We start from the raw sequence: 55,080 nt of genomic DNA on the forward strand, positions 1-55,080 counted from the left end.
AGGAAGCCCATGTATCTGGTCGGCCTCGTCGAGCACGACGGTCCGGACGTCGGCCAGCTTGGCGCTGCCGCGGTTCAGCAGGTCGCGCAGACGGCCGGGGGTGGCGACGAGGATGTCGACGCCGCGCTCCAGCGCGTAGATCTGGTTCGACATCGAGGTGCCGCCGCAGACGACCTTGAGCTTGAGGCCGAGCACCGAGCCGAACGGCTCCAGGGCGTCGGCCACCTGCATGGCCAGCTCGCGGGTCGGGACGAGGATCAGGCCGCGCGGGTGCTTCGGCTTGGTGCGCTCGCCGTCGGCGAGGCGGGTCAGCAGCGGCAGGCCGAAGCTGAGGGTCTTGCCGGAGCCGGTGCGGCCGCGGCCCAGCACGTCCTTGCCGGCCAGGGCGTCCGGGATGGTCGCGGCCTGGATCGGGAAGGGGGTGGTGACGCCGCGCTTGGCGAGGGCGCGCACGACGTCGTCGTGCAGGCCCAGGTCGCCGAAGGTGATGGTGGGCTCGGCGTCCTCGGCGGACTCCTCGTCCGCGACGGCCTCGTCGACGGCGGTCTCGGCGTCGGAGGAGTCGGCGACGGCCTCGGCGGCGTCGGCGGTGACGTCGATCAGCTCGGCGTCGGTTTCGGGGGTGGTGACATCGGCGGCGGACTCGCTCGCGGGCATGGCGAAGCGGGCGTCGTCAACGAGAGACATGCAAAACCTTCCGGAAGTGGCACGCGCCAAAGTCCGGGTTCTGTTTCACAACCGCCTCTATGCGGTCAGCCACGGATCGCCGGAACGCGCCAAGGGCGCCAGATGGGAATAGGGCGCCAATCAAATGAATCAAACGAACGATCTACCACCATAGACGAACCTCGGGATCAGAGGCAAATGCGCTGGCCAGACTGCTAATGCCCGCCCGGGCCGGGGCTCGGGGCCGAAGATCCGGAACTTCCGGAGGAGGGTTCGGTGGTCGGCGGGACGGTGGCGGCGGGCGTGGTGTGGCCGGGATCGGGAGTGGCGGACGGCCGTCCGGCCGGACTCGCCGCCGCGGTGCTGGTCGTGGAACCGCCGGAGCGCCCGTCACCGGTCCCGCCGCCCGGGCCCGCGGTGGCCCCGGACCCGCCCGCACCGCCCGTGGCGCCGCTGCCGGTGCCCGCCCCGCCGCCCGACGAGCCCGCGCCCGGCTGGGGTGCGGTGCCGGCGCTCGCGCCCCCGGCTGAACCGTTCGCGCCGGGAGCAGCCTCACCGGACGCGGCGCCGGGAACCGTGCCCGCGCCGTCGGTCGCGCCGTTCGCGCCGGGGGACGCCGCCCCCAGTACGGGGGTCAGGCCCATTCCCGGCGCGCTCTCCGTCTGCACGCCCCCGACGCGCTCCGACCGCCCGGACACGCCACCCTGGTGACCGCCGCCGCTCGGCGCGGCCGACCCGCCGCCCGCGGCCCTGCCCGGCGTCCCGGCCTGGCCGACCGGCACCGCGCCGTGCTTCTCGTCCGCCGCCGGCCCCACCGACATGCAGCCGGTCAGGCCCAGTCCGGCCACCGCCAGCACCGCCGCCGCCCGCACCACGCCGTTCCGCACCGCCGCCGCCCTCGGCGCGGCCTCCCGGACCGCCACCGCCCGCACCACCGCCGGACGGCCCTCCCGGGCGCCCGCCCCGCGCGCCGAAGTCACCGCACGCACCGCACGCATTGCCGCCACCGCGCTCCCTCTCCCGCCGCCCCGTCCGGGGCCGCCCGGGCCGATCACCGGCCGCCCACCGCGCCCGGCACTACCGGTGCCCAACGCGCGCCCGGGGTGACGGGACACGGGCAGCCCGGCAGGAAGCCACCCGGCGCCATCCGCCCGGCGCAACCCCGGGGCTCCAAACCCCCCGGGGGCCCGAACTGCCCGGGGACCCCGCGCCCCGGGACCTCTCCGGCCCCGCTCAGCCCCAGAGCGCCGAGGCCAGACCCGCCCCCGCGTACACCGCCGCCAGCCCCACCACCAGGCTGCCCGCCACGTTGGCCACCGCGTACCGCCCGGCGCCGCTCTCGGCCAGCCGCAGGGTCTCGTACGAGAAGGTCGAGTACGTGGTCAGCGCCCCGCAGAACCCCGTCCCGAACAGCAGTTGGAGCTGCGAGGACGCCGCACCCGCCGCCACCGCCCCGGTCAGCAGGCCGAGCACCAGGCAGCCGGACGCGTTCACGGCGAAGGTCCCCCACGGGAAGACCGAGTCGTGCCGGGACTGCACCGCCCGGTCGGTCAGGTACCGCAGCGGCGCGCCGACCACCGCCCCGGCCAGCACCAGCAGCCAGTTCACCCCGCCACCCCCGTCCCGGATCCCGCGCCGGACCCGCCCGCACCGGGGCCACCCGCACCGGGGCCCGTTCCCGCGTCGGACCGGCCCCGTCCCGCGTACCTGATCACCTCGCACGGGTCGAGCACCACCAGCCCTTCCGCCACCAGCTCGTCCAGCTGCGGCAGGAAGGCCCGCACCCGCTCCTCGGCGTCCACGATCACCACCGCCACCGGCAGGTCCTCGCTCATCGACAGCAGCCGCGCCGTGTGCACCAGCGACGAGGCACCGAAGCCCTCGATCCCCCGGAACACGCTCGCCCCGGCCAGCCCGGCGGCCCGCGCCCGGTGCACGATCTCGCTGTACAGCGGGCGGTGGTGCCAGCGGTCGTTCTCGCCGACCAGCACGGTGAGCCGCAGCGCGGGCCCGGTCAGACCGGTCATCGCCCCTCCCTTGCGCCCCGGCGGATCAGACGCCGCGTCAACCCCGCCGCCGCCCACACCGCGGCCAGCGCCGCCAGCAGCGTCAGCCCCAGGTAGGCCGGCCCGGCGCCCGGCCGGCCCTCCTCCAGCAGCCGCCGGATGTCCACCGCGTACGTCGAGAAGGTGGTGAACCCGCCCAGCACGCCGGTCCCGAAGAACGGCCGCAGCAGCGGGTGCGCCGGCCGGCCCTCGGTGATCGCCACCAGGAACACGCCGATCACCGCGCAGCCGACCACGTTCACCACCAGCGTGGTCCAGGGGAAGTCCGCAGGCCCGTCCGGCCAGAGCAGCGCCGCCCCGTAGCGGGCCGACGCCCCGACCGCCCCGCCCAGCGCCACCACCGCGACGGCCGGCCCCTGCCCGCGCAGCACCGGCGGCCGCCGCGGCACGGCCGCCCCGGGCCCCACCCGCGGCGGCCCGTCCACCGCGCTGCCCGCGGCGCCGCCCGCCGGGCCGCCTGCTGAACCGTTCGAGGTCGCCATGGGCCCATGAAACACCGGCCCCGACCGTCTGGCACGCCGTCACCCCAGACCCGACAATGATCCGGTGGAGATGACCCGGGAAGAGTTCGAGACGCTGGTCAGTGACGCACTCGACCAGATTCCCCCGCAGCTCGCGGCCATGATGGACAACGTCGCCGTCTTCGTCGAGGACGAGCCCGACCCCGCCGACCCCGAACTCCTCGGCCTCTACGAGGGCACCCCCCTCACCGAGCGCGGCGAGTGGTACGCCGGCGTCCTGCCCGACCGGATCATCGTCTACCTCGGTCCGACCCTGCGGCACTGCGAGACCCGCGAGCAGGTGGTGGACGAGGTCCGCACCACCGTGATCCACGAGGTCGCCCACCACTTCGGCTTCGACGACCACGAGCTCGACGAGCTCGGCTGGTCCTGAACCCCCGCCCCCACCGGTCCCGCCCGGTCGGTCGAAACCCGTTTTGGCGTTCGGCCCGAGATCCCATATGCTTCTCGACGTCCCCGGGAACGCTGGAAACAGCCGGAACGGCCGCAAGCCCTCATCGTCTAGTGGCCCAGGACGCCGCCCTTTCAAGGCGGTAGCACGGGTTCGAATCCCGTTGGGGGCACGCAGTACCGTAGTAAAGTGCAGTGCGCAAGACCTCATGTGGAGAAATCCGCACTAGGTCCCGTGGAGCAGTTGGTTAGCTCGCCACCCTGTCAAGGTGGAGGTCGCGGGTTCAAGTCCCGTCGGGATCGCTCGTCTCGCAAGAGACGGTGCAGTACGGCCAGGTAGCTCAGTTGGTACGAGCGTCCGCCTGAAAAGCGGAAGGTCGCCGGTTCGACCCCGGCCCTGGCCACATAGCCTGACCAGGTACGATGCCCTCGAAGCAGATCGCTTCGGGGGCATTTTCGTGTTGTTGACGCCAACGGGACAGCGGACGGTCGTTTCTCCCGCCCGGTCGTGAGTACGTGACGTACTTGACGTACTTGACGTACTTGACCGCTAGCGCGACCCTGGTTCTCGGACGAGGAGGCTCCCAATGACAGCAGTCCACTACGAGAGCTACACCGAAGCCCGAGCACACCTGAAGGATCTACTGGACGCGGCGGGGCAGGGCCGGGTCGCAACCGTTCGCCGAGACACCGGCCGTGCGGCCGTGGTCGACGCAGGGCGGCTGCGCCACGCCCTCACACTGCTGTGCCCGTCCAAGGCCCAGATGGTCGCCGAGGGCGGCGGCTGGTCGGTGTTCTTCCCCGGCCTCCCTGTCGCCGCGGACGGCGGCACGTTCGATGAGGCCATCGACGAGATGGTCGAGGCGCTGCGCGAGTACGCGGAGGACTGGCAGGACCGGCTCCTGAACGCGCCCAACCATCGCGACAACTGGGGCCTGGTTCAGCTGATCGGCCTCAGCGACGACGAGCAGCTCCGTGATTGGCTGCTCGGAGTCGCGAAGTGACCTGGCCTCAGCCGACACGCGAACGGCACGGGCAGTTCTGCACGGGTGAAGGCTGGGACCGCGTACGTGACGCGCGCGGCCGCACCGGCACCCACCACATCACCTATGAGTTCGGGCTCCCCGACGGGCGGATCCTGCGGACTCGGGTATCGCATCCGGTCGACCGCACCGCGTACGGCGCGAGCATGTGGGCACACATCCTCCGCGATCAGCTGGACGTGACGGAGGATGTCTTCTGGCCGTGCGTCCTGGACGGCACGCTTCCCGATCGAGGCGCGCCTGAGCCACCACGCGAGGCGCTTCCCGTAGATCTGGTCTACATGCTGATCAACCGCGTCGGGCTCACCGAGGACCAGATCGCCGAGCTGAGCAAGGCCCAGGCGATCGAGCGACTCCAGCAGTTCTGGACCGAGGGGCACTGATTCCGGTCGCTGGATCGCGGCCCGGGGCCACCCGGTCTCCCTTGGCGAGCCTCACGCGCGGGAAGGACGGGCGTCAGCCCCGCAGCGCCCGATCGTCGAGGCGGCGCAGCAGGCCGGGCAGGTGCCGATGCTGGTCGCGGAGCGCGGCCAGCCGCTGCCGGAACTGGAGGCCGCGTCCGACGTGGTCGCAGGCGTCACGGAGCTGGACCAGGAGGGCCACGGCAGTGTCGTAGCGGGCCGTCTGCTTGCGGGCGACGTGGTTCTCGACCTCGTGCCAGATCGCCTCCTCGTCGGTGGCCAGAGCTGTCAGCTTCTTCGCCCGCGCCTCGGCTCGAACCCGGTCGGCGCGCTGTCGGCGTTCGGTGGCCCGCGCGTGCGCTGCGTCCAGCAGTTCCGCAACGGAGCGCTGCCCCGGCACCGTCGCGACAGTGGGTTCGCCACGCAGGCGGCGCACGAGTTCTGCTCCCAGCTGAGGCTCATCACCCACCGCGAGGCGCAACAGCAGGTCGTTCTTCTCCGTCTCGGGCAGTGCGGCGATCAGCGGCGCCAACTCCTTCTTCCCGGGCCGCTTCCGAGGCACGGGGGCGGGCGAGCTGGCCTGGGCGGCGACCGCCAGCAGGTCGGCGTCGACACGCAGGAAGTCCGCGAGCGCTCGCTGCGGTGCGGTGAGCCGGTCGAGCCCGGCCGGTACCGGAGGCTCGACTGCTTCCTGGTAGGTCTCGTCGTCGTCCTGGAGTTGCCAGGCGCCGATGCCGGACAGCCACGCGAGGTACAGGGCGCGGTGATCCCCGGAAGCCAGCTCGGCCCGTACCCCGGCGATGGCACCGAGCGAGTCCTCGGCGCCCTCCTCCCAGTCCCCGCCCTCGTCCTCGCTGCGTAGGTCCAGAACGAGGTGGGTCTTGGTCGTCCATGCCTCGACGCACTCGTCGAAGAAGTACGGCTCCAGCGCCCGCAGCGTGAGCTGCCCCTTGGGCAAGCGCAGGATCACCTGATGGGTGCCCCAGTTGGTCAAGTAGAGGTGAGCGTCGTAGTACTGCTCCACCATCCGTCTCGGGTCACCTCGAAAGTTGCCCCACTGGTATTCGTTGGTGAAGCTGGCCGCGGTGATCCGGGCCCGGGTCGACAGCGACCGCAGTTCTTCCTGCTCCTCACGGGTCAGCGGGCGGTCGATCGCCAGGAACTCGTAGTACTGGTACTCGCTCATCGCCGCGACCCTAGCGGGTCTGCCGACCATCGATGATGGAATCCGTCAAGTCCAAGGCAGACAGGAACCGATGATGGAACCCGAGCAGCCACGCACCGTCGAGCAGATCCGAGATCTCGTCAGCTGGATCGGCGCGGGACGCAAGCTCACCCAGACGGGCAAGGTCACCCTCGCCGACGCGCGGGTCCTGGTCGCGCTCCTGCGTACCGGCGACACCATCGACGCGGCCATCGGTGACAGGATCTTCAAGACCAAGTCCAGCCAGGAGCTGTACCACCTGAACCTGCTGGTGGAATGGGCCAAGGCGGCCCGGCTGCTGCGGGTCGTCGGCGGCCGTCTGGTGCCGGTCAAGAAGAACGCGCGCGTGCTGGAGGACCCCGAGCGCATCCTCGACGCACTGTTCGAGGCCCTGCCGCGCATCAGTGAAGCGGTGCTCCCCTCCGGGTGGCTCGGCTCGATCTTCGCCGAGGAGTACCCGGCCGGGCTTCGGGCGCTGCTGACGAGCCTGTATGCCGCCGACGACCTGGTTCCCGAGCAGGAGCTTCAGGCTGCTGTCTGGGACAAGGTCTCCGGGTTCTACGTCCTCGACGATCTTCCCGAGGACCGCCTCCGGCTGCTGCGCCAGAGCAACGACCGCGACGTGGACCGCTTGCTCGCGACGCTCCTCGGCCTCGGCTCGGTCCAACGCATCGGCGACGCTATCGCCCTCACCGCGCCGGGCCGTCAAGCGGTTGCGCAGCTGCGCGGGGAAGCGCGCCCCGGCGATCCCGTCTACCAGCTCCGCATCGAACTAGCCGAGGTGGAACAGCCCGCCGTCTGGCGCCGCGTTCAGGTCCCCGCCGGATTCCGCCTCGACCGACTGCACCTGACCATCCAGGCCGCCGTGGGCTGGCAGAACTGCCACTTGCACGCGTTCGACGTGAAAGGCGTCAACTACGGCCGTCCCTCCTCCGAACTCGACTTCGTCGACGAGACCGCCGCCGCCCTGGACGCCCTGGTCAAGGAGGGAGAGTTCCTCGACTACACCTACGACTTCGGTGACTCGTGGGAGCACCGCATCCTCGTCGAGCGCCAAGTGGCTGCCGAGGCGGGCCACCGCTACCCGCTGTGCGTCGACGGAGCAGGAGCCTGCCCGCCCGAGGACTGCGGTGGCCCGGGCGGATACGACGACCTCAAGCAGGCCCTCGGCGACACCGCCCGTCCCGAGCACGAGGACCTGCTGCGCTGGCTCGGCCTCGAAACAGCGGCCGGCTTCGACCCGACCCACTTCGACCTGCACCGGACGAACCAGCGGCTCCGCGCTCTCGACTGGTGAGCCCACCGGCTCGTCCGTGCCGGATGACGCCAACCGGCCTGGATGGCGGCGTCCGAGGGCAGCCGTCTACGGACGGCAGAAGAGCTCAAATCGGGGCATCCCGACGCCCCGGCTTGGCCTGAAAAGCGGAAGGTCGCCGGTTCGACCCCGGCCCTGGCCACCGTACGAGGAAGGCCCCGGAGAGTCTCCGGGGCCTTCTGCATGCCGCCTGGCAGGCCGACGGCGCGGCGGACGGCTGGCGGTCCGACCGGTCAGCGGTCCGACCGGAAGGCCCCGGCAGCGGTCCGGGCCGCGGAGCACCCGGCGAACGACGCATTCGGGCGATCACGGACACCGCTCCGGACTACCCTGAGGGTGCTGCCCGGCACACCCCCAGGGGAGAGCGCCCATGAACCCGGAGCACTTCGCACTTCTCGAAGAAGCCCGCAGGAGCCTGCCGGACGGATTCAAGGTGGAGATCTCGGGCGACACCATCGTCATGACGGTCAGCCCCTCCGGCATCCACCAGCGGAACCTGCTGATGGTCCGGCGCCAGTTCGACGCACACGCCCCGCTGGAGCTGCTTCCGAGCGAGAACACCGACCTGGTCTCACCGAACGTGGGCAAGAGCCGCAACCCTGACCTGACGTACCTTCCGAGCGAGGCGCTGGAGACGTCCGACAACCAGGTCCCGTCGGAGGCCGCCGCTGTCGCCGTCGAATTGGTCTCCCCCTCGAACCCGGAGAACGACTGGGTCGGCAAGGTGCGTGACTACCCGCTGATGGGCATTCCGCTGTACCTGTTGATCGATGCCAGGCAGAAGACCGTCACCCTGTTCAGCCGGCCCGACGGCACGAAGTACCACCGCCGCGAGGACATCGAGTTCGGGGAGACCCTGCACATCCCCGAACCGTTCGACTTCGACCTGACCACGAGCGACCTGCTGCCGTACTGACCTGCACCGGGCCTCTGCCCGGCCCCGCCGTCCGGGTCCGGGCCGGTCACGGGTGGGCGGCCGGCCCTACCGGCCTCCGGCGAGGTGGGTGGTGAGCCAGTCCGCGGTGGCCGGGAGCCAGTCGGGGAGGGCGTTGCCGAGCAGGTGGTTGCCGTGCGGGACGAGGAGGAGCTCGGCCCGGGGGGCGTGGTGGGCCAGGGGTTCGGCGTTGGTGACGCCGGGGATCCGGTCCTCGCCGCCCTCGACGACCAGGAGGGGGCCGGTGACGGCCGGGGCCAGGGCGGAGAGGTCGACGCGGCGGGCGAAGGCGCGGGCGGCCTCCGGACTGCCGCAGCGCTGGGTCAGGGTCGCGGTGACGAAGGGGACCAGCGCGTCCCAGTCCAGCCGGTACGGGCCGCTGACCACGGCGGTGGCGCGGACCCGTGGCTCGTGGGCGGCGGTGACCGCGGCGTAGTAGCCGCCGAGGCTGAGGCCGATCACCCCGACGCGGCCGGCGTCCACGCCGTCCCGGGCCGCGATGGCGTCGATCACCCGGCCGACCACGCGGTGGTAGTCCGGGTCGGGGGCGCTGGTCGCGGCGAGGACGCCCTGACCCGGGCCGTCCATGGCGAACACGGCCGTGCCCCGGGCGAGCAGCGCCTCGGCGACGGCGTGGAACTCCTCCTTCCCCGAGTCCATTCCGGGTACGACCACCACCACCGGTGACCGCCCGCCACCGGCGGGGCGGCGGAGCCAGCCGGCGAACGAGGCGCCCTCGATCCGCTCGGCCGACGGGTCGAGGTGGGCCAGGGCGCGGCGCATCGCCCGGTCCGCCTCGGTGGCGGCGAGGGCGGCCGCCTCGCGGTCGGGGTCCGGGAGCAGCCCGGCGAAGTGGAACCAGCGGGCGGCCGTCCGGTACGCCTCGCCGGCCGTGCGGTGGTGGCCCTGCGCGGCGGCGCGGTCGGCGGCGGCGAGGTGTCGTCGGCCGGCGGCCCGGCAGGCCTCGGGCCACGCGGTCAGGGACGGCAGTGCGGCGGTGACGCGGGTGTACTCGTGCGGGTCCAGCCCGGCGCCGGTGGCGCGCGGGCGGTTCTCCCCGACGAAGGCCGGCAGCAGGTCCGGGTGGTCGAGGAAGGAGAGGTCGGGGGGATTCGTCATCAGGTGTGGCTCTCTTCGACGGTGGGTCAGTTCCTCGGCGGCTCGACGCGCCTCAGGACAGGGTCAGGACGGCCTTGCCGCGGATCCGGCGCTCCCGCAGGTCGGTGAGGACGGCGGCGGTCTCCGTCCAGGGTGCGATCCGGCCGATCTCCGGGGTCAGCCGGCCCTCCCCGACCAGGCGGACCAGGGTGGCGAGGTCGTCCCCGTCGGGAACGTCCGAGTCGGCGTAGTGGAAGTGCCGCAGCGTGGCGGACTCCGGGCCTGCGAAGAAGTCGAAGAAGTCGAGCGTCGCGGGCGTCCGGGAGGCCTGGCCGAACCAGATCAGCGTGCCGCGCCGGGCCAGCCGGGCGAGTGCCAGGGGCAGGTTCGGACCGCCCGTCGACTCCAGCACCAGGTCGTACGGGCCGCGCGCCGCGCCGACCTCGTGGACGACCTCCGCCGCGCCCAGCTCGGCCAGCCGCCGGCCCCGCTCGGGCGAGGCCGTGACCACGGTGAGTTCGGCACCGGCGGCCGCGGCCAGCTCGGTGACGTAGTGGCCGACGCCCCCGGAGGCGCCGGTGAGCAGCACCCGACGGCCGGCCAGCGCGCCGGCGGTGCGGAGCAGGCGCAGCGCGGTCAGCCCGGCCAGCGGGAGGGCGGCCGCGCGGACGCTGTCCAGGTCGTCCGGGAGCTCGGCGAGCGAGGTGGTGGGCACGCGGACGTACTCGGCCCAGCCGCCGGCGGGCGGGTGGCCGACCACCCGGCGGCAGGCGGCCGGGCCGGAGCCGTCGGCGGCGGCCTGGACGACCAGGCCCGCGATGTCCTTGCCGGGGCGCCAGCCCGGCTCGGGCGCCTCCAGCTGGAAGGTCTCGCCGCGGTTCACCGAGAACGCCTCGACCTTCACCAGCGCCTCGCCCGGCCCGGGCCGCGGCTGCTCCACCTCCGCGAACCCGACCGCCGTGTCCGCCCGTCCGGTCGCCGTCAGCGCCTTCATGACCTTCGCCCTCCTCCGCCCCCTCGCCGGCCGGTCCGGCCGAGGTGGTGTCCCCAGCACACCGCGGGCCGTCGCACCCGGTCCAACAACCGCCCGGGTGCGACGACAACCGTCCGTTGTCACGCCGCCGGGGCCGGCAGCGCCCGGCCGCCCGGCGGGGCTCCGTCACGCCTCCCCCGCACCGGCGCGGGGGAGGCGGACCGGGCGCGCGGCCGGGCCCGTACGCTGGGCGGCCATGGATCTCGATCTCGCCCAGGTCCGGGCCTTCGCCGTGGCGGCCGAGGAGCTGCACTTCGGGCGCGCCGCCGCACGGCTGGCGATCAGTCAGCAGGCGCTGTCCAAGCGGGTGGCCCGGCTGGAGGCGGCGCTCGGGGCGCGGCTGCTGGACCGGGACGCGCGCGGGGTCGCCCTGACCGGGGCGGGGCGGCGGTTCCTGGAGCCCGCCCGACGGCTGCTCGTCCACGGGGACCACGCGGTGGCGGCGGTGGCCTGTGCGCGGCGCCCGCTGCGGATCGACGTCTGGGGGCACCTGTACGCGCCGATGCGGACGGTCGCCCAGGCGGTCGAGGGGGTCCCGGGGCTGGAGGTGGAGCCGGAGCCGGGGCGGGACCTGCCGTCGGTGGCGGCGGCCCTGCTGCGGGGCGAGTCCGACGCCGGGTTCGGCCGGGTGCACCCGCTGCCGGACGGCCGGGACACGGGGCTGGCGCACCGTCTGGTGCGGCTGGAGCCGGTGGACGCGCTGCTGAGCACCGATCACCCGCTGGCCGGCCGTGACGTGCTCCGGCCGGCCGACCTGCGGGACAGCGTGCTGCGCTACCCGGCCGCGGTGGACCGGCTGGACTTCCTGACCCGGTTCGCCGACCGGTTCGGCATCGCGGGGCGGACCGGTTCGGCCAACCTCGGCCTGGAGCACTTCGTGGAACGGGTCCGCACCGACCCGGCCTGCTTCTCCCTCCTCCCCGCCGACTGCCCGCTCCCGGAGCCGCCGGCCGCGCCCGGCCGCCCCGGCGTGCGGACCGTGCCGCTCGCCGACCCGACCCCGTTGTACGCCTGGTCGCTGGTCTGGCGCGACGGGGACGGCCCCGGCACCGAGCAGCGGCACCCCCAACTGGACCAGCTGCTCCGGGCGTTCGGTGAGGAGGCGCGGCGCAGCCGCTGGCTGGAGTACGACCCGGCCCGTGACTGGCTGCCCGGTCCCGACCAGGAGGCCCTGGACGCGTAGGCGGAGGGCCACCGGCAAGGGGACGGGGTCAGCGCAGCCAGTCGGTGGTGGTGGCCAGCAACGCGCCGTCCGCCCCGTAGACCTTGATGTTCCCTCCGGCCGAGGCGGCGGCCCGGGGGATGGCGACCCAGCGGACGGGCGAGTCGCCGACGGTGACCAGCGCCGGTTCGGTGGTGGTGCCGTCGGGGAGGGTCACGACCAGCTTCGCGGCGTCCGAGCCCACCTGGAGCAGCACCACGGTCGGTGCGTCCTTCATGGCCGGGTCGGGCGCGTCCTTGGCCCGCGGGCCGAGGGCGGAGCCCGTCAGGTTGCCGTACGGGTCCGTGGCCCTCGGCGGCTCCCCGCCCGGAGCCGGGGTCTCGTGCGTCGCGTCGACCGGGAGCCGCTTGCCGTCCAGCGTGACGTAGAGGTCCACTGTGTCCTGGCCCTCGTGCCGGTACTGCCGCACGAAGTCCTCGGTGGGCTCGGGCAGGTCGGGGCGGGCCGTGCGCTGGTCCTGCCAGATCAACCGGGCCTGCTGGTACGCCTGGTCCTTGCCGGTGGCGGGCCAGAGCGCCGCCCACGCCGTCCATGCCTTGCCGTTGGACGTGCCCTCCGCCAGCTTGACCCGGACCGGCGTGAACGGGTCCCGGGCCGCAGCCGAGACCGTGGCCGTCGGCCGGGCCGACGGGACCGCCACCGAGGCCGCCGTCCCCGGACTCGCACCGGCACCCGACGCACCCGGCCCGGCCGCCGCCGTCATCACCTTGGCCGCACCGGCTCCGCCGCCGCCCTCGCCCAGCACGACGCCGCCCCCGGCCATCGCGACCACGGCCAGCGCCAGCGCCCCCGCCGCGGCCGACCGCCGCCGCAGCCGCCTGCGGCGGCCGCCCGCCAGCACCCGGTCGTAGGGCACCGGCCCGATCTCCACGCCCTCGGCCAGCCCGGCCAGGCTCCGCGCCACGACGTTCTCGTCCTGCCCGCTCATACCGTTCCTCCGATGCTCGTCATCCCGATGAGTGAGGTGGCGGCCCGGAGCTTGGCGATCCCCTTGGACGCCTGGCTCTTGACCGTCCCGACCGAGCAGCCCATCGCCGTGGCCGTCTGGCCCTCGCTGAGGTCCTCCCAGTACCGCAGGACCACCGCCTGCCGCTGCCGCGCCGGCAGGGTGGCGAGCGCGGCCAGCAGGGCCGCCCGCTCGTCCAGCCCGCCGAGGCCGTCCGGCCCGGCCTGTTCCGGCACGGCCGTGACCAGGTGCTCCGGCACTCTGCGGCGGAACCGCCGGGCGTGCTCGTTGACCAGGATCCGGCGCACGTACGCGTGCGGATCGCCGGTCCGGCGGACCCTGCCCCAGGCGACGTAGGCCCGCTCCAGGGCCTGCTGGACCAGGTCCTCCGCCGAGTACCGGTCCCCCGCCAGCAGGTACGCCGTGCGCAGCAGCCGCGGCCAGGCGGCACCGGTGAACGCGCGGAACTCGTCGTCCCGCTCGGTCTTCTGGGCTCCCATGAGCACCTCCTCATCCCCCCAGAGCCCACCGCCGCCCCGAACCGTTGCCCGCCGCCCCGAACCCGTTGCCCGCCGCCCTGCCCGGACCGCCCGGACCGTCGCCGGCCGCTCCCCCACCACCCCCGCACCGCCCCCGCACCGCCGTCCGAACGACGCCCCGGACGGGGTTCGCACATCCCCCGCGGCGGCTGTGACACTGGAGGGGCTCGAAAACCGAGGTGCGCGCCGCCGCATCTCCTTGCGAACCTAGAGGGATGCCCGCCGTGAGTTCTCCCGCAGTCCAGTCCGCCGACGCCCCCGCCCAGGGGCCCAGCATCGGCGAGCTGGCCGCCCGCCTCCCCGAGCTGACACTGCGCGACGAGGTGCGGATCGGGCGCCGGCTGGAGGGCGCCCGCCGGGTCCGCAAGCCCGACGCACGCCAGAAGATCGCCGACGAGATCGCCGGTGACATCGACCGCGCCGAGCTGCTGGTCGAGCAGCGCCGGGCCGCCGTCCCGAAGATCACGTATCCGGCCGAGCTGCCGGTCAGCCAGAAGAAGGACGAGATCCTCGCCGCGATCCGCGACCACCAGGTGGTGATCGTGGCGGGCGAGACCGGCTCTGGCAAGACCACGCAGATCCCGAAGATCTGCCTGGAGCTGGGCCGCGGGGTGCGCGGCCTGGTCGGCCACACCCAGCCCCGCCGGATCGCCGCCCGCACGGTGGCCGAGCGCGTCGCCGAGGAGATGAACACCCCGCTCGGCGAGGCGGTCGGCTGGAAGGTCCGGTTCACCGACCAGGTCGGCCAGGACACCCTGGTCAAGCTGATGACGGACGGCATCCTGCTCGCGGAGATCCAGACCGACCGCGAGCTGCGCCAGTACGACACCCTGATCATCGACGAGGCCCACGAGCGCAGCCTCAACATCGACTTCATCCTCGGGTACGTCAAGCAGCTGCTGCCCCGCCGCCCGGACCTCAAGGTCGTCATCACCTCGGCGACCATCGACCCCGAGCGGTTCGCCCGTCACTTCAACGACGCCCCGATCGTCGAGGTGTCCGGCCGCACCTACCCGGTCGAGGTGCGCTACCGCCCGGTCGTCGACGACGCCGACGCCGAGGACGACTCCACCGAGGCCGACCGGGACCGCGACCAGATCCAGGCGATCTGCGAGGCCGCCGAGGAGCTCCAGGCCGAGGGCCCCGGCGACATCCTGGTCTTCCTCTCCGGCGAGCGCGAGATCCGCGACACCGCCGACGCGCTCAACAAGCTGAAACTGAAGTTCACCGAGGTCCTCCCGCTCTACGCCCGGCTGAGCTCGGCCGAGCAGCACAAGGTCTTCCAGCGCTCCAACTCCCGCCGGATCGTCCTGGCGACCAACGTCGCCGAGACCAGCCTCACCGTCCCGGGCATCAAGTACGTGATCGACCCGGGCACCGCCCGCATCTCCCGCTACAGCCACCGCACCAAGGTGCAGCGGCTCCCGATCGAGGCGATCAGCCAGGCCAGCGCCAACCAGCGCAAGGGCCGCTGCGGCCGCACCTCGGACGGCATCTGCATCCGGCTGTACTCGGAGGAGGACTTCCTCTCCCGCCCCGAGTTCACCGACGCCGAGATCCTGCGCACCAACCTGGCCTCGGTCATCCTCCAGATGACCGCCGCCGGCCTCGGCGACATCGCCGCCTTCCCGTTCCTGGACCCGCCGGACTCCCGCAACATCAAGGACGGCGTCAGCCTCCTGCACGAGCTCGGCGCCCTCGACCCGAACGAGAAGGACGTCCGCAAGCGCCTCACCCCGCTCGGCCGCCGGCTCGCCCAGCTCCCGGTGGACCCGAGGATGGCCCGCATGGTGCTGGAGGCCGACAAGAACGGCTGCGTCCGCGACGTCATGGTGATCGCCGCCGCGCTCTCCATCCAGGACCCGCGCGAGCGCCCCACCGAGAAGCGCCAGGCCGCCGACGACCGGCACCGCCGCTTCCAGTCGGAGACCTCCGACTTCCTCTCCTACCTGGCCATGTGGCGCTACGTGCGGGAGCAGCAGAAGGAGCTCTCCTCCTCGGCCTTCCGCCGGATGTGCAAGGCCGAGTTCCTGAACTACCTGCGGATACGGGAGTGGCAGGACATCTACTCCCAGCTGCGCACGGTCGCCAAGCAGCTCGGCGTCACGATCGAGGAGCCGGACCCCGACGCCGAGCCGGACTCCGACCGGATCCACCAGTCGCTGCTGGCCGGCCTGCTCTCCCACATCGGCCTGTTCGACGTGGAGAAGCGCGAGTACGGCGGTGCGCGCGGTGCGCGGTTCGCGGTCTTCCCCGGCTCGGGCCTGTTCAAGAAGCCGCCGCGCTGGGTGATGTCCGCCGAGCTGGTCGAGACGTCCCGGCTCTGGGCCCGGATCAACGCCAAGATCGAGCCCGAGTGGGTGGAGCCGCTGGCCGGCCACCTGATCAAGCGCAGCTACAGCGAGCCGCACTGGGAGAAGAAGGCCGGCGCCGTGCTGGCGTACGAGAAGGTGACCCTCTACGGGATGCCGGTCGTCGCCCAGCGCAAGGTCAACTACGGCCGGATCGACCCGGAGCTCTGCCGCGAGCTGTTCATCCGCAACGCACTGGTCGAGGGCGACTGGGAGACCCACCACAGGTTCTTCGCCGAGAACCGCAAGCTGCTCAGCGAGGTCGAGGAGCTGGAGAACCGGGCCCGCCGCCGGGACATCCTGGTCGACGACCAGACCCTGTTCGAGTTCTACGACGGCCGCCTGCCGGACGACATCGTCTCCACCCGGCACTTCGACTCCTGGTGGAAGAAGGCCCGGCACGACCAGCCGGACCTGCTCAACTTCGAGAAGTCGATGCTGATCAACGACGCCGCGGACGGCGTCACCGAGGCGGACTACCCGGACCACTGGCAGCAGGGCAAGCTCCGCTTCCAGCTGACCTACCAGTTCGAGCCGGGCAGCGACGCGGACGGCGTGACCGTCCACATCCCGCTGCCGGTGCTCAACCAGGTCACCGCGGAGGGCTTCGACTGGCAGATCCCGGGCCTGCGCGAGGAGCTGGTCACCGCCTGGATCAAGTCCCTCCCCAAGGCGGTCCGGCGCAACTTCGTCCCGGCACCGGACTTCGCCAAGGCGGCACTGCGCCAGGTGAAGGACCGCCAGGAGCCCCTGCTGCCGACCCTGGAGCACGTCCTCAAGCGGCTGACGGCGGTCACCGTCCCGCCGGAGGCCTGGGACGACGACCGGGTGCCGGACCACCTCAAGGTGACCTTCCGGGTGGTGGACGGCCGCAAGAAGCTCGCCGAGTCCAAGGACCTGGAGGAGCTGCGGCTCCGGCTCAAGCCCAAGCTGAAGGAGACGCTCTCCTCGGCCGCGTCCGGCCAGGGCATCGAGCAGTCCGGGCTGACCGCCTGGCCCGCCTCGCTGCCCGTGCTCCAGCGCACCTTCGAACAGCGCTCGCGCGGCCACTCGCTGCGCGCCTACCCGGCGCTGGTGGACGAGCGGGACGCGGTCGGCATCAAGCTGTTCGACACCCCGCAGGCCCAGGCCAAGGCGATGTGGGAGGGCACCCGGCGGCTGCTGATGCTGACCACCAACTCGCCCGCCAAGTCGATCCAGGGCCGCCTGGGCAACCAGGCCAAGCTCGCCCTCTCGTACAACCCGCACGGCTCGGTCCCGGCGATGTTCGAGGACGTGGTGGCCTGCGCCACCGACCGGCTGATGACCCTGTCCGGCGGACCGGCCTGGGACGAGGCGGCCTTCGGCAAGCTGCACGAGAAGGTGCGGGCCGACCTCTACGACCTCTCGGCGGACACCACACTCAAGACCGCCACCGCGCTGATCGCCTTCCACAAGGCGTCGACCCGGCTGAAGTCGGTGAGCAGCCCGGTCCTGCTGACGGCGGTGAACGACATCCGGCTGCACCTGGCCTCGCTGGTGCACCCGGGATTCGTCACCGAGACCGGCTGGCAGCGGCTGACGGACCTCAAGCGCTACCTGCTGGCGGTGGACCGCCGGCTGGAGGCGCTGCCCAACCACCCGCAGCGGGACGCCCAGCAGCTGCTGAAGGTCCAGCAGGTGCAGCAGGAGTACGGGGAGCTGCTGGCGGCCGTGCCGGCCGGACAGGAGCCCTCCCCGGAGGTGCGGGCGATCCGCTGGATGATCGAGGAGCTGCGGGTCAGCTTCTTCGCGCAGTCGCTCGGCACGCCGACGCCCGTCTCGGAGAAGCGGATCGCCAAGGCGATGGAGGCCGCCAGGGCCACGCTCTGAGCCGTTTCCCGCCCAGCTCAGCGGCCGGCCCGCGGGCCGGCCGCTGAGCTGGGCGGGGGCCCTCAGGAGCCAGTTCGACCTGGGGGCCCACCATGGGCTACGATCTGTCTTGTTCGCAGCGCGGCAAGCAAAGCGAACGGATCAGAAAACTCTGGTCCCGTGGAGCAGTTGGTTAGCTCGCCACCCTGTCAAGGTGGAGGTCGCGGGTTCAAGTCCCGTCGGGATCGCCGTCGCCGAGAGGCCCGGAACCGTTTGGTTCCGGGCCTCTCGCGTTTTGTCCGGCCCCTCCCCTACCCCGAGCTAGGTCTAGACCACAAGTGACAGTCCGTGTGACTGTCGTCACTTCCCTTTTCCCGAGAGCGCCCGGGCGGGGCCCCTTCCGGGCGGGCGCTAATTTAATATGTAAAATTGCACAGCTATTCACTGTAAATCCCCCCCGCCCCCGAAGCATCAAATCGTTATCCGGAGTTCAGCATTCCGTACCGTCGGACGGGAACGCCGACGCGCTCCGGGCACGGCAAAGGGGCCGCTTACCGGACCCGGCGGAGTCCGGTAAGCGGCCCCTTTGAAAGAGCCTTCGGCCTATCAGGCCTCGGTGCGCTGAGCGGGAATACCGGCCAGCAGAGCGCGCACCTCCGCCTCGCGGTAACGGCGGTGGCCGCCGAGGGTGCGAATGGACGTGAGCTTGCCCGCCTTGGCCCAACGGGTAACCGTCTTGGGGTCCACGCGGAACATGGTGGCGACCTCTGCCGGCGTCAGCAGAGGTTCAGCATCAGGGGTACGAGCGGTCATGAGCGGCCTCCTCGGGAGAACCGAACCAGGGCGGTTCTATCCTTCAAATTCTGCACCTTGGCCCGCGATGCCCGAAATGGCATAGACGGGCCGAGTCGGTTATAGGACGAACGGCTTGTCCTGGTGTCTACAACTACACCATCCGTCCAGCCCCATCGACCAAACCGCCAAAATTGACCCCTCACGGGTTCAAGGCTGACGGATAGCGATGGACCACCCCATAACGGGCAGTCACCTTATAGTGACATCCGGTTACGAGGTGACCAGACCTGTCGTTTCCTCGCAAAGCACGCATCGAGTCCAGAACCACCCAAAAGTGGGCACGCTCACGTGAAGTTGGGCTGGTTGTCCCATTTTTGCACATAGGGGTAAGTTCGCGTCAACGGTGAGTAGTGTCACGTTCGACAGGTATTGACCCGAACCGGGACCTTGGTCATGTGGGTCGGGCCGTAGGACTCTTACAGTCTTACAAGTACCACCGACACCCACCCCGGCCAGCGGTGACGCCCCCTCAGCAGGGCCCGCCGACCCCGCCGGCGCCGCCCTTCCCGACACCCCGGGCGCCCGCACCAGCCCGGGAGACGCCCGCCCGGCCCGCGGAGGCGGTCAGTTCGCGTACCGCAGCGCCAGGACCCGGCGCCAGCGCCCCGCCAGCTCCTCGTAGGCCCGCTCCGCCTCCGCCGCGTCGCCCGCCCGCAGTGCGCGCAGCCCGTCCTCCAGCTCCCCCGCCGAACGGTCCGCCAGCAACCGCTCCGGCCCCAGCAGATGCACCAGTCCCCCGTAGTCCAGCTCCACCAGCGAGCGCGGGTGGAACTCCTCCAGCCACCGCCCGACCCGCTCCGCCCCTCGCACCAGCTCCCCCTCCGGCACCGCCTCGCGCAGCGCCCGGTACGCCCGCGCCACCCGCCGGCGCGCCTGCGCCATCGGCGTCAGGTAGAAGAGCGCCGCCTTCTCCCCCGGCCGCCCCGTCCCCTCCTCCGCCGCCCCCGCCGGCACGAAGCAGCGGTCCTCCTCCCCGAACGGCAGGAACCACCGCACCGGCACCTCCCACCGGCTGGTCAGGATCCACGGCCGGGCGTCCGGGTGCTCGGCCCGCCAGCGCTCCCGGTCCGCCTCCGCCGCCTCCCTGGTCGCCGGCGGCAGCGCGGTGTCCACCAGGGCCACCGGCGCACCCGTCCGCAGCTCCTCCAGCGCCTGCCAGCTGCGCAACCGGGTCGCCCACGGGCAGACGTAGAGCACCCCGTCCAGCGAGCGCACGAAGGCCCGCTCGCTCTCCCGCTCCGGCAGCGGCCGTGGTGTGCGGCCGACCAACTCCGCGAGCGCGGCCCGCTGCTCCTCCAGCACCGCCGCGGCCACCGGCTGCCCGGCCTCCGCCGCGTCCGGACCGCGCTCCGCCGCATAGGCCTGCCAGTGCGCCCGCTCCGGCTCCGGGTAGGCGGCCAGCGGCTCGTAGACCCGCAGGTGGGCGGCGTAGGGCGGAAGTACGGATGTGCGTACGACGGTCACGTGCTGCATCGTCGCACGCACCGGCCGTCCACCGGGAGGGCTCCGGCCGGGAACCGTTCGCGAACGCACTCCGCACGCCCCCGTCTCACCACGCGGACAACCGCCCCAAGCTCGGGCAAGAGGGCGGATCCCAGGCGCCCCCGCGACTACGCTTCGCCATAGGCGCCCGCACCACAGCAGCGGGCCTCAGATACTGGAGTCACCACAGTGACCGACGTACAGACCGCATCCGCCACGCACCCCGCACCCGGTGTGCTCAGCAGGATCTTCCGTACCGAGCAGGACGGCGCCCCCGGCGACGGCCACGAGCAGGTCGTCCTCTGCCACGACCGCAGCTCCGGGCTCAAGGCGATCATCGCCATCCACTCCACCGCGCTGGGCCCGGCCCTCGGCGGCACCCGCTTCTTCCCGTACGCCTCCGAGGAGGCGGCGCTGGAGGACGCACTGAACCTCTCGCGCGGCATGTCCTACAAGAACGCGCTCGCCGGGCTCGACCTCGGCGGTGGCAAGGCCGTCATCATCGGCGACCCGAACAAGGACAAGAACGAGGCGATGCTCCGCGCCTACGGCCGCTTCGTCGAGTCCCTGCGCGGCCGCTACATCACCGCCTGTGACGTCGGCACCTACGTCCAGGACATGGACGTCATCGCCCGCGAGACCGAGTTCGTCACCGGCCGCTCGCCCGAGAACGGCGGCGCCGGCGACTCCTCCATCCTGACCGCCTTCGGCGTCTTCCAGGGCATGCGCGCCTCCGCCCAGGCCCGCTGGGGCCAGCCGACCCTGCGCGGCAAGCGCGTCGGCGTCTCGGGCGTCGGCAAGGTCGGCCACTACCTGGTCGGCCACCTGGTCGCGGACGGCGCCACCGTCGTCGTCACGGACGTCTCCGAGGCCGCCGTCAACCGCGTGCGCGCCGCCCACCCGGAGGTGGAGGTGGTCGCCGACACCGCCGCCCTGCTCCAGGCCAAGCTGGACGTCTACGCCCCCTGCGCCCTCGGTGGCGCCCTGACCGACGACTCGGTGGCCGCGCTCGGCGAGTTCGGCACCTCCGTGGTCTGCGGTGCGGCCAACAACCAGCTGGCCCACCCGGGCGTCGAGAAGGACCTCGCCGACCGCGGCATCCTCTACGCCCCGGACTACCTGGTGAACTCGGGCGGCGTGATCCAGGTCGCCGACGAGATCGAGGGCTTCAACTTCGAGCGGGCCAAGAACAAGGCCACGAAGATCTTCGACACCACCCTGGAGATCTTCACCCGGGCCACCGCCGACGGCGTCCCGCCGGCCGTCGCCGCCGACCGTCTGGCCGAGAAGCGGATGCGCGAGATCAGCGCGCTCCGCTCGGTGCTGCTGCCCGGCGCCCGCCGCGCCTGATCCCGGCGGAGCGGTCCGGTGATGCGCGGGGTCGGTCGTCCGCCCCCGCGCATCACAATGTGGAACCGGATTCTCACTTCTGCGCCCGATCGGGTGATCCAAGGCCCCCTAAGGGGGGATAATCGATCCGGGAACAACGGACCTGAGACACCTACGGACGGCGCGCAAAATGCCGCAAAACCTCCCCTGACCTGGGACGACCTGGTCGCGGGTGCGGCCGGTGCGCGCCACGTCACACCGACGACGTACCGTCCAGCGGCAGAAACAGGTACCGTTAATGCTCCAAGGGACGGTTCTCCCCATTCGGGCAGACCGCTCCTGATCATGAACACGTGTCAGACTCGGGGCCGTGAGCCCCATCGTTGAGGGGGTCGACCCATGGGGCGCGGCCGGGCCAAGGCCAAGCAGACGAAGGTCGCCCGCGAGCTGAAGTACAACAGCGGCGGGTTCGACGCCAATCGTCTGTCCAGCGAGCTGGGCGTATCGCCCTCCACCGCCTCGATCGAGCCTGAGCCGATCGAGGAAGAAGAGGACGACGACCCCTACGCGGAGTACGCGGCACGCTACGCCGCCGACGACGAGGACGACGACGCCGATTCGGGTACCGGGCCCTCCCGGGCCCGCCGCCGCGCGTAGTCCCAGTCTGGCCTGACCGGCCCGTGCGCCCCCGGCGCCGGGCCGGTTTTCGCCGTTCCCGCGTGCGTTCACCCCGTCGGGGACTCCCGTCCGGGCCTCCCGTGCGGCTCCCCCCGGCGACCGCCGGGCACCCCGCGCGGCCGGCCGCCGTACGGAAAGGGCCCCTCCGGTGGAGGGGCCCTCTGCCGTGCTCAGGCGGCCGCTCAGCCGGCCGTGAAGCCCTCGTACGCGTTGTAGAGGGCCGCGCCGCCGTCGTGCTCGTCCGCGCGCTCCACGACGTCGCCGAGCAGCCAGGCCTCGACGCCGCGGTCCTCCAGGATCGACAGCACGACGTCCACCGAGTGCGGCGGGACGACCGCGACCATGCCGACGCCCATGTTGAGCGTCTTCTCGATCTCCAGGGTGGCCACCTTGCCGACCTCGGCGACGGTCTGGAAGACCGGCAGCGGGGTCCAGGTGCCGCGGTCCAGGCGGGCGTGCAGGCCGTCCGGGATGACCCGGGCCAGGTTGGCCGCCAGGCCGCCACCGGTGACGTGCGAGAAGGCGTGGACCTCGGTGGCGCGGGTGAGCGCCAGGCAGTCCAGCGAGTAGATCCGGGTCGGCTCCAGCAGCTCCTCACCGAGGGTGCGGCCGAACTCCTCGACCTTGCGGTCCAGCTTCCAGCCGGCCTCGTTCAGCAGCACGTGGCGCACCAGCGAGTAGCCGTTGGAGTGCAGGCCGGAGGCGGCCATCGCGATCACCACGTCGCCGGCCCGGACGCGCTCCGCGCCCAGCAGCGCGTCCGCCTCGACCACACCGGTGCCGGCGCCCGCGACGTCGTACTCGTCCGGCCCGAGCAGGCCCGGGTGCTCGGCGGTCTCGCCGCCGACGAGGGCGCAGCCGGCCAGCGCGCAGCCCTCGGCGATGCCCTTGACGATCGCGGCGACCCGCTCCGGCACGACCTTGCCGACGCAGATGTAGTCGGTCATGAACAGCGGCTCGGCACCGCAGACCACCAGGTCGTCGACGACCATGCCGACCAGGTCGTGGCCGATGGTGTCGTGCTTGTCCATGGCGGCGGCGATGGCGACCTTGGTGCCCACGCCGTCGGTGGCCGAGGCCAGCAGCGGCCGCTCGTAGCGCTTGAAGGCGGACGCGTCGAAGAGCCCGGCGAAGCCGCCGAGGCCGCCGACCACCTCGGGGCGGTTGGCCTTCTTCACCCACTGCTTCATGAGCTCGACGGCGCGGTCGCCCGCCTCGATGTCGACGCCGGCGGCGGCGTAGGTGGCGCCGTTCTGGTTCGTGGTCACTGCGGTGCGGCCCTTTCGGGTCTGTGCCCCCGCGGGTCTTGGTGCCCTCGTGGGTCAGGGGGATGGAACAGCGGTGGGGCCCCGGGTTCCGGGACCCCACCGTCGGGTCGTTACGGGCGGCGCAGGGCGTCGGCCGCGCCCGCTCCGCCGAGCAGGGACTGGACGCCGTCCAGGTCGCTGCCGCTGGTCGGCTTGCCGCGGACCGCCGGCGGCTGCTGGCCGCCCTTGATCTCGGCCTCCAGGAGGAGCTTGCCGAGCAACGCCGGGTCGGGCAGCTCCATCGGGTACTCCCCGTCGAAGCAGGCCCGGCAGAGCCGGTCCTTCGGCTGCTTGGTGGCCTCGATCATGCCGTCGATCGAGATGTACGAGAGGGAGTCGGCGCCCAGCGTGCGGCCGATCTCCTCGATGGTCATGCCGTTGGCGATCAGCTCCGCGCGGGTGGCGAAGTCGATGCCGAAGAAGCAGGGCCACTTCACCGGCGGCGAGGAGATCCGGATGTGGACCTCGGCCGCGCCGGCCTCGCGCAGCATCTTCACCAGCGCGCGCTGGGTGTTGCCACGGACGATCGAGTCGTCCACGACGACCAGGCGCTTGCCCTGGATGACCTCGCGCAGCGGGTTGAGCTTGAGCCGGATGCCCAGCTGGCGGATGGTCTGGCTGGGCTGGATGAAGGTGCGGCCCACGTAGGCGTTCTTCACCAGGCCGGAGCCGTACGGGATGCCGCTGGCCTCGGCGTAGCCGATGGCGGCCGGCGTCCCGGATTCCGGGGTCGCTATCACCAGGTCGGCCTCGGCGGGCGCCTCGGCGGCCAGCCTGCGGCCCATCTCCACGCGGGAGAGGTGCACGTTGCGGCCGGCGATGGAGGTGTCGGGGCGGGCCAGGTAGACGTACTCGAAGACGCAGCCCTTGGGCTTGGCCTCGGCGAAGCGGGAGGTCCGCATGCCGTTCTCGTCGATGGCGATGAGCTCGCCGGGCTCGACCTCGCGGATGAAGGAGGCTCCGCAGATGTCGAGCGCCGCCGTCTCGGAGGCGACGACCCAGCCGCGCTCCAGCCGGCCGAGCACCAGCGGGCGGATGCCCTGCGGGTCGCGGGCGGCGTAGAGCGTGTGCTCGTCCATGAAGACGAGCGAGAACGCGCCCTTGACCTTGGGCAGGACCAGCTTGGCCGTCTCCTCGATGGAGAGGTCGGGGTGGCCTGCGAGCAGGGCGGTCACCAGGTCGGTGTCGTTGGTCGCGGCCGTCCGGCCCGAGCGGGAGACGTGCTCCTCGCCGGGGAGTTCGGCGACCATGGCCGCCAGTTCGGCGGTGTTCACCAGGTTTCCGTTGTGCCCGAGGGCCAGCGAACCGTGAACGGTCGCCCGGAAGGTCGGCTGGGCGTTCTCCCAGACCGAGGAACCGGTGGTCGAGTAGCGGGCGTGTCCGACGGCGATATGCCCGTGCAACGACCCCAGGGAGGCCTCGTCGAAGACCTGGGAGACAAGCCCCATGTCCTTGAAGACGAGAATCTGGGAGCCGTTGCTCACTGCGATGCCCGCGGATTCCTGACCGCGGTGCTGCAGGGCGTAAAGGCCGAAGAACGTGAGCTTGGCGACCTCCTCGCCGGGAGCCCAGACACCGAAGACGCCGCAAGCGTCCTGGGGGCCTTTCTCGCCGGGAAGAAGATCGTGGTTGAGTCTTCCGTCACCACGTGGCACGCCTTCGAGTCTAGGGCAGTTGGCACAGGCTTCCGGAACCCGGGCGGGCGGGATTGTTGGGCGATCGTTTGGCAACGCGCGTAGACAAAACCCCTTACCAGGTGCGGATTTCGGCGGGGCCGAATTCGCCCCGGAGGCGCATGGCCTTGTGGTTCGCGCCCGTTGGTGCGCTGTCGGCGGCTCGCCGGTGCCTTCCGTGTGCGGACGACGTGCGGGTGAACGGCGGGGAACGTGAGCCTGCTCACCCGGGCCCCGCGGCGTCGGCCGCCGGGCGCCGGGCGGACGCCGAAACCGTCAGACGGCGGGCAGCAGCAGTCCCCAGGCACCCGGGTGGACCGTCCAGGTCCGGGCCCGGACCGGGCCGACCGGGTGACCGTCGGCCTCGTAGCCGAACCCGCGCCCGGCCACCGAGATGCTCGCCGCCCGGGCCCGCACCAGTGCGCCCGGTGCGCGGACGACGATCTCCATGACGCCGGCCCCGACCGCCTCGCCGCCCGGCAGGGTCACCTGGACCCCCCGGACCGGGCGGTGGACATCGGCGAGGAGCTTCCCGTCCGCCTCGACGCGGAGCCGGGAGCTGTGCTCGCCCTTGCCGGCGCCCCCGGCCGCCCCGCCGTCGGACGTGAGTGGGGTCCCCTGCTCGGCCGCAGCCAGTTTCGCCCATAGCGAACGCCAGCCACCCGTCCGGCCCACCACCCGGCGCGCCCCGGCGCCGGAGATCCGGACCCCGCCGAGCGCCACCCCGCCACCGTCGTCCACCAGCAGGTCGAGCTTGCGCGGCACGCCCGAGAGGACCGCCCGCGCGGCCGGCACCGGCTCCCCCGGCACGCCCAGCGCACGGGCCGCCACCAGCTCGTTCGCCCGGCCCACCGGGACCATGCCCACCGGGTCCGCCCCCAGCTCACGCTGCCGGTACAGGGCCTGGAGCACCCGTTGCAGCGCAAGATCGGAACCGATCACCACCGGTCGCCTCCGACCCCGGTGCGAAAGCACCCGGTCGAGCTCCGACGGGCTCTCCGGATACGCCACCTTGACGTCCGCCCCTCCGCAGAGGACGTCCTTCGCGATCCGCACCGACTCGCCGTCGGTCTGCCGGGCCGCCGGGTCGAGGAGCAGCAGGAGCGGCTCGGGGCCGCCGGTTGCAGGCGTGGACAGGGACGACACGACCGGTCCTTCCTCAGGTAATCTCTCGGTGCAAGAGCCCCTTGCGCTATTGCGCCAGGGGCTTCGTCTATCTCGGGGCAGACTGCGGCCTACGCAGGATGCCCCAACCGGAAGGGGTGTACGCCTGTGCCGGCACTCGTGCTCGTTGGCGCTCAGTGGGGGGACGAGGGCAAGGGGAAGGCGACCGACCTCCTCGGTGGCTCCGTCGACTACGTCGTCCGCTACCAGGGCGGCAACAACGCCGGTCACACGGTGGTCATCGGCGACCAGAAGTATGCCCTGCACTTGCTCCCTTCCGGCATCCTCAGCCCGAATGTGACGCCGGTGATCGGCAACGGCGTCGTCATCGACCCGGGCGTGCTGCTCTCCGAGCTCAACGGCCTGAACGAGCGCGGCATCGACACCTCCAAGCTGCTGATCTCGGGCAACGCCCACCTGATCACGCCGTACCACCGCACCCTGGACAAGGTCACCGAGCGCTTCCTCGGCAAGCGCCGGATCGGCACCACCGGCCGCGGCATCGGCCCGACCTACGCGGACAAGATCAACCGCGTCGGCATCCGCGTGCAGGACCTCTTCGACGAGTCGATCCTGCAGCAGAAGATCGAAGCCGCGCTGCACGACAAGAACCAGCTGCTGGTCAAGCTCTACAACCGCCGCGCCATCCCGGCCGAGCTGGTGCTGGAGGAGTACCTCGGCTACGCGGACAAGATCAAGCCGTTCCTGGCCGACACCACGCTCGTCCTGGACGAGGCGCTCAAGGCCGGCAAGGTGGTCCTGCTGGAGGGCGGCCAGGGCACCCTGCTGGACGTCGACCACGGCACGTACCCCTTCGTGACCTCGTCGAACCCGACTGCGGGCGGCGCCTGCACCGGCGCCGGCATCGGCCCGACCAAGATCGACCGGGTCATCGGCATCCTGAAGGCGTACACCACCCGCGTCGGCTCGGGCCCGTTCCCGACCGAGCTGCTGGACGCCGACGGCGAGGCCCTGCGCCGCATCGGCGGCGAGCGCGGCGTCACCACCGGCCGCGACCGCCGCTGCGGCTGGTTCGACGCTGTGATCGCGCGCTACGCGACCCGGGTCAACGGCCTCACCGACTTCTTCCTCACCAAGCTCGACGTGCTCACCGGCTGGGAGCAGATCCCGGTCTGCGTCGCCTACGAGATCGACGGCAAGCGGGTCGAGGAGCTGCCGTACAACCAGTCGGACTTCCACCACGCCAAGCCGGTCTACGAGACGCTGCCCGGCTGGAGCGAGGACATCAGCAAGGCGAAGACCTTCGCCGAGCTGCCGAAGAACGCCCAGGCGTACGTGAAGGCACTGGAGGAGATGTCCGGCGCGCCGATCTCGGCGATCGGCGTCGGCCCGGGCCGTGACGAGACGATCCAGATCAACTCGTTCATCTGAGCCGGCTGAAGGCCGTGCGGGACGCGCGTCGTCCCGCACGGCCTTTTTCCCACCCGCAAGCTTTTGCACTAGTGCAATAGCCCATTGCATCTAGTGCATAGTGCCGCTACCTTCGGGATCATGACTGCGAAGCTTCCCGTACCCGTGACCCTGACCGGCCGCCACGTCCGCCTGGAGCCGCTGGGCCGGAGCCACCTCCCCGACCTCTGGGCCACCGTCGGCCCCGACCCGGAGGTCTGGCGCTGGATCCCGAACCTCCCGCCGGCGACCGAGGAGGAGCTCGGCGCGATCCTCGACGTCCGCATCGCCGAGGCGGCGGCGGGCAACGCCGTGAAGTTCGCGGTGATCGACCTGGCGAGCGGCCGTGCCGTCGGCGTCACCGGGTACTACGCGTTCAACGCGACGGACGAGTACGTCGAGATCGGCGGCACCTGGTACGCCCGGTCGGTGTGGCGGACGGCCGTCAACACCGAGGCCAAGCTGCTGCTGCTCGTCCACGCCTTCGAGGACCTGGGCATGGGACGGGTGTTCTGGAAGACCGACGCCCTCAACGACCGCTCGCGCAACGCGATCCAGCGGCTGGGCGCCCAGTACGAGGGCATCCACCGGCGCGAGAAGCTGCGGGCCAACGGGGTCTGGCGGGACACCGCGTACTTCTCGATGCTCGCCGACGAGTGGCCGGCCGCGCGCGAGCGGCTGACCGCCAGGCTGGCCGCCGGCTGACCGCCCGCACCCCCGGCCGGGCGGCCCCTACTTCTCCCCGCCGGCCCGTGAACGGCCCGAGGTCAACTCACGGCCGGCCGAACGCCCGTCGCGCGGGACCGAGTTGACCAGCCACACGAGCCAGCCCATGAACAGCAGCGAGACGAACAGCCCGGCCAGCAGGACGACGGCCATCAGCCGCCGACCGCCACGACGGCCCGCGCTGCCCGCACGGCCCCGCCATCCGACCCGATGTGTTCCATACCTCCTCCATCGGCAGGCGCCTGTGCGAGATCAAGCGTTCCGGCCGGCACCCGGCCCACCCGCCGACGACCGGCCGCGCCAAGTGCCGCGATCTGACAGGCTGGTAGCCATGAACGACTGGCAGAAGCCCTCGCCCACCGGCGAATCCGACGAGTCCCTCGAAGTCCGCACCGTGGACGGCATGGTCGAGATCCGCGATCCCGGCACCGGCGGCATCATCGTCCGCACCACCCCGCGCAAGTGGGCGGCCTTCCTCCTCGGTGTGAAGGCCGGGGAGTTCGACCACTTCGTCGCCTGACGGCCCGGACGGCCCGGACGGCCCGGACGGCCCGGACGGCGCGGACGGCGCGGACGGCCCGGGCGGCGCGGACGGCCCGGGCGCGCGCCTCCGGCGGAGGGCGCGCCGGGCCTGACCGCAGGAACCGCCGGTGGCCCGACCCGGGGCGCATGGTGCCGGGGCGCACGTGCCGGGGAACGGGGTGCCCGGACGGGGTGCGGTGGCGGCGGCCCGTCCTCACCGCCGCACGCGGGGCGTCCGTCCACCGGGTGAAACGGGCGGGAGGAGCGGGTCCGGGCTTCGATAGGATTGGGGTGCCCACAGTGGAACTTCGCTCTGTGTGGCAGCCCGGGAGCCGGCGGATGCGTCGGACTCCCGTTGCGGCCCCCAGACCCTGCGCCTGTCACGGCACTCCGGGGTAGGGGTGCGTGCGGGAGAAATTGGAGCATCCGAGGATGGCTCGGCACCTGATCACCAGCGCCCTCCCCTACATCAACGGGATCAAGCACCTGGGCAACATGGTCGGGTCGATGCTCCCGGCGGACGTCTACTCGCGGTACCTGCGCCAGCGCGGGCACGAGGTGCTGTACATCTGCGCGACCGACGAGCACGGGACGCCGGCCGAACTGGCGGCGCAGGAGGCGGGGCTGCCGGTCGCCGAGTTCTGCGCACAGGCGCACGACCGGCAGAAGGCGGTGTACGACGGGTTCCGCCTGTCGTTCGACCACTTCGGGCGCAGCTCCTCGCCGCAGAACCGGGAGATCACCCAGGAAATCGCGCGCGAGCTGCACGCCAACGGGTTCATCGAGGAGCGGGCGATCCGCCAGGTGTACTCGGTCACCGACGGGCGCTTCCTGCCGGACCGGTACATCGTCGGCACCTGCCCGCACTGCGGGTACGACAAGGCGCGCGGCGACCAGTGCGAGAACTGCACCCGCGTGCTGGACCCGACGGACCTGCTGGAGCCGCGTTCGGCGATCAGCGGCAGCTCGGACCTGGAGGTGCGCGAGACCAAGCACCTGTTCCTGCTCCAGTCGAAGCTGACCGACCAGGTCGAGGCCTGGGTGGCCGAGCACGGCGACCAGTGGCCGGTGCTGGCCTCCTCGATCGCCCGCAAGTGGCTGACCGAGGGCCTGCAGGACCGCGCGATCACGCGTGACCTGGAGTGGGGCGTGCCGGTGCCGGCCGACGTGTGGCCGGAGCTGGCGGCGGAGGGCAAGGTCTTCTACGTCTGGTTCGACGCCCCGATCGAGTACATCGGCGCCACCAAGGAGTGGGCGGACGCGGCGGCCGACGGCGAGGTCCGGGACTGGAAGTCCTGGTGGTACGAGGCCGACGAGACCGTCCGCTACACCGAGTTCATGGCCAAGGACAACGTCCCGTTCCACACGGTGATGTTCCCGGCGACCATCCTCGGCTCGCGCAAGCCGTGGAAGAAGGTCGACTACGTCAAGGCCTTCAACTGGCTGACGTACTACGGCGGCAAGTTCTCGACCAGCCAGAAGCGGGGCATCTTCACCGACGTCGCGCTGGAGCTGCTGCCGGCCGACTACTGGCGCTACTTCCTGATGGCGCACGCGCCCGAGTCGGACGACTCCAGCTTCACCTGGGACCTCTTCGCCTCGGTCGTCAACAAGGACCTCGCCGACACCCTCGGCAACTTCGTCAACCGGGTGCTCTCCTTCAGCCGCAAGCGCTTCGGCGACGACGTCCCGGCCGGGCACGCGGCGGGCGAGGCGGAGGAGCGGCTGGGCGCGCAGATCGCCGAGCTGCTGGCCGAGTACGAGGCCCAGCTGGACGCCCTGAACTTCCGCAAGGCCGCGCAGAGCCTGCGCACGCTGTGGAGCGCGGGCAACGCGTACCTGGACGAGAAGGCACCGTGGCTCCAGGTGAAGACGGACCCGGAGGCGGCCGCGCTGACGCTGCGCACGGCGATGAACCTGATCCACCTGTACGCGGTGCTGTCCGAGCCGTTCATCCCGGCCGCGGCCCGGGCGATGCGTGACGCCTTCGCGCTGCCCGCCGGGGCCCCGGCGCGTGCGCAGGCGTGGGTGAGCCCGGAGGAGGCGCGCGCGCTGGACTTCGTGCCGGCCGGGACGGCGTTCACCGTGCCGCCGGTGCTGTTCGCGAAGATCACCGACGAGGACCTGGCCGGCTGGACCTCCCGGTTCGGCGGCGAGTAGGCGCCGGACGGACACCTGCGGGGCGGCCCCCGTCGCGACTGCGCGACGGGGGCCGCGCGCTTCCCGTCAGGGGGCGGTCTCGGCGGCCACCCAGGCGAGGTAGCCGCTGCTGCCGGCGACCACCGGGACGGCGACGACCTCGGGGGTGTCGTACGTGTGGTGCTCGGTGATGAAGGCGGTCAGGCGGGCGGCGAGGTCGGCGCGGGTCTTCAGGTCGACGCGCCACTCGGCGCCCTCCTGCACCTCGCCGTCCCACCAGTAGACCGACCGGACGGGGTAGACCTGCGCGCACGCGGCCAGGCGCTCGCGCACCACGGCGGCGGCCAGGGCGCGGGCCGCGGGCTCGGCGTCGTGGGTCGTGGTCACCACGACGACATCGGGGTTCGGGGCTGCCATGCGGTGACCGTACCGCCCCGCCGCCGGGCGGGGCCGCACGGGAAGTCGGCCGGCTCGACCTCCCATGCGCGGGGGCCGAGTGCGGGCGCGGGAGCCGGGAGCCAGGGGCTGGGAACCGGGAACCGGGGGCCGGGAACCGGGGGCCGTGAGCCGGAGCGGGCGCGAAGGCGCACCGGGCGGGGCTGACGCGATCAGCCGAGCGACTGGCGGGCCGTGGTGAGGAGCGGGACGAGGTCGGGGGTGGCGGCCGCCACCTCGTCCAGGGCCGCGGTGAGGGTCTCCTCGTAGGTGGCGCGGGCCTCCTGGTGGCGGGCGCGGCCGGTGGCGGTGATGACGGTGTAGACGCCGCGCTTGTCGTCCGGGCAGAGGTCCCGGTAGGTGAAGTCCGCGGCGTGCAGGCGGGCGACCAGGCGGGTGACCGAACTCTGGTTGAGGCCGAGGCTGGTGGCGAGGTCCTGCATCCGCAGCTCGCCCTTGGGGGCCTCGGCGAGGAAGCCGAGGGCACGGTACTCGGAGAGGCCGAGACCGTGCCGGCGCTGGAGCGCGGTGGTGAGGCGGCTCTCGACGTGGGCGTGCAGGGCGGTGAGCCGGCTCCACATCCGGGAGTCCGACGGGCCGGCGTCCGAGGCGTCCGGAGCGTCCGGAGTGCGGGGGCGTGCACCGCCGCTGGTGGGGTGGGGTTCCGAGGCCATGGGCTGCTCCTGGCGCAGGCGGGGCGGGTTGACACAGGTTACTTGTACATGCATGCTCTTGCCCAGCCGAAATCAATTTGCACATACATGCAATAACTGACGCACCATGCACCCGGGGGTTCCCATGGCCTGGATCTACCTGCTCATCGCCTCGGTCTTCGAGGTCGTCTTCGCCCTCGCGACCAACGCCACCCGCGGCTTCACCGTGCTCGGACCGTCCCTGCTGACCACCGCGGCCGCCGCGGGCGGGATCTTCTTCCTCAGCCTCGCCCTGAAGACCCTCGACGTCGGCGTCGGCTACACGGTGTGGACCGGGATCGGCTCGGTCGGCACCGTCGTCCTCGGCTCGGTGATCTTCCACGAGTCCATGAACCCCGGGAAGGCCGCGGCCTTCGTCCTGATCATCGGCGGCGTGCTCGGCCTCAAGCTCGCCGACAAGGTCGCCAACGAGCCCGCCGACAAGCCCGGCGGCTCCGAGCAGCCCGTCACCGCCTGATCCCGCACGCCCTCCTCGCCCCGCGCAGCGCCACCCCGACCGCCCCCAACCACTCAAGGAGCACACCGTCATGGCCTGGGTCTTCCTCGCGATCGCCGTCGTCTTCGAGATCGCCTTCGCCCTCGGCACCAACGCCACCAACGGCTTCACCAGGCTCTGGCCGTCCGTCCTCACCCTGGTCGCGGCCGCGGGCGGCATCTTCACGCTCAGCCTCGCGCTCAGGACGCTGGACGTCGGCGTCGGCTACACCATCTGGACCGGCCTCGGCTCGATCGGCACCGTCGTCTTCGGCGCCCTGGTCTACAAGGAGCGGATCACCCTCCCCAAGCTGCTCTCCTTCGCCTCGATCATCGCCGGGGCCGTCACCCTCAAGCTGGCATCCGGCCTCTGACCGGCGGCAGGGCAGGTGCGCCTCGCGCACCTGCCCTGCCGCCGGCCCCTACTCCGCGGCGGCCGCCCGGGCGGTGTGGACGGTGACGGCGACGAGGTAGAACGCGTCGGGACGGGCGAGGATGCCGGCCGGGGCGTCACGGTCGAGCAGGACATCCAGGGCGGCGAGGTCGTCGGCAGCCAGGATCCCGTCCAACTGCTCGCGACGGCGTTCGAGTTGGGCGTGCAGGTGCTCACGGGCGAGCGCCGCGAGCGGGGCCGGCCACTCGACGAGGAAGGTACGCGAGCCGGTGGGGGTGAGGCCGGCCCGGGAGAGCATGGCCGGCCAGTCCTCCACTTCGTCGACGACGCCGGGGAGTTGGGCACGCATCGCGGCGAAGGCGTCCTCGTACGCGGCGTCCAGCCGGGCCTGGAGGCCGGGACGGCCGAGGCCGAGGTCGCGCGGCAGGAACCGCAGCGGCAGCCCGCGTTCGGCGACCGCGAGCATCCCACCCGGGCGCAGCGAACCGGCCAGGGAGGCCAACGCCGCCTGCTGGTCGCCGAGATGGTGGATCGCCTGGGACGACCAGATCAGGTCGGCCGCACCGAGCAGGCCGAACTCGTCGGGCAGATCGGCCTGTCGGGTGGCGACGCGGCCGGACGAGCGGGCCTCGGCCCGGGCCAGCAGAGCGGCCGACCGGTCGACGGCGACCACCTCGGCGGCCGGGAAGACGTCGGCGAGCAGACCCGCCACGACACCCGGGCCGCTGCCGACGTCGAGCACCCGGCCGACGGGGGCGCGGGCCGTCAACTCGCCCAGCCACTGGGTGGCCTGGGTGAATGCGGGGGTGTGCAGTTCGCCCTCGCGCTCCAGGAGGTCGGCGAGCGCCGACCAGTCCGTGTCGGTCGCGTGGTGGCCGTGGCCGTTCCCATGACCATGGCTGTGCCCATGGCCGTGGTCGTGGTCGCGGTCGTGCGCGGCGGCGGCGACGGGGGCGGACTCGGGGGCGTCGTGGCGGTGCGGGCGGTGCATGGCTGACTCCGTTCGGATCGGTGGCTTCAGGGCGGCACTTCAGAGGGAGGTGGCGGCGAGCGCCTGTTCGACCTCCTCCTCCACGAGGTGGTGGTTGACGGCGAACCCCGCCGCCGCGCCCTGGCCGGCCGCGGCCCCGCCGGTCCTGCCATGCCCACCCGCCCTGCCGGTCGTGCGGGTCGTGCTGGTCCTGCTGGTCCTGCCGGCACTGTCCTGCCTGTCGCTCACGGCGATCACCTCCACCGCCAGGCTGCGACGGCCCCCGCGACACCGGCAAGATTTGTTGCCGGTTCCGCAAACGGCGGCGCCGCCCGGGCACCGCCCTGCCGGTCACCCGGTGCGGCGCCAGTACGAGCGGGCGGCAACCGCGAGGGCCACACCGTAGACGGCGAAGGCGCCGAGGCCGATCCAGCAGACCAGCAGCACGTCCGCCTCGGTGGGGAAGTCCCCGCGCGGCACGGTCACCACGCCGGTCGTGCCGAGCGCCGCGTAGCCGACGCCGAGGATCCCGTACGGCGCGAGGGTGGCGGCGCCGAGCAGCGCGGGGGTGAGCGGCAGCCAGCGGGGGACACGGCGGCCGCGCAGCAGCAGGGTCCAGCGCGGGAAGACCTGGCCCCACGGACGGACCAGGCCCCAGAGCAGGAACACGCCGAGCGCCGCCAGGAGCGCCGTCGCGTCGACGCCCCAGGAGGCGAGGGTGAGCCAGAGCCCGGAGGCACCGTTGCGCTCGGCGTCGGCCAGCATCGCGGCACCGCTCAGGCCCGCGAACGTCCCGCCCACCGCCCAGGTCGTCTTCATCACGACGTACGGCGCGAACGCCAATGTCCCGGCCAGGGCGGCCAGTTGGACGCCCCCTGGGGCCGCCGAAGGTGCCGGGGCCGTACCCGTGCCGGCCGTCCGGGCGGGCGGACGACCGGTGCGGGCGGTGGCCGCCAGCAGGACGGCGCCGAGCGCGGACAGCACCCGGTGCGCCGTGTCCGCCCAACTGTCCACGTCCTGGCTGAAGACCAGCGTGATGACGTCCATCAGCAGGCCGAACGCCGCCGCGCCGGCCAGGACGCAGAGCGTCCGGAGCACCGGCCGCAACCGGGAGGCCCGTCCGCCCCGCGCCACCGCCGCCGCGGTCAGGAAGGCGGCGGCGCCCACCGTGGCGACCGCCCATCCCAGCCAGGTCGCGCCGAACAGCGCCGTCCCGCTCACCGCGCAGCCGGCCCCGAAGGCCGCGTACGCGACACCCCAGGCCATCACCGCCCGGCCGTCCGCCGCCCGCACCGCCACCCTCACCGTCGCCCAACCGCTCGCTGCCGTCATGCCCCCAAGCTCGCACCGGCCGCCCCGCCCGGGCCTCCCCTCCCCGGGGGAACCCGCTCCCCCGGCGGGGGGACGACCCGCCCCTCATCCTGACGGCCCGCCACTTTCCTCACCCGACGGCCCGCCCCTTGCCATGTCCTGACGGCCCACCACTTGCCCTTGAGTGCACTCCAGGCCCTACCCTCGGGCCCAGCGGCCGCGCCCCCACCCGGGACACGGCCACCCATCCACCACCAGGGGGACAGAACCTTGCGCTACCGCGTCCTCGGCGGCACCGGCATCGAGGTGAGCGCGTACTGCCTCGGCACCATGATGTTCGGGGCGGTCGGCAACCCCGACCACGATGACTGCGCCCGCATCATCCACACCGCGCTCGACCAGGGCGTCAACTTCATCGACACGGCCGACATGTACTCGGCCGGCGAGTCCGAGGAGATCGTCGGCAAGGCACTGCAGAGCCACGGCAGCCGCGACGACGTCGTCCTCGCCACCAAGGTGCACTTCCCGATGGGCGAGGGCCGCAACCGGGGCGGCAACTCGCGGCGCTGGATCGTCCGCGAGGTCGAGGAGAGCCTGCGGCGGCTGCGGACCGACTGGATCGACCTCTACCAGGTGCACCGGCCCGACCACACCACCGACATCGAGGAGACCCTCTCCACGCTCGGCGACCTCGTGCGGGCCGGCAAGATCCGCGCCTTCGGCTGCTCGACCTTCCCCGCCGAGCAGCTCGTCGAGGCCCACCACGTCGCCGAACGCCGCAACCTGCCGCGCTTCCGCACCGAGCAGCCGCCGTACTCGCTGCTCGCCCGCGGCATCGAGCGGGACGTGCTGCCGACCGTGCAGCGGCTCGGCATGGGCGCGCTGACCTGGAGCCCGCTCGCCTCCGGATTCCTCACCGGCCGCTACCGCAGGAACCGCCCGATCGACCTCACCACCGGCCGGGCCGCCCTGACCCCGGCCCGCTTCGACCCGGCGCTGCCGGTCACCGCGGCCAAGCTCGACGCCGTCGAGGAGTTCACCGCGCTCGCCGACGACCTCGGCCGCACCCTGCCCGAACTCGCCCTCGCCTTCCCGCTGGCGCACCCGGCCGTCACCTCGGTGATCATCGGCCCGCGCACCGCGGAGCAGCTGGCGGCGGCCCTCAAGGGCGCCGACCTCGTCCTGGACGACGACGCCCTCGACCGCATCGACGCGATCGTCCCGCCCGGCACCGACCTCTACCGCCCCGACGGCGTCTGGCAGCCCCCCGCCCTCGCCGACGCCGCCCTCCGCCGCCGCCCCCTCACCGACCGCGCGGCGGGCTAGGGTCCGTCGCCAGGCAGGCGGTCGTTGGAAGACGGCCCCTAGGGTCGGGCCGCTCCGCGCAGCAGGTCGATCACGCCGGTGAGGTCCTCGTCGCCGCCGCCCTCGGCGAGCCGGCGCCGCATCAGCCGGAAGTAGGGGTCGATCAGTTCGGGGCTGACCCCCTGCTCCTCTGCGGTGCGCAGGAACGTCGGCGTGCCCGCGACCTGCATGGCGAGGTTGGAGACGACGTCCCGGGTGTAGTCGCCGCTCTCCAGTTGCTCGGCGGTCCTCGCCACCGAGCCGGACATCGCCGTAATCCAGGAGGTCAGCAGCGGGGCGAGGCCGGCCGGGGCCACGGCCTCCTCGCGGATCAGCGCGAAGGCGTGCGCGACGCCGGCGAACATGCCGTACATCGCGCTCAGCAGCGCCACGTCGTGCAAGGCCGCGAAGCCGTCGTCCTCGCCGACCCAGGTGGTGCCGGCCGGGACGGCGAGGGTGGCCCGGTGCTCCTCGAAGAGCGCGGGCGAGCCGCTGTAGAAGACGTACGGGCCGGCCGCCGCGACGCCGATCATCGGCGGGACGGCCATGATCCCGCCGTCCAGGTAGCGGGCACCGCGCGCGCGGGCCCACTCGGCGCGGGCCCGGGCCTGGCCGGGGGTGCCGGTGACCAGGTTGACCACGTCCTTGCCGGTCAGGTCGACGCCGTCCAGCGCCGCCCCGACGGAGGCGTCGTCCAGCAGGCAGACGACCAGCAGCCGGTTGGCCGCGACCGCCTCGGCGGCGGTGGCGGCCACGGCCGCGCCCTCGGCGGCGAGCGGTTCGGCCCGGGCGGGGGTCCGGTTCCAGATGGTCAGCGGGTGCCCGGCGGCGAGCCAGGTCCGGGCGAGCGCGGCGCCCATCGCGCCGAGGCCGAGCAGGGTGAGGGGGGTCTTCGCAGCGGGGTCAACGGTGTTGCGTGCCATGCGGATCAGGCTCGTCGCCGGCCCCGGGGCCGATCAAGTACGCACTTCGAAGTGGGTGGTTACCCTGAGGTGAGCGAGCAGGCCGGAGAGGTGGGGGCATGGCGACGGTTCCGAGGCCCGGTGCGTACGTCTGCGGGATCGACGCCGCGATGGACGTGATCGGCGGCAAGTGGAAGGTGCTGATCCTCTGGGCGCTGGCGGAGCTCCCGAACCGACGGTTCGGCGAACTGCGCCGCCAGGTGCCGGGCATCACCGAGAAGGTGCTCGCCGCCCACCTCCGCGAGCTGGAGGCGGACGGCATCGTGCACCGCGAGTCGTACGACGAGGTGCCGCCGCGGGTCGAGTACTCGCTGACGGCGGCCGGGGTCCGGCTCAACGAGGCGCTGGCGCCGCTGGGCGCCTGGGGGCGCGAGCACGTCCTCGGCGGGCAGCCGCACCCGGCGTGAGCCGCCGTCAGGCGACCGGTGCCGTCGGACGACCCGTGCCGTCAAGCGAGGGGTGCCGTCGGACGACCGGTGCCGTCAGGCGATGGACGCGGCCACGATCGCCGCGACTGCGAGGTTGCAGCTGGCTGAGACCCAGACCGCCGGGTGCGGCTCGGGGTCGACCAGGATCGCGCCGAGCTTGCCCGGCGTGAGCAGGTCCACCACCCAGAACGCGACGGCCATCAGCACCAGCCCGAGCACACCGAAGCAGGCGGTGGAGACCAGGCCCTTCCCGAAATCCTCGTAGGTGTAGAGGATCGCGGTGAAGACGATGCCGCCGATGCCGAGCAGCGCCGAGCTGAGCAGCACGGCGGCGTTGCGGTTGCGCTCGACCCAGATCTGGTGGCCCAGCTTCCCCGGCGTCAGCACGTCCACCAGGCCGACGCCGAGGAGCAGCAGCACCACGCCGACGCCACCGAAGGCGGCGGCCGCACCGAGGCCGTGCAGGATGTCGTTCACAGGTCTGTCCCCCGCGGTCCACTCACTGATTCCAGCCCGGTCCGGCTGGGTCCAACGGTCAAGGATCGGCAAAACATATCCCATCGGGCCGCGGCCCGGCCGGGGAAGCGGGGCCCCTCCCTTATCCTCCGGCCCCACGCGTACCATCGGGCGCCATGACGTCGCCACCGCCCTCCGCCACAGCCACCGGATCCGGTACCCCGGTGCCGGACGCCCGACGCCGCTCGGGCTTCGTCGCCCTCGGCATGGTCGGCACCCTGGCGCTGGCCCTGTCCGGCTGCTCCTCCTCCAGCAGCAGCCCGCCGAGCGCTGCGTCGACCCCGCCACGCTGAAAGTGCTGGACAGCCACTCCTGCAAGAGCGGCGGCACCACGGCCGACCAGTGGAACTCGCTGCACGAGCGGCTGGTCGCCTCCTGGGCCCGGCAGAAGCACCTGCTGCCGCCCGGCCCGGTGCACTTCGCGCACTCGCGCGGCGACACCGAGGGCGAGGACTGGATGACCACCCTCTACCTCCAGGAGTGCGCCGAGCAGGCCGGGATCGAGACGGTCGGCATCGCCATGGAGGACATCGGCTGGGACGGCCTCTCCGGCCGCTTCGTCGACCTCGAACACCGCTTCATCCGGGCCGCGTTCAAGCTCTACCCGTGGGAGTGGCTGACCGAGGACGAGTTCGGTGAGCAGCTGCTCGACGTCATCGACCACGGCGGCGGCACCGGCTCCACGCTCTGGATCGAGCCGGCCTGGAAGATGCTGCTCTCCAACAAGGCGCTGCTGGCGGTGCTCTGGGAGCTCAACCCCGGCCACCCCAACCTGCTCCCCGCCCACCTCGACGGCCCGCGCGAGCTCGCCGGCCCGGACGGCCCCGGCTACGCGGCCAAGCCGCTGCTCGGCCGCGAGGGCGCCGGCATCCGGATCGTCGGCCCGGACGGCGGGGAGACCCGGCTCGCCGACTGGGCCGGCGACCCGGACCGCTACGGCCCCGAGGGCCACTGCTACCAGCAGTACCACCCGCTGCCCGACTTCGACGGCAACCGCCCGGTGCTCGGCGCCTGGGTGGTCGACGGCGAGGCGGCGGGCCTCGGCATCCGCGAGACGGACGACAGCCCGATCACCCACCAGGGCGCCCGCTTCCTGCCCCACGTCATCGTGTAGCCGCGGGTCAGTCCTCCTCCGTCAGGTGGTCGACGCAGGCCGCGACCGCGAGCAGCAGGCCGGTGTCGGCCCCGTCGGCGATCTCCACGCCGTAGGTGTCCCGGACCCGGAACCACTTGCGGGAGATCCGGGCGAGCTCGTCGCCGTGGCCGTTCTCGATCCGGTAGTCCTTGTCGATCAGGTCACCGTGGATCTTCAGCTCGCCGCCGTCGGCCAGCTCCACGTGGTACTTGTCGCGGAACGGCGTGAACAGCTTCTCCCGGACGGTCGCGACCGTGTCCCCGTCGGTGTTCTCGATCCGCATCGCGTCCCGGACGGTGAACGCCTTCTCCTTCAGCACCGCGACCACCCGGCCACCGGCGTCCTTCAGCTCGAAGGTGTGCCGGAGCCGCAGCACCTTGCCGTCCACCAGGAACGCCTTGTGCCCGTGGTCGTCCTCGATCCAGTAGTCGTCACCGATCGCGAACAGCTTCTCCCTGACCAGGTACCGCATACCGCCTCCAGTTCGTGGGCGTGCGCCGTGGGTGTGCCCCCGGGTGCGACCCGTGGGCGTGACCCGTGGGCGTGACCCGTGGGTGTGACCCCCCGCCCGCCATTCGACCCGATCGTCCGCCCGGGGTGAAGCACCGCCACACGGGCACCGGGAACGACGGACCCCGCGGGCGGCCGGAAACCGGCGGCAGGGAACTGGCGCTCGCCGACTTCCGCAGCAAGATCACCATCCTGGACTTCTGGGCCTTCTCGTAGGGGTCTTGCCGCTACATGGTCAACATGCACCGGTCAGACTCTCGGCAACCCTCAAAGTTGATAAGTTCAATTAGCCACCGATGGCATGTATCAACTCCGGGGAGAGCGACGTTGGCAGGACGAGGCAGGCCCAGCCGCAGTACCGTCTACAACCGACTCACCGGCGCGCTGACCGAGCTGAACGAGCGCTTCGGCGGACTCCCCAGTCCCAGAGAAGCCCAGGAGATCTGGGACGACATCTGGCATCAGGAGACGCACCACTCCACTGCGCTTGAGGGCAACACCCTGGTCCTTCGCGAGGTGCAAGCACTCCTGGATCAAGGTCGAGCCGTCGGAGCCAAGCCGCTCAGCGAGTACAACGAGGTCCAGGGATACGCTGACGCCGCCCGCTGGGTCTACGGCCAGGCGCTGGAGCCGGACGCTTGGCATGACGGCCGCCTCGTCACCCTCGGCGAGATCCGGCACATCCACCACGCGGCCATGACGCCGGTCTGGAACGTGGCACCTCACCCGGACGCGGGCGACCGCGAAGGCCCCGGCAACTTCCGCGAGCACGACATCGCCCCCTTCGCCGAGGGGATGACGCCGCCACGCTGGCCGCTGGTGCCGGCACAGGTCGAGCAGTGGGTTACCGAGGTCTGCGCTCTTGGCCAGCTGATTGAGAAGAGCACGGATCTCGGCCGCCCCCTTCCCGAGGAACTGGCCCGCATCCACAACCAGTTCGAACGAATCCACCCGTTCCTCGACGGGAACGGCCGAACCGGTCGACTCGTCATGAACCTGGTCCTCGTCCGCCTCGGGTATCCGCCGATCATCATCCTCAAGCGGCAGCGCGACGCGTACCTGACCGCGCTACGCAGGGCGGACACGGGTGACTTCGGCGCCCTCGGCGAGCTGATCGCCCGGGCAATGGAGGACAATCTCAACCGCTTCATTGTCCCCAACGTGGCCGGCCCCGCGAGGATGGTCCCACTCGCCGCGCTCATCGATGATGAGTTGTCCCTTGCAGCGCTCCGGCAGGCAGCCCAGCGCGGCCGTCTGAACGCCGTGCAGGGCCCTGACGGAGTCTGGCGCTCGTCCCGGAAATCGGTCGCGGCTTACAAGGCCGCCAAACATCAGCGCAGGCCCCGCTCCACGGCATGACACCCTGCACCGGAATGCAGACGGGAAGCGTGGGGTTTGATTGGGGCATGGCTTCTCGTGCACGTGTCCGCGCCCCTGAACTGGTCGGCGCCGGTGGATGGCTCAACACCGGCGGCAAGGACCTGACCCTTGCCGACCTCCGAGGTCGCATTTTGGTACTGGATTTCTGGACCTTCTGCTGCATCAACTGCCTGCACGTCCTGGACGAGCTGCGGGAGCTGGAGGAGAAGCACCGCGACACCGTGGTGATCGTGGGCGTGCACTCGCCGAAGTTCGTGCACGAGGCCGACCACCAGGCCGTGGTGGACGCCGTGGCGCGGTACGAGGTGCACCACCCGGTGCTGGACGACCCGGCACTGGCGACGTGGAAGCAGTACGCGGTGCGGGCGTGGCCGACGCTGGTGGTGATCGACCCCGAGGGGTACGTGGTCGCCCAGCACGCCGGCGAGGGGCACGCGCACGCCATCGCCAGGCTGGTGGAGGAGCTGGAGGCGGAGCACGCCGCCAAGGGGACGCTGCGCCGCGGCGACGGCCCGTACGTGGCGCCGGAGCCCACCGCGGGCGAGCTGAAGTTCCCCGGCAAGGCGGTCCGGCTGCCCGACGGGCACTTCCTGGTCGCCGACTCCGGGCACCACTCGCTGGTCGAGCTGGCCGAGGACGGCGAGACGGTCGTCCGCCGGATCGGCGACGGGGTGCGCGGCCTGGTGGACGGCACCGCCCCCCGGTTCAGCGAACCGCAGGGCCTGGCGCTGCTGCCGGAGGGGTCCCCGTACGACGTCGTGGTCGCCGACACCGTCAACCACGCGCTGCGCGGCGTCCGGCTGTCGGACGGCGAGGTGACCACCCTGGCCGGCACCGGCAGGCAGTGGTGGCAGGGCTCCGCCACCGAGGGGCCGGCCCTCGATGTGGACCTCTCCTCGCCGTGGGACGTGGCCTGGTTCGACGGCAGGGTGTGGATCGCCATGGCCGGCGTCCACCAGCTCTGGGCCTACGACCCTGCGGCCGGCACCGTCGGCGTGGCGGCCGGGACCACCAACGAGGGCCTGGTCGACGGACCGGCCGCCGAGGCCTGGTTCGCCCAGCCGTCCGGCCTGGCCGTCTCGGCGGACGGTGAGAGGCTCTGGGTCGCCGATTCGGAGACCTCCGCCCTCCGGTGGGTTTCACGTGGAACGAACGACGTCCACACCGCCGTCGGCACCGGCCTGTTCGACTTCGGGCACCGCGACGGCGCCGCGGAGCAGGCGCTGCTCCAGCACCCGCTGGGCGTCACCGTGCTGCCCGACGGCTCGGTGGCCGTCAGCGACACCTACAACCACGCGCTGCGCCGCTTCGACCCGGCGAGCGGCGAGGTCACCACGCTGGCCACCGACCTGCGCGAACCCTCGGGTGCGGTGCTGGTCGACGGCGACATCGTGGTGGTCGAGTCGGCCCGGCACCGGCTGACCAGGCTGCGGCTGCCCGAGGAGGCCGTCCGGGTCGAGTCGGTCGCGCACCGCACCCAGCGGGCCGCCACCGAGGTCGCGCCGGGCGCGTTCCGGCTCGACGTGGTCTTCTCGGCGCCGGCCGGCCAGAAGCTGGACGAGCGCTACGGCCCGTCCACCCGGCTGCTGGTCAGCTCCACCCCGCCGGAGCTGCTCGTCTCCGGAGCGGGCGCGGACTCCGCGCTCTCCCGCGAGCTGGTGCTCTCCGACGAGGTGACCGAGGGCGTGCTGCACGTCTCGGCGATGGCCGCGTCCTGCGACGACGACCCGGAGATCGAGTTCCCGGCCTGCCACGTGCACCAGCAGGACTGGGGCGTGCCGGTGAAGCTGGTCGCCGAGGGCGCGCGCCGGCTGCCGCTGGTGCTGGCCGGGATGGAGTAGCCGCCGCACCGCACGACGAAGGGCCCGGCGCGTGCCGGGCCCTTCGTCGTGCCGCTGCTCAGCCCTCCAGGAAGGCCTTGATCGCGCTCGCCAGCAGGTACGGGTCGTCCGCCCCGCACAGCTCGCGCGCCGAGTGCATGGAGAGTGCCGCGATGCCGCAGTCCACCGTCTGGATGCCGAGGCGGGCCGCGGTGATCGGGCCGATCGTCGTGCCGCAGGGCATCGCGTTGTTGGAGACGAAGGTCTGCCACGGCACGCCGGCCTTCTCGCAGGCCGCCGCGAACACCGCCCGGCCGACGCCGTCGGTGGCGTACCGGTTGTTGACGTTGACCTTCAGGATCGGCCCGCCGTTGGGCATCGGGTGGTGCCCCGGCTCGTGCCGCTCGCTGTAGTTCGGGTGGACGGCGTGGCCCATGTCGGAGGAGAGGCAGACGGTGCCGGCCAGCGCCCGGGCGCGGTCCTCGGGGCTGCCGCCGCGCGCGTAGACGGAGCGCTCCAGGACGTTGCCGAGCAGCGGGCTCTGCGCGCCGGTGTCCGACTCGCTGCCGGTCTCCTCGTGGTCGAAGGCGGCCAGCACCGGGATGTACGGCAGCTCGGCGCCGTCCGTCCCGGCCGCGGCGGCCACGGCGGCCAGGGCGGCGGCGGCGGCGTGCACCGAGAGCAGGTTGTCCAGCCGCGGACCGGCCAGCAGCTCGCGGTCCCGGCCCAGGTAGGAGGCGGGCTGGACGTCGTGCGTCATGAGGTCCCAGCCGGCCACGTCGGCGGCCTCGACGCCGGCGCGCTGCGCGACGTACGCGATCAGCGAGCCCTCGTCCACCGGGCCGAGGCCCCAGATCGGCGTGAGGTGGCGCTGCTTGTCGAGCTTCATGCCCTCGTTGACCTGGCGGTCCAGGTGGATCGCCAGCTGCGGCACGCGCAGCAGCGGCTCGTCCAGCTGCACCAGCCGCGCGCTGCCGTCGCGCAGTGCGAGCCGGCCGGAGAGGCCGAGGTCCCGGTCGAGCCAGGTGTTCAGCGGCACGCCGCCGTAGATCTCCACCGCGACCTGCCGCCAGCCCGCCGAGCCGGTGTCCGGCACCGGCTTGACCCGCAGGTTCGGCGAGTCGGTGTGGGTGCCGACCACCCGGAACGGCGTCTGGGGGCCGGCGCCCTCCGGCACGAACCAGGCGATCAGCGCGCCGCCGCGGATCAGGTACCGCCCGCCGGCCGCCGCGTCCCAGGCGTCCGTCTCGGAGACCTGCCGGAAGCCCGCCTTCTCCAGCCGCTCCGCGGCGCTGGCGACCGCGTGGTACGGCGACGGTGAGGTACCGAGAAACGCGATCAGATCATCGGTGTGCGTCCGGTCGAAGAAGGCCTGGCGGGCGGCGGTCGACATGCTGCTCCTGAGTCGAGGGAGGGCTGAGGCCGGATGGGGGGTCGGCTTCGCACCTTGAGCATATGCCCGTACACGGACATGACACTCGGAACCTCCCAACGGATGCAGAACGCAGACAGAACCGTGAACTGACGCCGTGAAGGGTGTCACGCACCCAACGGTTGCGCCCGGTCGCGGACGGTCATGGCAGGACCGCCGACGGCTCCGGGCACACCGAAGGGCCCGGTCGGAACCGGGCCCTTCGGCGTGAGGGTTGGGTCAGGCGGTCAAAGCGGCGTCACGCGACGGGGGTCCCCCGGACGGAGTCCGGGGAGCGTCCCGGGGAGGGTGACGGCGGGCGCCGGGTGGGCGGAGGCTAGAACGCCTCCTCCGCCAGCTCCATGATCTCGTTGTCGATGCCCTCGGCGATCAGGCGCTGCGGGGTGACGGTCGGCAGGATGTTCCTGGCGAAGAAGCGGGCCGCCGCGACCTTGCCCTGGTAGAAGGGGACGTCCTTCTCCGAGGCGCCGGCCTCCAGCTTGGCCAGGGCCACCGCGGCCTGGCGCAGCAGCAGCCAGCCGACCACGACATCGCCGGAGACCATCAGCAGGCGGGTGGTGTTGAGGCCCACCTTGTACATGTTCTTGACGTCCTGCTCGACCGAGGAGAGGTCGGCGAGCAGCTTGCCGACGATGGCCTCCAGGTCGCCGGCGGCCTTGGCGAGCAGCTCGCGCTCGGCGGCCAGGGCGTCGCCGCCCGCGGCCGAGCCGAGGAACTTCTGGATCTGCTCGGACAGCGCGGTGAGCGCCTGGCCGCCGTCCTTGACGATCTTGCGGAAGAAGAAGTCCTGGCCCTGGATCGCGGTGGTGCCCTCGTAGAGGGTGTCGATCTTGGCGTCCCGGATGTACTGCTCGATCGGGTACTCCTGCAGGTAGCCGGAGCCACCGAAGGTCTGCAGGGACTGGGCGAGCTGCTCGTAGGACTTCTCGGAGCCGTAGCCCTTGACGATCGGCAGCAGCAGGTCGTTCAGGCGCTCGGCGGCCTCGTCGGTCTCGCCGCGCAGGCGGGCGGCCAGCACGTCGTCCTGGGTGGAGGCGGTGAGCAGGACCAGGGCGCGCATGCCCTCGGCGTACGCCTTCTGGGTCAGCAGCGAGCGGCGCACGTCCGGGTGGTGCGTGATGGTGACGCGCGGGGCGGTCTTGTCCAGGAACTGCGAGATGTCCGCACCCTGCACGCGCTCCTTGGCGTACTCCAGGGCGTTGAGGTAGCCGGTGGAGAGGGTGGCGATGGCCTTCGTGCCGACCATCATCCGGGCGAACTCGATGATCTTGAACATCTGGCGGATGCCGTCGACCTTCTCGCCCAGCAGCCAGCCCTTGGCCGGGTGCTTGGCACCGAAGGTCATCTCGCAGGTGTTCGAGGCCTTGAGGCCCATCTTGTGCTCGACGTTGGTGGCGTAGACGCCGTTGCGCTCGCCGAGCTCGCCGGTCTCCCAGTCGAAGTCGAACTTCGGCACGATGTAGAGGCCGAGGCCCTTGGTGCCCGGCTTACCGCCCTCGGGGCGGGCCAGCACCATGTGGATGATGTTCTCGGACATGTCGTGCTCGCCCGAGGTGATGAAGCGCTTCACACCCTCGATGTGCCAGGAGCCGTCCTCCTGCTTGATCGCCTTGGTGCGGCCGGCGCCGACGTCCGAGCCGGCGTCGGGCTCGGTCAGCACCATGGTGGAGCCCCAGAGGCGGTCGGTCATCCGCTTGGCGACCTCCAGCTGCTCCGGGGTGCCCTCCTCGGCGATGACGCCGGCGAAGGCCGGGCCGGAGGAGTACATCCAGACGGCGGGGTTCGAGCCGAGGATCTGCTCGGCGAACGCCCAGATCAGCGAGGACGGGGTGACCTGGCCGCCGATCGACTCCGGGATGCCCAGGCGCCACCACTCGGCGTCCATGAAGGCCTGGTAGCTCTTCTTGAAGGAGGCCGGGACGGGGGCGGTGTTGGTCTCCGGGTCGAACACCGGCGGGTTGCGGTCGGTGTCGGCGAAGGACTCGGCGAGGTCGTTCTCGGCAAGGCGCGCGATCTCGCTCAGGATGCTCTTCGCGGTCTCGACGTCCATGTCCGCGAACGGTCCGGTGCCGTAGACCTGCTCGCGGCCGAACACCTCGAAGAGGTTGAACTCCACGTCCCGCAGGTTGGACTTGTAGTGACCCATGGCCGTTTTCTCCGGTTCGTCGCTTCCGGGAGACCGCCGCGTTCGGGCGTCCCGTACCCACCAGTAAGCATCATGATGCTACCCAGCGGTAACTTGTTTCAAGCCCCTGGCGGTGAATCCGCTATGAACGTGGTCACGTCCCACAAGCCGGGACGCCCACTCCTTGTCAGGATCGGCGCCCGCACGAGCGGCTGCGCTCCCGATAGCCTGTCCGTGTGTACGGCTATGACCAGAACGCATACCCGGGCGACCCCTACCAGCAGCAGGCGGGACCGCAGCCGGGCATGAACGGCATGCCCGGCCCCGGCCCGTACGGCGAGCAGCCGCAGGCATCGCAGCAGTCCCTCTACCCCGAGCCGTCGCCGCCCTCGCTGGCGGACGCCGTCCGGGCCTTCACCACCGGGTCGATGGCGGTGGAGGACTTCCAGGCCATCTTCATCACCTCCAAGGTGCACTGCCCGCGCGGCGACCGGCCCGGGTTCCTGGCACTGCACAACACGCCGACCCCGGTGATCCCGATGTTCAGCTCGCTGAAGGAGCTGCGCCGGTACGCCGGCAAGGACTCCAAGCACTTCACCGTCACCGGCGCCGAGATCCTGGACCTGCTGCCGACCGGGTACGGCTTCGCGCTGGACATGGAGGGCGAGCACCGGATGGTGTTCGACGCGAAGGCGGTCGAGCAGATGGTCGACTTCACCATGCGCCGGATGTACGGCTGACGGCAGCAGGCCGCTTGGCGACCGCCCGCCGCCGCACGCAAGGCCGGCGACTGGCGGTCGCTTCGGACCCGATCCATCCTGGAAGGGGCCGCGAGGCCGAGTCGTCACTACATAGTTCAAACTTCAACTTGCTTCTTGTTGAGGATTGAACTAATCTCGTGGACGTAGGCCAGAGGAACCCCCCGAAGGAGGCCGACATGCCCGCCGTGACCGTCGAAAACCCGCTCGTTCTGCCGCGCGTCGCAGCGCCCGCCGAAGGCGCCCGTCCGCGCCCGGTGCTGGCCGTCTCCACCGCCCCGGAAGGATTCGAGGGCGAGGGCTTCCCGGTCCGCCGCGCCTTCGCCAAGATCAACCAGAAGTACCTGGACCCGTTCATCATGATGGACCAGATGGGCGAGGTGGACTACGCCGCCGGAGAGCCGAAGGGCACCCCGTGGCACCCGCACCGGGGCTTCGAGACCGTCACCTACATCATCGACGGCACCTTCGTGCACCAGGACTCGCACGGTGGCGGCGGCGTCATCACCGACGGCGACACCCAGTGGATGACGGCCGGCTCCGGCCTGCTGCACATCGAGACCCCGCCGGAGTCGCTGGTCATGTCCGGCGGCCTGTTCCACGGGCTGCAGCTGTGGGTGAACCTGCCCGCCGCGGACAAGATGATCGCGCCGAAGTACCAGGACATCCGCGGCGGCAGCGTGAAGCTGCTCGCCTCGCAGGACGGCGGCGCGCTCGTCCGGCTCATCGCCGGTGACATCGCGGGCCACCAGGGCCCCGGCGCCACGCACACGCCCATCACGATGATCCACGTGTCCGTGAACCCCGGCGCCCAGGTCACCCTGCCCTGGCGGGCCGACTTCAACGGCCTGGCGTACGGCCTCGCCGGCAGCGGCTCCGCGGGTGAGGAGCGGCGCCCGTTCCACATGGGACAGGCGGTCGTCTTCGGCGAGGGCGACTCGCTCACCATCCGGGCGGACGAGGCCCAGGACACCCGCAGCGCCAACTTCGAGGTCGTCCTCCTCGGCGGGCAGCCGATCCGGGAGCCCGTCGCCCACTACGGCCCGTTCGTGATGAACAGCCACCGCGAGCTCCAGCAGGCGATGGAGGACTACCAGGCCGGCCGCCTGGGGACCATCCCCACCAGCTGAGGTGGTGACCGGCACGGGCGGCCGGTGCGGCAGGTTCCTGCCGCACCGGCCGCCCGTGCGTCGTCGGTCGCCGTCGCCGGACGCACCGGCCCCGGGCGGCGGACGGGTCAGACGCCGACCAGGCCCGCGCGGATCACGTCCCTGCGCAGGGCGCTGAAGCGGCCGCCGGAAGCACGGTCGAACTCCACGATCCACTCGAAGGTGTTGGGCCTCTCCCCGAGCCTCGGCAGGGCCTCCTCCAGGTACCCGCCGCCGCGCCGTTCCAGGAGCTTGGGCAGGACCCGGGCCATCAGGGCGCTGGAGAAGTCGACGTACTGCGGCTTGCCGCGCCGGCGCTGGTCGATGAAGGAACGCCACTCGGAGGCGCTGCCGACGTAGTCGGACGGATCCTGCTGGAAGAGCGAGGTCTTGACGAAGACCTCGTCGGGCACCCGGTGCCCGGCCCGCCAGTCGGTGAGGCGGAGCAGGTAGGAGACCTCCTCCTCGGCCGGTCCGGGCTGCGGGAGCTCCCCCTCGCCCAGGAACCAGCGGCGGCGGTGGAGCAGGACCCGGCCGGCCCGCAGCCGGGGCAGGCCGAGGACGCCGCCGCGGTCGCGCTCGGCGAGCCGTTGGCGCGCCTTCTCCTGGAGGTCGAGCACCAGACGGCCGGAGCCGACCAGCCAGTAGGCGAGCCGCAGCGGGAAGGGGTACATCTCGCTGTACTGCGAGCCCAGCGGGAGCACCCGGACCGGCCGGCCGTCGCGGTCGAGCAGTTCCAGGCGGTCCGCCGACGGGTCGTGGCGCAGCGTCAGGGTGGCCCACTCGCGCGGGGTGACGGTGTCGGGCAGCACCTGGGGGTGCAGGTTGATGTTGGTGCGGTACAGGCCGCGGTCCTCCAGCACCCGGGCGCCGTCGGCGCCGTACAGGCCGAGCAGGCGCTCGGCGAGCCGGTCGACGGCGGGGCCGCCGGTGCTGCTCGCGGCGTGCAGGAAGCGGGAGTTCAGCGAGGCGTGGCCCGCGTAGGCGTCGTTGACGACGAGCAGGTCGTCGGTGGGCTGGATGAGCACCCCGTACGAGAGCGGGACGGCCCGGAAGCGGTCGGGCAGCCCGGCGGTGAGCTCGGCGAGGTAGCCGGCGTCCCAGATCACCTCGTCGCGGTGCCGGCCCGCGTGCACCTCGCGGACCAGGGCCCCGACGGCGCGGCGGCGCAGGGCGTGGAGCTGCCCGAGGCTGCCGTCGTCGGGCCCGAGGCCGTCGGGGCCGGCGGTGCGCAGCAGGTCCTCGCGCCGGTAGACCTCGTTCACCAGCTCCTCGGCGTGCTCGACCAGCCCCACCGAGGCGCCCGCGCCGAAGCGCTCGACGAAGGCGGCGGTGAGCAGGGCCCGGACCTCGTGGAAGCGGTCGTAGGCGGACTGGAACTCCAGGACGTCGGCGAGGTCGCCGAGGGCGCCGGTGTAGCCGGCGGGGCTCGGGGCGGTGGGCGGGAAGACGAGGTCCTCGTTGACGTGCAGCCGGGCCGGGCGCCCGCTGACCTCCAGGAGCCGCTCCTCCAGGTGCGGCAGCCGGCCGACCAGCGCGGGGCGCTGGCCGGCGGGTGCGGTCTCGATGCCCTCGACCACGTCGGCGAGTTCGTCGAGCAGCAGGCCCGCCGCCGGGTGGTCGCCCGACAGGCGGCGGCCGAGCGCGCGCAGGCCGGTGCGGTCCTGCTCGTCCGGGCCGGGAGCGGCGGTGAGCATGCCGGCGGCGACGACCTTGGCGACGTAGTCGGCGCCGGCCTCCCGGCTGCCGCCGGTCCTGGCGGCGAGGTCCTCGGCCAGGTGGTCGACGTGGTACGGGCCCATCCCGGCCATCGCGAGCAGCAGCCGCAGGTGACGGGTGAGCGGGGCGGAGAGCATCCGCACCTGGTCGCCGTCCACGCGGGGGAAGTAGACCCGGTCGGCCTCGGCCCGGAGGGTCGGTGAGACGGTGACCCAGCCGGTGGGGCCGCCGGTGACCGGCAGGCCGCCGAGCACGTGGTTGAGCACGGAGCGGTCGATCTCGGCGAAGGCTCGCGCCGTGTCGCCGTCGAACTCGACCTCGTCGAGCTGCGGGCCGTCCTCGTCCCAGTGCGCCAGACCGACGGCGGTGAACTGGGAGAGCGGGCTGGTCCGCAGCAGCGCCCGGGTGACGTACTGGATCAGTCCGCGCTCGGACTTGCGCAGCTTGCGGTCGGCGGCGCCGCCGGCGGCGCCGTACCGGACGGCCGTGTCGTGCACGGTCGGGGCGAGCAGCGACACGGCCTTGCCGAAGGTGGGGTGGTCGAGCAGGCCGGCCAGGTTGCGCCGTTCCAGCTCGATGGCCTCGCCGTAACGTTCGCGGATCCGGTCGGCGACGGCGGTGTACTCCCGGTGGAGCGCGAGCCAGGCGCTGGTGGCCTCCGGGAGTCCGTCCGCCGCCGCGCCCGGGTCGCGGCCGTTGAAGATCGCCCGGCGCAGCGCGACCACCCCTCGCCGGCGCTCCGGGTCCTCAACGGTGCCGGCGAGCGAGTAGAGCTCGTCGCAGGCCAGCGGCTGCCAGGAGTCCCGCTGCTGCTTGATCAGCGCGAGGTGGGCGAGCGACCTGCGCAGGTCCTCGGTGGAGAGGCGGTGGGCGGGCAGCGGGTTGACGCGGAGCTGGACGGTGTCGGCGATGCCGCCGTCCGCGCGGGGCGGATCGGCGGGGTGGTCGGGGTGGTTCATGGCCATCCTCTCTGGGGACCAGTGGTGGGGCCGGTACGCCCGGCGCGGCCCGGAGGCCGCCGCCGCTCAGAAGCGGCGGGCGTTGCGGCGGAAGGTGACCCAGCACAGGGCCAGGCCGCCGATCAGCCAGGCGGTGAGGACCAGCGCGATCCGTCCGTGCTCCCAGGCCCCGGCCGGTTCGGCGGCGGCGAAGGACTCGGGCAGGAAGGCGGAGCGGATTCCCTGGGTCATCCACTTGAGCGGGAAGAGCGAGGCGACGATCTGGACCGGCTTGGGCAGTGCGGTGATCACCCAGAACACTCCGGAGATGAACTGCAGGCCGATGTAGGGGAAGTTGACCAGCGCGGGGGCGTTGCGGGCGGACCGGGCCAGGGAGCCGATGGTGATGCCGATCAGCGCGGTGGAGACGGTGCCGAGCAGGAAGACCCACAGGAAGGTGAACCAGTGCGCGGCGTCCTTCGGCAGCTGGAAGCCGAACATCGCGACGCCCAGGGCCAGGATGACGCCGACCTGGACGAGGGCCTGGGTCAGGATCAGCACGACCTTGCCGATGAAGTACGACACCAGCGGGAAGGGCGTACCGGAGAGCCGGCGCAGGGTGCCCTCGTGGCGGTCGACCGCGATGCCGATGCCCATGGTGCCGAGGGCGGAGGACATGATGGTCGAGCCGATCATGCCCGCCACGGTGACCTCGCGCATCTTGATGCCGGTCCCGGGCACGACCTGGTCGAAGAGGCTGCCGAAGATGACCAGCAGCATGATCGGCATCAGGATGCTGAAGACCATGGCCTCGCGGTTGCGGATCAGCAGCCGCACCTCGAACAGGCCGCGGGCCAGGCCCAGGCGGATCGGGGACGGGAGCGGCGCGGACCCGGCGGCCGCGGCCGCGCGCGGGGTGGCGGGGGCGCGGGGGGCGGCGGGAGCGGGGGCGGCGATGGTCATCGGGCTTCTCCGATCATGGCGAGGTAGGTCTCCTCAAGGCTCGGGCGGTGCACCTGCAGGTCGGGTACGGCGCCGGCGAACTCCCGCGACAGCTCCTCGATCAGCTGCGCGGGGTTGGTGGTCTCGCGGCGCTCGCGGCCGTTCGGGCCCTGCCAGGTGACGACGGTGCCGGCCTCGGCGCGGCCGCCGAACCGTTCCGGGGTGTCGACCTCCACCAGCCGGCCGTTGGCCAGCACGCCGATGCGGTCGGCGAGCTGCTCGGCCTCGTCCAGGTAGTGGGTGGTCAGCAGGATCGTGGTGCCGTCGGCGGCGAGGTCGCGGATCAGCTGCCAGAACTGGCGGCGGGCCTCCGGGTCGAAGCCGGTGGTCGGCTCGTCCAGGAAGAGCAGTTCGGGGCGGCCGACGATGCCCAGGGCGACGTCCATCCGGCGGCGCTGGCCGCCGGAGAGGTCGCGCAGGGCCGCGTCCTTCTTCTCGGTGAGGCCGACGACCTCCAGCACCTCGTCGACGTCCCGGGGGTCCGGGTAGTACGACGCGAACTGGGCGAGCATCTCCCGCACCCGGGCGTCCGGCTGGTCCTGCGCGGTCTGCAGGACCACGCCGATCCGGGACCGCCAGCGGCGGTCGGCGCGGGCCGGGTCCTGCCCCAGGACCAGCACCTCGCCGCCGGAGCGGGGGCGCAGGCCCTCCAGGACCTCGACGGTGGTGGTCTTTCCGGCGCCGTTCGGGCCGAGCAGGGCGAACACCTCGCCGCGCGGGATCTCCAGGTCGACGCCGTCGACGGCACGGTGGGAGCCGTAGCTGACCTGAAGGCCCCTCAGCACGATCGCGGGTGCGTCGTGACTCATCTCATCTCCTCGTGTTCCCGCTCCGGGCGGCCGGGGCGGTGTGGTGCGGCGGTGCTGTCCGCCGGTGGGCGGCCGGTGAGGCCGGGGGTGGCGGCCGCTCGGGCCGCCGCCGGGGTGGCGGCCGGTCAGGCCGCCGGGAACTTGGGGCGGACGTCCTCCAGGAACAGCTGCAGGCTGCGCTCCGCGACGTCGCCGGGCATCGCACCGAAGTCGGCCTGGAGCAGGATGTGGTCGGCCTGCACGACGTCCTGGAAAGCGGCGAGCTTCTCGGCGACGGTCGCCGCGGAGCCGACGACCGCGCCGCCCTCGGTCCGCAGCCGCTCCGGCGTGATCATCCCGACGTACTTCCCGACCTGGTCGTAGCCGGGGTACGCCTTGGAGGTGGCGCTGTTCCAGGACGAGGTGGCCCCGCCCCAGACCCGCAGGTACTCGGCGAGCAGCGGGTCGCCGAGGCGCTGCGCCTGCGCGTCGGTCTCGGCGGTGAACACCGGCAGGCTGGCGGCGACCCGGGGCTGCTGCCCGCTGTCGCCGTGGGTGCGCTCGAACGCGTCGCGGTAGAGCGCGACCTGCTCGCGGACGGCCTCCAGCGGGGTCAGCGACGGGGTGATCAGCAGCCCGAGGCCGAGCTCGCCGATCCGGGTGAAGCTCTCCGCCGAACGCACCGCGGCGGCCCAGACGGGCGGGTGCGGGGTCTGGGTGGGCCGGGGCAGGATGGTGGCGTCCCGGTAGGAGAAGAACGGGGTGTCCTCGGTGACGTTCTTCTCGGTCCACAGGCGGAGCACGGCCTTGATGGTCGTCTCGAAGCGCTCCCGGCTGGTGTCCATGTCGACGCCGAAGGTCTCGAACTCGTACGGCAGGTAGGCGCGGGCGAAGCCGATGTCGACCCGGCCATGGCTGATCGCGTCCACCATCGCGGCGTACGAGGCCAGCTTCACCGGGTGGTGGAAGGCCGGCAGGACGCAGCCGGTCATCAGCCGGATGTTGGTGGTCTGCGCGGCGACGGCGGCCAGGAAGCCGAGCGGGCTGGGACAGTAACCGCCGTACGGGTGCAGGTAGTGCTCCGTCATCTTGACGTGGCTCATCCCGGCCTGGTCGGCGATCCGGGCCAGCGCGAGGACGTCGTCGAAGTAGGCGGTCGGCGACTTGGTGTCCGGCCCGGCGTCGGGGAGCAGCGAGATTCCGAAGTCCATGGTTTTCACTCCGTGGTCGTGGTGGCGGTGGTCGGGGCGGGTGCGGCGCGGCGGATGCGCTCCTCCCAGGTCTCGCCCAGGGCCAGGTCGGTGGCCTCGGCGAGGGCGAAGCAGAGGTAGTAGCGGTGCAGCGGGGTGACGTCCAGCAGCGGCAGCAGCTCGTAGAAGAAGTTGAGGAGGCTGCGGTAGGAGGCGAAGGAGTCGTCGGGGTTGGTGGTGATCCCGTACTGCTCGGTCAGCGCGTGGAAGCGGGTCGGCGGCCGGGTGCTGCCGTCGGGGGCGGCGGGTGCGAAGCCGTCCAGGTAGGTGTTGCCGAGCCGGCCGGAGCGGACCAGCGCGTCCAGGTAGCCCCAGCCGTAGCGGAAGCCGGCGTGCCAGCCGGCGGTCTCCGGCCCCGGCCCGTCGGCGAGGTGGCGGCGCACCAGGGCGGTGAGGTGGTCGGCGTCCCGCTCGAAGCGGCGCCGGAAGTCGGGGCGGTGGTCCTGCCCGGCGAGCGGCGAGGCGAGGAAGGCCTCGGCGTGCGAGCGGAAGGACATGGTGCCGAAGGGCATCCGGCCGGGGTGCGTGCCGGCCAGGGTGGCCATCACCTCGGCGAGGTGGGCGAGCAGCGCGTCCTCGTCGCGGTGCTCGCGCAGGGTGGCGAGCAGCGGGTCGAGCAGGGCGGCCTGGACGGCGGTGCGGGCCTCGCGCAGGTCGGGCAGCCAGTCGGCGCCGGCCTCGTCG

General features: G+C 72.3%; 54 protein-coding genes, 4 tRNA genes and 1 pseudogene (1 of these 59 running past the window's edge). 28 read left to right on the forward strand and 31 right to left on the reverse strand.

Annotation, left to right across the window (positions count from 1 at the left end; all coding sequences use genetic code 11):
- The 5 genes from C2142_RS39955 to crcB (C2142_RS17965) form a co-directional block, all read right to left on the reverse strand.
- On the reverse strand, nt 1-687 hold a 687-nt coding region (locus tag C2142_RS39955; RefSeq protein WP_241002645.1), incomplete at its 3' end, for a DEAD/DEAH box helicase.
- A gap of 194 nt (nt 688-881) precedes the next feature.
- A complete protein-coding gene (locus tag C2142_RS17950) occupies nt 882-1,646 on the reverse strand; it encodes a hypothetical protein (RefSeq protein WP_148643587.1) in 765 nt (254 codons plus the stop codon).
- 253 nt (nt 1,647-1,899) lie between these two features.
- Nucleotides 1,900-2,274 carry a fluoride efflux transporter CrcB gene (gene crcB, locus C2142_RS17955; RefSeq protein ID WP_148643588.1) on the reverse strand — a complete coding sequence of 125 codons (375 nt, stop codon included), beginning with the start codon at nt 2,272-2,274 and terminating at the stop codon, nt 1,900-1,902.
- Nucleotides 2,271-2,693: a DUF190 domain-containing protein gene (locus tag C2142_RS17960; RefSeq protein WP_148643589.1), complete on the reverse strand. Its 423-nt coding sequence runs from the start codon at nt 2,691-2,693 to the stop codon at nt 2,271-2,273. The genes crcB (C2142_RS17955) and C2142_RS17960 overlap by 4 nt, the downstream gene beginning before the upstream one ends.
- Nucleotides 2,690-3,214: a fluoride efflux transporter CrcB gene (gene crcB, locus C2142_RS17965; RefSeq protein ID WP_148643590.1), complete on the reverse strand. Its 525-nt coding sequence runs from the start codon at nt 3,212-3,214 to the stop codon at nt 2,690-2,692. The genes C2142_RS17960 and crcB (C2142_RS17965) overlap by 4 nt, the downstream gene beginning before the upstream one ends.
- A 70-nt stretch (nt 3,215-3,284) precedes the next feature.
- Here crcB (C2142_RS17965) and C2142_RS17970 point away from each other — a divergent pair, with 70 nt between their 5' ends.
- From C2142_RS17970 to C2142_RS17995, 6 genes are all read left to right on the forward strand, one after another.
- The gene (locus tag C2142_RS17970; protein ID WP_148644860.1) at nt 3,285-3,626 is read left to right on the forward strand and encodes a metallopeptidase family protein; all 342 of its coding nucleotides are present in this window, start codon (nt 3,285-3,287) and stop codon (nt 3,624-3,626) included.
- A 117-nt stretch (nt 3,627-3,743) separates the two neighbouring features.
- Nucleotides 3,744-3,816: transfer RNA gene (locus C2142_RS17975), tRNA-Glu, on the forward strand.
- 56 nt (nt 3,817-3,872) lie between these two features.
- Nucleotides 3,873-3,946: transfer RNA gene (locus tag C2142_RS17980), tRNA-Asp, on the forward strand.
- A gap of 27 nt (nt 3,947-3,973) precedes the next feature.
- A tRNA-Phe gene (locus C2142_RS17985) sits at nt 3,974-4,047 on the forward strand.
- Nucleotides 4,048-4,230: 183 nt separating this feature from the next.
- A complete protein-coding gene (locus C2142_RS17990; protein WP_148643591.1) occupies nt 4,231-4,647 on the forward strand; it encodes a prevent-host-death protein in 417 nt (138 codons plus the stop codon).
- Nucleotides 4,644-5,069 carry a cytotoxic translational repressor of toxin-antitoxin stability system gene (locus C2142_RS17995; protein ID WP_148643592.1) on the forward strand — a complete coding sequence of 142 codons (426 nt, stop codon included), beginning with the start codon at nt 4,644-4,646 and terminating at the stop codon, nt 5,067-5,069. The genes C2142_RS17990 and C2142_RS17995 overlap by 4 nt, the downstream gene beginning before the upstream one ends.
- 73 nt (nt 5,070-5,142) lie before the next feature.
- Here the strand turns inward: C2142_RS17995 and C2142_RS18000 are convergent, their stop codons facing one another.
- On the reverse strand, nt 5,143-6,273 hold the full coding sequence (locus C2142_RS18000; protein ID WP_148643593.1) for a hypothetical protein: 1,131 nt from the start codon (nt 6,271-6,273) through the stop codon (nt 5,143-5,145).
- A gap of 70 nt (nt 6,274-6,343) precedes the next feature.
- Between C2142_RS18000 and C2142_RS18005 the strand changes: the two genes are divergently transcribed.
- Together C2142_RS18005 and C2142_RS18010 are read left to right on the forward strand one after the other, a co-directional pair.
- Nucleotides 6,344-7,588 carry a plasmid pRiA4b ORF-3 family protein gene (locus C2142_RS18005; RefSeq protein ID WP_148643594.1) on the forward strand — a complete coding sequence of 415 codons (1,245 nt, stop codon included), beginning with the start codon at nt 6,344-6,346 and terminating at the stop codon, nt 7,586-7,588.
- Between the two features lie 388 nt (nt 7,589-7,976).
- Nucleotides 7,977-8,522, forward strand: coding sequence for a Uma2 family endonuclease (locus C2142_RS18010; protein WP_148643595.1), 546 nt, complete (start codon nt 7,977-7,979; stop codon nt 8,520-8,522).
- Between the two features lie 66 nt (nt 8,523-8,588).
- Here C2142_RS18010 and C2142_RS18015 read toward each other — a convergent pair whose 3' ends face one another.
- Complete coding sequence (locus C2142_RS18015) at nt 8,589-9,659, reverse strand: alpha/beta fold hydrolase (RefSeq protein ID WP_148643596.1); 1,071 nt, start codon at nt 9,657-9,659, stop codon at nt 8,589-8,591.
- A gap of 52 nt (nt 9,660-9,711) precedes the next feature.
- The gene (locus C2142_RS18020; RefSeq protein WP_148643597.1) at nt 9,712-10,632 is read right to left on the reverse strand and encodes a zinc-binding dehydrogenase; all 921 of its coding nucleotides are present in this window, start codon (nt 10,630-10,632) and stop codon (nt 9,712-9,714) included.
- Nucleotides 10,633-10,867: 235 nt separating this feature from the next.
- On the opposite strand from C2142_RS18020, the gene C2142_RS18025 reads away from it, so the two are divergent.
- Complete coding sequence (locus C2142_RS18025) at nt 10,868-11,854, forward strand: LysR family transcriptional regulator (RefSeq protein WP_148643598.1); 987 nt, start codon at nt 10,868-10,870, stop codon at nt 11,852-11,854.
- A gap of 28 nt (nt 11,855-11,882) precedes the next feature.
- On the opposite strand, the gene C2142_RS18030 is transcribed toward C2142_RS18025, so the two are convergent.
- Entirely contained in the window at nt 11,883-12,821 is a 939-nt protein-coding gene (locus C2142_RS18030) for a hypothetical protein (protein WP_148643599.1), read from the reverse strand.
- Nucleotides 12,818-13,339 carry a SigE family RNA polymerase sigma factor gene (locus C2142_RS18035; RefSeq protein ID WP_148643600.1) on the reverse strand — a complete coding sequence of 174 codons (522 nt, stop codon included), beginning with the start codon at nt 13,337-13,339 and terminating at the stop codon, nt 12,818-12,820. The genes C2142_RS18030 and C2142_RS18035 overlap by 4 nt, the downstream gene beginning before the upstream one ends.
- Before the next feature lie 263 nt (nt 13,340-13,602).
- Between C2142_RS18035 and hrpA the strand changes: the two genes are divergently transcribed.
- A complete protein-coding gene (gene hrpA / locus C2142_RS18040) occupies nt 13,603-17,580 on the forward strand; it encodes an ATP-dependent RNA helicase HrpA (RefSeq protein ID WP_241002646.1) in 3,978 nt (1,325 codons plus the stop codon).
- 153 nt (nt 17,581-17,733) lie between these two features.
- Nucleotides 17,734-17,807 (forward strand) — tRNA-Asp (locus tag C2142_RS18045).
- A 358-nt stretch (nt 17,808-18,165) separates the two neighbouring features.
- Here the strand turns inward: C2142_RS18045 and bldC are convergent.
- Both bldC and C2142_RS18055 read right to left on the reverse strand, forming a co-directional pair.
- Entirely contained in the window at nt 18,166-18,372 is a 207-nt protein-coding gene (bldC, locus tag C2142_RS18050) for a developmental transcriptional regulator BldC (protein WP_014137253.1), read from the reverse strand.
- Between the two features lie 606 nt (nt 18,373-18,978).
- Entirely contained in the window at nt 18,979-19,887 is a 909-nt protein-coding gene (locus C2142_RS18055) for a hypothetical protein (protein WP_148644861.1), read from the reverse strand.
- 243 nt (nt 19,888-20,130) lie between these two features.
- Here C2142_RS18055 and C2142_RS18060 point away from each other — a divergent pair, with 243 nt between their 5' ends.
- Together C2142_RS18060 and C2142_RS18065 are read left to right on the forward strand one after the other, a co-directional pair.
- Entirely contained in the window at nt 20,131-21,246 is a 1,116-nt protein-coding gene (locus C2142_RS18060) for a Glu/Leu/Phe/Val dehydrogenase dimerization domain-containing protein (protein ID WP_241003217.1), read from the forward strand.
- A gap of 378 nt (nt 21,247-21,624) precedes the next feature.
- Nucleotides 21,625-21,882: a DUF3073 domain-containing protein gene (locus C2142_RS18065; RefSeq protein WP_148643603.1), complete on the forward strand. Its 258-nt coding sequence runs from the start codon at nt 21,625-21,627 to the stop codon at nt 21,880-21,882.
- Nucleotides 21,883-22,085: 203 nt separating this feature from the next.
- On the opposite strand, the gene purM is transcribed toward C2142_RS18065, so the two are convergent.
- From purM to C2142_RS18080, 3 genes are all read right to left on the reverse strand, one after another.
- Entirely contained in the window at nt 22,086-23,171 is a 1,086-nt protein-coding gene (purM, locus tag C2142_RS18070) for a phosphoribosylformylglycinamidine cyclo-ligase (protein WP_148643604.1), read from the reverse strand.
- Nucleotides 23,172-23,281: 110 nt separating this feature from the next.
- A complete protein-coding gene (purF, locus tag C2142_RS18075) occupies nt 23,282-24,865 on the reverse strand; it encodes an amidophosphoribosyltransferase (protein WP_148643605.1) in 1,584 nt (527 codons plus the stop codon).
- 294 nt (nt 24,866-25,159) lie between these two features.
- On the reverse strand, nt 25,160-26,029 hold the full coding sequence (locus tag C2142_RS18080) for an acylglycerol kinase family protein (RefSeq protein WP_241002647.1): 870 nt from the start codon (nt 26,027-26,029) through the stop codon (nt 25,160-25,162).
- Between the two features lie 126 nt (nt 26,030-26,155).
- Here C2142_RS18080 and C2142_RS18085 point away from each other — a divergent pair, with 126 nt between their 5' ends.
- Nucleotides 26,156-27,439, forward strand: a complete 1,284-nt coding sequence (locus C2142_RS18085; protein ID WP_148643606.1) for an adenylosuccinate synthase — start codon at nt 26,156-26,158, stop codon at nt 27,437-27,439.
- Between the two features lie 120 nt (nt 27,440-27,559).
- Nucleotides 27,560-28,162 (forward strand): GNAT family protein, encoded by a 603-nt coding sequence (locus C2142_RS18090; RefSeq protein ID WP_148643607.1) that lies wholly within the window; start codon nt 27,560-27,562, stop codon nt 28,160-28,162.
- A 27-nt stretch (nt 28,163-28,189) separates the two neighbouring features.
- Here the strand turns inward: C2142_RS18090 and C2142_RS18095 are convergent, their stop codons facing one another.
- Nucleotides 28,190-28,336 carry a hypothetical protein gene (locus C2142_RS18095; RefSeq protein ID WP_153882789.1) on the reverse strand — a complete coding sequence of 49 codons (147 nt, stop codon included), beginning with the start codon at nt 28,334-28,336 and terminating at the stop codon, nt 28,190-28,192.
- Nucleotides 28,337-28,514: 178 nt separating this feature from the next.
- Between C2142_RS18095 and C2142_RS18100 the strand changes: the two genes are divergently transcribed.
- Both C2142_RS18100 and metG read left to right on the forward strand, forming a co-directional pair.
- Nucleotides 28,515-28,703 carry a DUF397 domain-containing protein gene (locus tag C2142_RS18100; RefSeq protein WP_148643608.1) on the forward strand — a complete coding sequence of 63 codons (189 nt, stop codon included), beginning with the start codon at nt 28,515-28,517 and terminating at the stop codon, nt 28,701-28,703.
- A gap of 434 nt (nt 28,704-29,137) precedes the next feature.
- Nucleotides 29,138-30,865: a methionine--tRNA ligase gene (gene metG / locus C2142_RS18105; RefSeq protein ID WP_148643609.1), complete on the forward strand. Its 1,728-nt coding sequence runs from the start codon at nt 29,138-29,140 to the stop codon at nt 30,863-30,865.
- A 66-nt stretch (nt 30,866-30,931) separates the two neighbouring features.
- On the opposite strand, the gene cutA is transcribed toward metG, so the two are convergent.
- Both cutA and C2142_RS18115 read right to left on the reverse strand, forming a co-directional pair.
- On the reverse strand, nt 30,932-31,261 hold the full coding sequence (gene cutA, locus C2142_RS18110) for a divalent-cation tolerance protein CutA (protein ID WP_148643610.1): 330 nt from the start codon (nt 31,259-31,261) through the stop codon (nt 30,932-30,934).
- 191 nt (nt 31,262-31,452) lie between these two features.
- On the reverse strand, nt 31,453-31,860 hold the full coding sequence (locus C2142_RS18115; protein WP_148644863.1) for a MarR family transcriptional regulator: 408 nt from the start codon (nt 31,858-31,860) through the stop codon (nt 31,453-31,455).
- 217 nt (nt 31,861-32,077) lie between these two features.
- Here C2142_RS18115 and C2142_RS18120 point away from each other — a divergent pair, with 217 nt between their 5' ends.
- Complete coding sequence (locus C2142_RS18120) at nt 32,078-32,449, forward strand: multidrug efflux SMR transporter (protein ID WP_148643611.1); 372 nt, start codon at nt 32,078-32,080, stop codon at nt 32,447-32,449.
- A 70-nt stretch (nt 32,450-32,519) separates the two neighbouring features.
- Nucleotides 32,520-32,840: a multidrug efflux SMR transporter gene (locus C2142_RS18125; RefSeq protein WP_148643612.1), complete on the forward strand. Its 321-nt coding sequence runs from the start codon at nt 32,520-32,522 to the stop codon at nt 32,838-32,840.
- 48 nt (nt 32,841-32,888) lie between these two features.
- Here the strand turns inward: C2142_RS18125 and C2142_RS18130 are convergent, their stop codons facing one another.
- From C2142_RS18130 to C2142_RS39960, 3 genes are all read right to left on the reverse strand, one after another.
- Nucleotides 32,889-33,851 carry a methyltransferase domain-containing protein gene (locus C2142_RS18130; RefSeq protein ID WP_148643613.1) on the reverse strand — a complete coding sequence of 321 codons (963 nt, stop codon included), beginning with the start codon at nt 33,849-33,851 and terminating at the stop codon, nt 32,889-32,891.
- A gap of 39 nt (nt 33,852-33,890) precedes the next feature.
- Nucleotides 33,891-34,079, reverse strand: coding sequence for a hypothetical protein (locus tag C2142_RS18135; RefSeq protein ID WP_148643614.1), 189 nt, complete (start codon nt 34,077-34,079; stop codon nt 33,891-33,893).
- A gap of 102 nt (nt 34,080-34,181) precedes the next feature.
- A complete protein-coding gene (locus C2142_RS39960; RefSeq protein ID WP_241002648.1) occupies nt 34,182-35,162 on the reverse strand; it encodes a hypothetical protein in 981 nt (326 codons plus the stop codon).
- Between the two features lie 249 nt (nt 35,163-35,411).
- Between C2142_RS39960 and C2142_RS18145 the strand changes: the two genes are divergently transcribed.
- On the forward strand, nt 35,412-36,467 hold the full coding sequence (locus tag C2142_RS18145; protein WP_148643615.1) for an aldo/keto reductase: 1,056 nt from the start codon (nt 35,412-35,414) through the stop codon (nt 36,465-36,467).
- 38 nt (nt 36,468-36,505) lie between these two features.
- Here C2142_RS18145 and C2142_RS18150 read toward each other — a convergent pair whose 3' ends face one another.
- Nucleotides 36,506-37,408: an NAD(P)-binding domain-containing protein gene (locus C2142_RS18150; protein ID WP_148643616.1), complete on the reverse strand. Its 903-nt coding sequence runs from the start codon at nt 37,406-37,408 to the stop codon at nt 36,506-36,508.
- A gap of 98 nt (nt 37,409-37,506) precedes the next feature.
- Between C2142_RS18150 and C2142_RS18155 the strand changes: the two genes are divergently transcribed.
- Nucleotides 37,507-37,854 (forward strand): helix-turn-helix domain-containing protein, encoded by a 348-nt coding sequence (locus tag C2142_RS18155; RefSeq protein ID WP_148643617.1) that lies wholly within the window; start codon nt 37,507-37,509, stop codon nt 37,852-37,854.
- A gap of 75 nt (nt 37,855-37,929) precedes the next feature.
- Here the strand turns inward: C2142_RS18155 and C2142_RS18160 are convergent, their stop codons facing one another.
- A complete protein-coding gene (locus C2142_RS18160) occupies nt 37,930-38,352 on the reverse strand; it encodes a DUF350 domain-containing protein (RefSeq protein WP_148643618.1) in 423 nt (140 codons plus the stop codon).
- Nucleotides 38,353-38,507: 155 nt separating this feature from the next.
- On the opposite strand from C2142_RS18160, the gene C2142_RS18165 reads away from it, so the two are divergent.
- Nucleotides 38,508-38,684 (forward strand): hypothetical protein, encoded by a 177-nt coding sequence (locus C2142_RS18165; protein WP_153882790.1) that lies wholly within the window; start codon nt 38,508-38,510, stop codon nt 38,682-38,684.
- 41 nt (nt 38,685-38,725) lie between these two features.
- A pseudogene (locus C2142_RS18170) lies at nt 38,726-39,505 on the forward strand (glutathionylspermidine synthase family protein); the annotation flags it as partial.
- 7 nt (nt 39,506-39,512) lie between these two features.
- On the opposite strand, the gene C2142_RS18175 reads toward C2142_RS18170, so the two are convergent.
- On the reverse strand, nt 39,513-39,998 hold the full coding sequence (locus tag C2142_RS18175; RefSeq protein WP_148643619.1) for an LURP-one-related family protein: 486 nt from the start codon (nt 39,996-39,998) through the stop codon (nt 39,513-39,515).
- A gap of 125 nt (nt 39,999-40,123) precedes the next feature.
- On the opposite strand from C2142_RS18175, the gene C2142_RS41605 reads away from it, so the two are divergent.
- The 3 genes from C2142_RS41605 to C2142_RS18185 all read left to right on the forward strand — a co-directional run bounded on the left by C2142_RS41605 (nt 40,124) and on the right by C2142_RS18185 (nt 43,257).
- Nucleotides 40,124-40,252, forward strand: coding sequence for a hypothetical protein (locus C2142_RS41605; protein WP_277347263.1), 129 nt, complete (start codon nt 40,124-40,126; stop codon nt 40,250-40,252).
- Nucleotides 40,253-40,363: 111 nt separating this feature from the next.
- On the forward strand, nt 40,364-41,395 hold the full coding sequence (locus C2142_RS18180) for a Fic family protein (RefSeq protein ID WP_206670987.1): 1,032 nt from the start codon (nt 40,364-40,366) through the stop codon (nt 41,393-41,395).
- Between the two features lie 47 nt (nt 41,396-41,442).
- Complete coding sequence (locus tag C2142_RS18185) at nt 41,443-43,257, forward strand: NHL domain-containing thioredoxin family protein (protein WP_148643620.1); 1,815 nt, start codon at nt 41,443-41,445, stop codon at nt 43,255-43,257.
- A gap of 58 nt (nt 43,258-43,315) precedes the next feature.
- Here the strand turns inward: C2142_RS18185 and C2142_RS18190 are convergent, their stop codons facing one another.
- Both C2142_RS18190 and C2142_RS18195 read right to left on the reverse strand, forming a co-directional pair.
- Entirely contained in the window at nt 43,316-44,629 is a 1,314-nt protein-coding gene (locus C2142_RS18190) for a M18 family aminopeptidase (RefSeq protein WP_148643621.1), read from the reverse strand.
- A gap of 355 nt (nt 44,630-44,984) precedes the next feature.
- Entirely contained in the window at nt 44,985-46,814 is a 1,830-nt protein-coding gene (locus C2142_RS18195; RefSeq protein ID WP_148643622.1) for an acyl-CoA dehydrogenase, read from the reverse strand.
- A 284-nt stretch (nt 46,815-47,098) separates the two neighbouring features.
- Between C2142_RS18195 and C2142_RS18200 the strand changes: the two genes are divergently transcribed.
- On the forward strand, nt 47,099-47,533 hold the full coding sequence (locus C2142_RS18200; protein ID WP_148644866.1) for an SseB family protein: 435 nt from the start codon (nt 47,099-47,101) through the stop codon (nt 47,531-47,533).
- Nucleotides 47,534-47,730: 197 nt separating this feature from the next.
- Nucleotides 47,731-48,681, forward strand: a complete 951-nt coding sequence (locus C2142_RS18205) for a pirin family protein (protein ID WP_148643623.1) — start codon at nt 47,731-47,733, stop codon at nt 48,679-48,681.
- 107 nt (nt 48,682-48,788) lie between these two features.
- Here C2142_RS18205 and C2142_RS18210 read toward each other — a convergent pair whose 3' ends face one another.
- The 5 genes from C2142_RS18210 to C2142_RS18230 form a co-directional block, all read right to left on the reverse strand.
- Nucleotides 48,789-51,377 (reverse strand): lantibiotic dehydratase, encoded by a 2,589-nt coding sequence (locus C2142_RS18210; protein WP_162002499.1) that lies wholly within the window; start codon nt 51,375-51,377, stop codon nt 48,789-48,791.
- Nucleotides 51,378-51,443: 66 nt separating this feature from the next.
- Nucleotides 51,444-52,319 carry an ABC transporter permease gene (locus C2142_RS18215; protein ID WP_148643625.1) on the reverse strand — a complete coding sequence of 292 codons (876 nt, stop codon included), beginning with the start codon at nt 52,317-52,319 and terminating at the stop codon, nt 51,444-51,446.
- Nucleotides 52,316-53,167: an ABC transporter ATP-binding protein gene (locus C2142_RS18220; RefSeq protein WP_148643626.1), complete on the reverse strand. Its 852-nt coding sequence runs from the start codon at nt 53,165-53,167 to the stop codon at nt 52,316-52,318. The genes C2142_RS18215 and C2142_RS18220 overlap by 4 nt, the downstream gene beginning before the upstream one ends.
- Before the next feature lie 125 nt (nt 53,168-53,292).
- A complete protein-coding gene (locus C2142_RS18225; RefSeq protein WP_148643627.1) occupies nt 53,293-54,357 on the reverse strand; it encodes an LLM class flavin-dependent oxidoreductase in 1,065 nt (354 codons plus the stop codon).
- 5 nt (nt 54,358-54,362) lie between these two features.
- Nucleotides 54,363-55,080: the 3' portion of a hypothetical protein gene (locus C2142_RS18230; RefSeq protein ID WP_148643628.1), read on the reverse strand. 368 nt of this gene lie beyond the right edge of the window; 718 of the gene's 1,086 nt are visible here — the last part of the coding sequence; the start codon falls outside the window, past its right edge — the gene reads right to left on this strand; its stop codon occupies nt 54,363-54,365.

The organism is Streptomyces sp. CB01881 (genome assembly GCF_002953255.1).
Taxonomy (GTDB): Bacteria; Actinomycetota; Actinomycetes; order Streptomycetales; family Streptomycetaceae; genus Kitasatospora.

Bases quoted from the DNA above. Each gene is read 5' to 3' on its own strand.
- C2142_RS17960 (WP_148643589.1), bottom strand. From the start codon at position 2,693: ATGACCGGTCTGACCGGGCCCGCGCTGCGGCTCACCGTGCTGGTCGGC.
- C2142_RS18030 (WP_148643599.1), bottom strand. From the start codon at position 12,821: ATGAGCGGGCAGGACGAGAACGTCGTGGCGCGGAGCCTGGCCGGGCTG.
- C2142_RS18090 (WP_148643607.1), top strand. From the start codon at position 27,560: ATGACTGCGAAGCTTCCCGTACCCGTGACCCTGACCGGCCGCCACGTC.
- metG (WP_148643609.1), top strand. From the start codon at position 29,138: ATGGCTCGGCACCTGATCACCAGCGCCCTCCCCTACATCAACGGGATC.
- C2142_RS18175 (WP_148643619.1), bottom strand. From the start codon at position 39,998: ATGCGGTACCTGGTCAGGGAGAAGCTGTTCGCGATCGGTGACGACTAC.
- C2142_RS18215 (WP_148643625.1), bottom strand. From the start codon at position 52,319: ATGACCATCGCCGCCCCCGCTCCCGCCGCCCCCCGCGCCCCCGCCACC.
- C2142_RS18025 (WP_148643598.1), top strand. From the start codon at position 10,868: ATGGATCTCGATCTCGCCCAGGTCCGGGCCTTCGCCGTGGCGGCCGAG.
- C2142_RS18185 (WP_148643620.1), top strand. From the start codon at position 41,443: ATGGCTTCTCGTGCACGTGTCCGCGCCCCTGAACTGGTCGGCGCCGGT.
- C2142_RS18205 (WP_148643623.1), top strand. From the start codon at position 47,731: ATGCCCGCCGTGACCGTCGAAAACCCGCTCGTTCTGCCGCGCGTCGCA.
- C2142_RS18190 (WP_148643621.1), bottom strand. From the start codon at position 44,629: ATGTCGACCGCCGCCCGCCAGGCCTTCTTCGACCGGACGCACACCGAT.
- C2142_RS18095 (WP_153882789.1), bottom strand. From the start codon at position 28,336: ATGGCCGTCGTCCTGCTGGCCGGGCTGTTCGTCTCGCTGCTGTTCATG.
- C2142_RS18130 (WP_148643613.1), bottom strand. From the start codon at position 33,851: ATGCACCGCCCGCACCGCCACGACGCCCCCGAGTCCGCCCCCGTCGCC.
- C2142_RS18225 (WP_148643627.1), bottom strand. From the start codon at position 54,357: ATGGACTTCGGAATCTCGCTGCTCCCCGACGCCGGGCCGGACACCAAG.
- C2142_RS18065 (WP_148643603.1), top strand. From the start codon at position 21,625: ATGGGGCGCGGCCGGGCCAAGGCCAAGCAGACGAAGGTCGCCCGCGAG.
- C2142_RS18035 (WP_148643600.1), bottom strand. From the start codon at position 13,339: ATGGGAGCCCAGAAGACCGAGCGGGACGACGAGTTCCGCGCGTTCACC.
- C2142_RS18100 (WP_148643608.1), top strand. From the start codon at position 28,515: ATGAACGACTGGCAGAAGCCCTCGCCCACCGGCGAATCCGACGAGTCC.
- C2142_RS18010 (WP_148643595.1), top strand. From the start codon at position 7,977: ATGAACCCGGAGCACTTCGCACTTCTCGAAGAAGCCCGCAGGAGCCTG.
- C2142_RS18120 (WP_148643611.1), top strand. From the start codon at position 32,078: ATGGCCTGGATCTACCTGCTCATCGCCTCGGTCTTCGAGGTCGTCTTC.
- C2142_RS18195 (WP_148643622.1), bottom strand. From the start codon at position 46,814: ATGGGTCACTACAAGTCCAACCTGCGGGACGTGGAGTTCAACCTCTTC.
- C2142_RS18020 (WP_148643597.1), bottom strand. From the start codon at position 10,632: ATGAAGGCGCTGACGGCGACCGGACGGGCGGACACGGCGGTCGGGTTC.
- C2142_RS17990 (WP_148643591.1), top strand. From the start codon at position 4,231: ATGACAGCAGTCCACTACGAGAGCTACACCGAAGCCCGAGCACACCTG.
- C2142_RS18005 (WP_148643594.1), top strand. From the start codon at position 6,344: ATGATGGAACCCGAGCAGCCACGCACCGTCGAGCAGATCCGAGATCTC.
- C2142_RS18220 (WP_148643626.1), bottom strand. From the start codon at position 53,167: ATGAGTCACGACGCACCCGCGATCGTGCTGAGGGGCCTTCAGGTCAGC.
- C2142_RS18055 (WP_148644861.1), bottom strand. From the start codon at position 19,887: ATGCAGCACGTGACCGTCGTACGCACATCCGTACTTCCGCCCTACGCC.
- bldC (WP_014137253.1), bottom strand. From the start codon at position 18,372: ATGACCGCTCGTACCCCTGATGCTGAACCTCTGCTGACGCCGGCAGAG.
- C2142_RS18015 (WP_148643596.1), bottom strand. From the start codon at position 9,659: ATGACGAATCCCCCCGACCTCTCCTTCCTCGACCACCCGGACCTGCTG.
- C2142_RS18200 (WP_148644866.1), top strand. From the start codon at position 47,099: ATGAACGGCATGCCCGGCCCCGGCCCGTACGGCGAGCAGCCGCAGGCA.
- C2142_RS18210 (WP_162002499.1), bottom strand. From the start codon at position 51,377: ATGAACCACCCCGACCACCCCGCCGATCCGCCCCGCGCGGACGGCGGC.
- cutA (WP_148643610.1), bottom strand. From the start codon at position 31,261: ATGGCAGCCCCGAACCCCGATGTCGTCGTGGTGACCACGACCCACGAC.
- crcB (WP_148643590.1), bottom strand. From the start codon at position 3,214: ATGGCGACCTCGAACGGTTCAGCAGGCGGCCCGGCGGGCGGCGCCGCG.
- C2142_RS39960 (WP_241002648.1), bottom strand. From the start codon at position 35,162: ATGACGGCAGCGAGCGGTTGGGCGACGGTGAGGGTGGCGGTGCGGGCG.
- C2142_RS17970 (WP_148644860.1), top strand. From the start codon at position 3,285: ATGACCCGGGAAGAGTTCGAGACGCTGGTCAGTGACGCACTCGACCAG.
- C2142_RS18150 (WP_148643616.1), bottom strand. From the start codon at position 37,408: ATGGCACGCAACACCGTTGACCCCGCTGCGAAGACCCCCCTCACCCTG.
- C2142_RS18115 (WP_148644863.1), bottom strand. From the start codon at position 31,860: ATGTGGAGCCGGCTCACCGCCCTGCACGCCCACGTCGAGAGCCGCCTC.
- C2142_RS18125 (WP_148643612.1), top strand. From the start codon at position 32,520: ATGGCCTGGGTCTTCCTCGCGATCGCCGTCGTCTTCGAGATCGCCTTC.
- C2142_RS18165 (WP_153882790.1), top strand. From the start codon at position 38,508: ATGACGTCGCCACCGCCCTCCGCCACAGCCACCGGATCCGGTACCCCG.
- C2142_RS18000 (WP_148643593.1), bottom strand. From the start codon at position 6,273: ATGAGCGAGTACCAGTACTACGAGTTCCTGGCGATCGACCGCCCGCTG.
- C2142_RS18155 (WP_148643617.1), top strand. From the start codon at position 37,507: ATGGCGACGGTTCCGAGGCCCGGTGCGTACGTCTGCGGGATCGACGCC.